Annotated in this window: 45 protein-coding genes and 1 riboswitch (2 of these 46 running past the window's edge); of the genes, 23 read left to right on the top strand and 22 right to left on the bottom strand. The window is 63.6% G+C overall.

Features of this window, described 5'->3' with window-relative positions; all coding sequences use genetic code 11:
* A protein-coding gene (locus PMM47T1_RS08470; protein WP_008367641.1) for a sulfite exporter TauE/SafE family protein crosses the window boundary here: on the top strand, positions 1-410 show its 3' portion. Its footprint begins 340 nt before the window's first position; 410 of the gene's 750 nt are visible here — the last part of the coding sequence; its start codon lies beyond the left edge, outside the window; its stop codon occupies positions 408-410.
* On the opposite strand, the gene PMM47T1_RS08465 is transcribed toward PMM47T1_RS08470, so the two are convergent.
* Complete coding sequence (locus PMM47T1_RS08465; RefSeq protein WP_008367640.1) at positions 411-1052, bottom strand: LysE family translocator; 642 nt, start codon at positions 1050-1052, stop codon at positions 411-413.
* Between the two features lie 177 nt (positions 1053-1229).
* On the opposite strand from PMM47T1_RS08465, the gene PMM47T1_RS08460 reads away from it, so the two are divergent.
* Positions 1230-2750: a DHA2 family efflux MFS transporter permease subunit gene (locus tag PMM47T1_RS08460; RefSeq protein ID WP_008367638.1), complete on the top strand. Its 1521-nt coding sequence runs from the start codon at positions 1230-1232 to the stop codon at positions 2748-2750.
* 204 nt (positions 2751-2954) lie between these two features.
* Here the strand turns inward: PMM47T1_RS08460 and PMM47T1_RS08455 are convergent, their stop codons facing one another.
* Positions 2955-3359 carry a hypothetical protein gene (locus tag PMM47T1_RS08455; RefSeq protein WP_008367636.1) on the bottom strand — a complete coding sequence of 135 codons (405 nt, stop codon included), beginning with the start codon at positions 3357-3359 and terminating at the stop codon, positions 2955-2957.
* A 185-nt stretch (positions 3360-3544) separates the two neighbouring features.
* Here PMM47T1_RS08455 and PMM47T1_RS08450 point away from each other — a divergent pair, with 185 nt between their 5' ends.
* The 4 genes from PMM47T1_RS08450 to PMM47T1_RS08435 are packed head-to-tail and all read left to right on the top strand — an operon-like array spanning position 3545 to position 8547.
* Positions 3545-3997: a (2Fe-2S)-binding protein gene (locus PMM47T1_RS08450; protein ID WP_008367634.1), complete on the top strand. Its 453-nt coding sequence runs from the start codon at positions 3545-3547 to the stop codon at positions 3995-3997.
* An 11-nt stretch (positions 3998-4008) separates the two neighbouring features.
* Positions 4009-6201 (top strand): xanthine dehydrogenase family protein molybdopterin-binding subunit, encoded by a 2193-nt coding sequence (locus PMM47T1_RS08445; protein WP_008367632.1) that lies wholly within the window; start codon positions 4009-4011, stop codon positions 6199-6201.
* An 11-nt stretch (positions 6202-6212) separates the two neighbouring features.
* Complete coding sequence (locus PMM47T1_RS08440; protein WP_008367630.1) at positions 6213-7436, top strand: cytochrome c; 1224 nt, start codon at positions 6213-6215, stop codon at positions 7434-7436.
* The gene (locus PMM47T1_RS08435) at positions 7423-8547 is read left to right on the top strand and encodes an XdhC family protein (RefSeq protein ID WP_008367629.1); all 1125 of its coding nucleotides are present in this window, start codon (positions 7423-7425) and stop codon (positions 8545-8547) included. The genes PMM47T1_RS08440 and PMM47T1_RS08435 overlap by 14 nt, the downstream gene beginning before the upstream one ends.
* Before the next feature lie 3 nt (positions 8548-8550).
* Here PMM47T1_RS08435 and PMM47T1_RS08430 read toward each other — a convergent pair whose 3' ends face one another.
* From PMM47T1_RS08430 to PMM47T1_RS08420, 3 genes are all read right to left on the bottom strand, one after another.
* Positions 8551-8946 carry a nuclear transport factor 2 family protein gene (locus PMM47T1_RS08430; protein ID WP_008367628.1) on the bottom strand — a complete coding sequence of 132 codons (396 nt, stop codon included), beginning with the start codon at positions 8944-8946 and terminating at the stop codon, positions 8551-8553.
* A gap of 253 nt (positions 8947-9199) precedes the next feature.
* The gene (pcsA, locus tag PMM47T1_RS08425; protein WP_008367627.1) at positions 9200-9922 is read right to left on the bottom strand and encodes a phosphatidylcholine synthase; all 723 of its coding nucleotides are present in this window, start codon (positions 9920-9922) and stop codon (positions 9200-9202) included.
* A 152-nt stretch (positions 9923-10074) separates the two neighbouring features.
* Positions 10075-10329: a hypothetical protein gene (locus tag PMM47T1_RS08420; protein ID WP_008367626.1), complete on the bottom strand. Its 255-nt coding sequence runs from the start codon at positions 10327-10329 to the stop codon at positions 10075-10077.
* Between the two features lie 171 nt (positions 10330-10500).
* Between PMM47T1_RS08420 and PMM47T1_RS08415 the strand changes: the two genes are divergently transcribed.
* The 5 genes from PMM47T1_RS08415 (at position 10501) to PMM47T1_RS08395 (ending at position 17028) form a co-directional block, all read left to right on the top strand.
* Positions 10501-10962, top strand: coding sequence for an Lrp/AsnC family transcriptional regulator (locus PMM47T1_RS08415; protein WP_008367625.1), 462 nt, complete (start codon positions 10501-10503; stop codon positions 10960-10962).
* 204 nt (positions 10963-11166) lie between these two features.
* A riboswitch (Fluoride riboswitch) is annotated at positions 11167-11235 on the top strand.
* Positions 11236-11314: 79 nt separating this feature from the next.
* A complete protein-coding gene (locus tag PMM47T1_RS08410; protein ID WP_008367624.1) occupies positions 11315-12622 on the top strand; it encodes a voltage-gated chloride channel family protein in 1308 nt (435 codons plus the stop codon).
* A gap of 227 nt (positions 12623-12849) precedes the next feature.
* Entirely contained in the window at positions 12850-14589 is a 1740-nt protein-coding gene (locus PMM47T1_RS08405) for an ABC transporter permease (protein WP_008367623.1), read from the top strand.
* A 14-nt stretch (positions 14590-14603) separates the two neighbouring features.
* Positions 14604-15926, top strand: a complete 1323-nt coding sequence (locus PMM47T1_RS08400; protein WP_008367622.1) for an ABC transporter ATP-binding protein — start codon at positions 14604-14606, stop codon at positions 15924-15926.
* A 94-nt stretch (positions 15927-16020) separates the two neighbouring features.
* Complete coding sequence (locus PMM47T1_RS08395) at positions 16021-17028, top strand: GGDEF domain-containing protein (protein WP_043300850.1); 1008 nt, start codon at positions 16021-16023, stop codon at positions 17026-17028.
* A gap of 141 nt (positions 17029-17169) precedes the next feature.
* Here PMM47T1_RS08395 and PMM47T1_RS08390 read toward each other — a convergent pair whose 3' ends face one another.
* Positions 17170-17880 carry a CerR family C-terminal domain-containing protein gene (locus PMM47T1_RS08390; protein ID WP_008367620.1) on the bottom strand — a complete coding sequence of 237 codons (711 nt, stop codon included), beginning with the start codon at positions 17878-17880 and terminating at the stop codon, positions 17170-17172.
* A gap of 196 nt (positions 17881-18076) precedes the next feature.
* On the opposite strand from PMM47T1_RS08390, the gene PMM47T1_RS08385 reads away from it, so the two are divergent.
* The 4 genes from PMM47T1_RS08385 to PMM47T1_RS08370 all read left to right on the top strand — a co-directional run bounded on the left by PMM47T1_RS08385 (position 18077) and on the right by PMM47T1_RS08370 (position 22808).
* Complete coding sequence (locus PMM47T1_RS08385; protein WP_443216086.1) at positions 18077-19087, top strand: HlyD family secretion protein; 1011 nt, start codon at positions 18077-18079, stop codon at positions 19085-19087.
* Complete coding sequence (locus tag PMM47T1_RS08380) at positions 19080-20654, top strand: MDR family MFS transporter (protein WP_008367618.1); 1575 nt, start codon at positions 19080-19082, stop codon at positions 20652-20654. The genes PMM47T1_RS08385 and PMM47T1_RS08380 overlap by 8 nt, the downstream gene beginning before the upstream one ends.
* Positions 20655-20665: 11 nt before the next feature.
* Positions 20666-22090, top strand: a complete 1425-nt coding sequence (locus PMM47T1_RS08375; protein WP_043300877.1) for an efflux transporter outer membrane subunit — start codon at positions 20666-20668, stop codon at positions 22088-22090.
* Between the two features lie 223 nt (positions 22091-22313).
* Positions 22314-22808 (top strand): beta-carotene hydroxylase, encoded by a 495-nt coding sequence (locus tag PMM47T1_RS08370; RefSeq protein ID WP_008367614.1) that lies wholly within the window; start codon positions 22314-22316, stop codon positions 22806-22808.
* Between the two features lie 2 nt (positions 22809-22810).
* On the opposite strand, the gene PMM47T1_RS08365 is transcribed toward PMM47T1_RS08370, so the two are convergent.
* Positions 22811-23671: a LysR substrate-binding domain-containing protein gene (locus PMM47T1_RS08365; protein ID WP_008367612.1), complete on the bottom strand. Its 861-nt coding sequence runs from the start codon at positions 23669-23671 to the stop codon at positions 22811-22813.
* A gap of 106 nt (positions 23672-23777) precedes the next feature.
* On the opposite strand from PMM47T1_RS08365, the gene PMM47T1_RS08360 reads away from it, so the two are divergent.
* Together PMM47T1_RS08360 and PMM47T1_RS08355 are read left to right on the top strand one after the other, a co-directional pair.
* The gene (locus PMM47T1_RS08360) at positions 23778-24167 is read left to right on the top strand and encodes a tautomerase family protein (protein ID WP_008367610.1); all 390 of its coding nucleotides are present in this window, start codon (positions 23778-23780) and stop codon (positions 24165-24167) included.
* Positions 24164-24733 carry a DUF4865 family protein gene (locus tag PMM47T1_RS08355; RefSeq protein ID WP_050990394.1) on the top strand — a complete coding sequence of 190 codons (570 nt, stop codon included), beginning with the start codon at positions 24164-24166 and terminating at the stop codon, positions 24731-24733. The genes PMM47T1_RS08360 and PMM47T1_RS08355 overlap by 4 nt, the downstream gene beginning before the upstream one ends.
* 24 nt (positions 24734-24757) lie before the next feature.
* On the opposite strand, the gene PMM47T1_RS08350 is transcribed toward PMM47T1_RS08355, so the two are convergent.
* Positions 24758-27103: a tetratricopeptide repeat protein gene (locus PMM47T1_RS08350; RefSeq protein WP_008367606.1), complete on the bottom strand. Its 2346-nt coding sequence runs from the start codon at positions 27101-27103 to the stop codon at positions 24758-24760.
* A 95-nt stretch (positions 27104-27198) separates the two neighbouring features.
* Here PMM47T1_RS08350 and PMM47T1_RS30280 point away from each other — a divergent pair, with 95 nt between their 5' ends.
* The 3 genes from PMM47T1_RS30280 to PMM47T1_RS08330 all read left to right on the top strand — a co-directional run bounded on the left by PMM47T1_RS30280 (position 27199) and on the right by PMM47T1_RS08330 (position 30045).
* Positions 27199-27606, top strand: a complete 408-nt coding sequence (locus PMM47T1_RS30280; protein WP_238536606.1) for a GntR family transcriptional regulator — start codon at positions 27199-27201, stop codon at positions 27604-27606.
* A gap of 453 nt (positions 27607-28059) precedes the next feature.
* Positions 28060-28974, top strand: a complete 915-nt coding sequence (locus PMM47T1_RS08335; RefSeq protein ID WP_008367601.1) for a LysR family transcriptional regulator — start codon at positions 28060-28062, stop codon at positions 28972-28974.
* Between the two features lie 6 nt (positions 28975-28980).
* Positions 28981-30045, top strand: coding sequence for an NAD(P)H-dependent flavin oxidoreductase (locus PMM47T1_RS08330; protein ID WP_008367600.1), 1065 nt, complete (start codon positions 28981-28983; stop codon positions 30043-30045).
* A 17-nt stretch (positions 30046-30062) separates the two neighbouring features.
* Here PMM47T1_RS08330 and PMM47T1_RS08325 read toward each other — a convergent pair whose 3' ends face one another.
* The 7 genes from PMM47T1_RS08325 to tssI form a co-directional block, all read right to left on the bottom strand.
* On the bottom strand, positions 30063-33902 hold the full coding sequence (locus PMM47T1_RS08325) for an autotransporter outer membrane beta-barrel domain-containing protein (RefSeq protein ID WP_008367599.1): 3840 nt from the start codon (positions 33900-33902) through the stop codon (positions 30063-30065).
* A 334-nt stretch (positions 33903-34236) separates the two neighbouring features.
* Positions 34237-34617: a hypothetical protein gene (locus tag PMM47T1_RS08320; protein ID WP_008367598.1), complete on the bottom strand. Its 381-nt coding sequence runs from the start codon at positions 34615-34617 to the stop codon at positions 34237-34239.
* Between the two features lie 146 nt (positions 34618-34763).
* Positions 34764-35189 (bottom strand): hypothetical protein, encoded by a 426-nt coding sequence (locus PMM47T1_RS08315; protein WP_008367597.1) that lies wholly within the window; start codon positions 35187-35189, stop codon positions 34764-34766.
* Positions 35190-35501: 312 nt separating this feature from the next.
* Complete coding sequence (locus PMM47T1_RS08305; RefSeq protein WP_043300848.1) at positions 35502-37730, bottom strand: lipase family protein; 2229 nt, start codon at positions 37728-37730, stop codon at positions 35502-35504.
* Complete coding sequence (locus PMM47T1_RS28965; RefSeq protein ID WP_008367594.1) at positions 37720-38502, bottom strand: hypothetical protein; 783 nt, start codon at positions 38500-38502, stop codon at positions 37720-37722. The genes PMM47T1_RS08305 and PMM47T1_RS28965 overlap by 11 nt, the downstream gene beginning before the upstream one ends.
* Positions 38499-39335 carry a DUF4123 domain-containing protein gene (locus tag PMM47T1_RS08300; protein ID WP_008367593.1) on the bottom strand — a complete coding sequence of 279 codons (837 nt, stop codon included), beginning with the start codon at positions 39333-39335 and terminating at the stop codon, positions 38499-38501. Before PMM47T1_RS08300 ends, PMM47T1_RS28965 begins: the two co-directional genes overlap by 4 nt.
* Positions 39332-41407: a type VI secretion system tip protein TssI/VgrG gene (tssI, locus tag PMM47T1_RS08295; protein ID WP_337999154.1), complete on the bottom strand. Its 2076-nt coding sequence runs from the start codon at positions 41405-41407 to the stop codon at positions 39332-39334. The genes PMM47T1_RS08300 and tssI overlap by 4 nt, the downstream gene beginning before the upstream one ends.
* A 457-nt stretch (positions 41408-41864) precedes the next feature.
* Here tssI and PMM47T1_RS08290 point away from each other — a divergent pair, with 457 nt between their 5' ends.
* Entirely contained in the window at positions 41865-44432 is a 2568-nt protein-coding gene (locus tag PMM47T1_RS08290) for a PAS domain-containing protein (protein ID WP_008367585.1), read from the top strand.
* Positions 44433-44439: 7 nt separating this feature from the next.
* Here PMM47T1_RS08290 and PMM47T1_RS08285 read toward each other — a convergent pair whose 3' ends face one another.
* Positions 44440-46824: a DUF3772 domain-containing protein gene (locus PMM47T1_RS08285; protein WP_043300847.1), complete on the bottom strand. Its 2385-nt coding sequence runs from the start codon at positions 46822-46824 to the stop codon at positions 44440-44442.
* Between the two features lie 273 nt (positions 46825-47097).
* Between PMM47T1_RS08285 and PMM47T1_RS08275 the strand changes: the two genes are divergently transcribed.
* The gene (locus PMM47T1_RS08275) at positions 47098-47463 is read left to right on the top strand and encodes a DUF3302 domain-containing protein (protein ID WP_008367579.1); all 366 of its coding nucleotides are present in this window, start codon (positions 47098-47100) and stop codon (positions 47461-47463) included.
* 3 nt (positions 47464-47466) lie between these two features.
* A complete protein-coding gene (locus PMM47T1_RS08270; RefSeq protein ID WP_008367577.1) occupies positions 47467-48426 on the top strand; it encodes an HlyD family secretion protein in 960 nt (319 codons plus the stop codon).
* A 57-nt stretch (positions 48427-48483) separates the two neighbouring features.
* On the opposite strand, the gene PMM47T1_RS08265 is transcribed toward PMM47T1_RS08270, so the two are convergent.
* The 6 genes from PMM47T1_RS08265 to prpC form a co-directional block, all read right to left on the bottom strand.
* The gene (locus tag PMM47T1_RS08265) at positions 48484-49401 is read right to left on the bottom strand and encodes an amino acid ABC transporter substrate-binding protein (protein WP_008367575.1); all 918 of its coding nucleotides are present in this window, start codon (positions 49399-49401) and stop codon (positions 48484-48486) included.
* Positions 49402-49447: 46 nt separating this feature from the next.
* Positions 49448-50782, bottom strand: a complete 1335-nt coding sequence (gene potE / locus PMM47T1_RS08260; protein WP_008367573.1) for a putrescine-ornithine antiporter — start codon at positions 50780-50782, stop codon at positions 49448-49450.
* Positions 50783-50854: 72 nt separating this feature from the next.
* Complete coding sequence (locus PMM47T1_RS08255) at positions 50855-53155, bottom strand: Orn/Lys/Arg decarboxylase N-terminal domain-containing protein (protein ID WP_008367572.1); 2301 nt, start codon at positions 53153-53155, stop codon at positions 50855-50857.
* A gap of 418 nt (positions 53156-53573) precedes the next feature.
* Entirely contained in the window at positions 53574-54755 is a 1182-nt protein-coding gene (prpF, locus tag PMM47T1_RS08250; protein ID WP_008367570.1) for a 2-methylaconitate cis-trans isomerase PrpF, read from the bottom strand.
* Positions 54756-54766: 11 nt separating this feature from the next.
* The gene (acnD, locus tag PMM47T1_RS08245; protein ID WP_008367568.1) at positions 54767-57361 is read right to left on the bottom strand and encodes a Fe/S-dependent 2-methylisocitrate dehydratase AcnD; all 2595 of its coding nucleotides are present in this window, start codon (positions 57359-57361) and stop codon (positions 54767-54769) included.
* A 165-nt stretch (positions 57362-57526) separates the two neighbouring features.
* Positions 57527-57671, bottom strand: the 3' portion of a protein-coding gene (gene prpC / locus PMM47T1_RS08240; protein ID WP_008367566.1) for a bifunctional 2-methylcitrate synthase/citrate synthase. It continues 983 nt past the right edge of the window; only the last 145 of its 1128 coding nucleotides appear in the window; the start codon falls outside the window, past its right edge — the gene reads right to left on this strand; it ends in the stop codon at positions 57527-57529.

The following is a 57671-nucleotide window of genomic DNA, read 5'->3' as shown; positions in this document are numbered from 1 at the left end:
ACAACTATGCGCAAATGTTCCTGCCCAAGGCGCCGGGCAACGGTGCGGTGCGCGCCACCTGGCAGGCGTTGCTGGCGCTGGGCGGGGGCTCGGGGGTGTTGGGCGGCTTCTTCGGTGTGGGTGGCTCGGTGCTGGCCACGCCGGTGCTCACCAGCGTGTTCGGCGCCAGCCAGGTGGCAGCGCAGGCCTTGTCCCTGGCGCTGGCCGCGCCCAGCACGGGCATCACCTTGGTCACCTACGCGCTGCACCACCACGTTAATTGGCTGATGGGCATTCCCATGGCGGTGGGCGGTTTGGTCAGTGTGAGCTGGGGTGTGAAAGTGGCCTACCGCCTGCCAGAGCGTACGCTGCGCACCTTGTTTTGCCTGTTCCTGGTGCTGTGCGCCGCATTGCTGGCGTTGAAAGGCTGATCAGGCCGCTTGGCGGCGCATGGTCAGAATGGCCGAACCGAAGAAGATGAACGTGGCGCCCACGGTGCGGTTCACCCAGCGCGAGAATCGCGGCCGGGTCAACACGCCCTTGGCCCGTGAGGCCAGCAGCGCATACAGGCTCAGGGACGTGATTGACAGGCCCATGAACATCAGCGTCAGGGTAAAGAACTGCGGCAGCAGCGGCGCGCCCTGGTCGATGAACTGCGGGAACAGCGCAGTGAAGAACATGGTTGCCTTGGGGTTGCTGGCGGCGGTCAGGAAGGCTGACTTGAACAGCTTCAGCCGCGGCGGCGCCTGGCGCGGGCCGGCGTCGGCAGCCACGGCGGCCAGGGCCTGGCTGTTGCCGAACAGCTGCTTGGCACCCAGGTAGAACAGGTAGCAGGCGCCGCCGATTTTCACCGCGTTGAAGATCAACTCACTGCTGGCAATCAGCACGCCCAGGCCCAGCATGGCCGCTGCCGACAGGCAGAACAGCCCGCTGGCGTTGCCCAGCGACGACCACAGGGTGGATTTGGCGCCATAGGCGATGCTGTTGTGCAGGGCCATTACCGTGGCAGGGCCGGGGCTGGCAATGGCGATGCTGGCAACCAGCAGGTAGGTGAGCAGCGAGTGGGCGTCCATGGCGGGGTTCTTGTGGTGTGGAAAACGGGAGCCTGAGTCTACAGGCATTTGCCCACGGATAAACGCCCCGGCAATTGTGCAGAAAACGCGGAGCTTTTCCGCGCACACTTGTCAGACCCTAACCGGCAAGGCTAAATCGGCAGACGCGCCATGACCTGACCTGCAAGGAACTGCCTGTTGTCCTCGTCCCGCACTACCGATGCATCCAACGCCCCCTCCACGGCCAGTACCGCGCCGCGTTTCTGGCTGCTGGCTTCGTTGCTGGTGGCGATGATCCTCGCCGCCCTGGACCAGAGCATCGTCGCCACTGCATTGCCGGTGATCGCCAGTGAAATGAAAGGCATTGAAGGCATGAGCTGGGTGGTGACCCTGTTCATGCTCACGTCCACCATCGGCGCGCCGCTGTATGGCAAGCTTTCGGATCAGTACGGCCAGCGACCGTTGTTTCTGCTCAGCATCGGCGTATTTGTCGGCGCGTCGCTGTTGTGCGGGCTGGCCACCAGCATGGGCCAGTTGATTGCCTTTCGCGGCTTGCAGGGCCTGGGCGCCGGCGGCCTGATGACCTTGTCCCAAGTGGTGATCGGCAGTGTGGTCAAGCCCAGCGACCGCGGCCGCTACCAGGGACTGTTTTCCGCCGCCTTTGCCGTCAGTGCGGCGGCCGGGCCGTTGCTGGGCGGCTTCATCACCACCCAGTGGAGCTGGCGTTGGGTGTTCCTGATCAACATCCCGCTGGGCGCGCTGGCCATTGCCGGGCTGATGATCAACTTGCCGGCCATCAAGCGCCAGGCCAACGTCACCATTGATTATCGCGGCGCCGCGGTATTGTCCGTGGCCACGTCGGCGTTGCTGCTGTTGACCCACTCCTTCTCCCAGGCCGGGCAGGCCAATACCCTCGGCACCTGGGTGCTGGGGTGGGTGGCCGTGTGCGGCTTTGCGCTGCTGTACCGGGTGGAACACAAGGCTAAGGAGCCCATCATCGACCCACGGCTGTTCGCCAATCGCCGTTACTCGATTGCCATTGCCGCCATGGCGGCCATGGCCTTTGCGATGATGGGCTCACTGGTTTTCATGCCCCTGTATTACCAGGCCGTGCTGCACCAGACGCCCACCCAGTCGGGCATCATGACCCTGCCGCAAGTGGTAATGATGGTCATCAGCTCGTTCGCTGGCGGCGCCGTCTCTACCCGTAGGCAAAATCACGCCACGTTGCTGCTGGTAGGGGTAGGGTTGGAGGCCATCGGTCTATTCATGTTGCTGATCTTCGCCCAGCACAAACTGGGCGCCGGTTATTTCCTGCTGGCCATGGGCGTGTTGGGCTCGGGCATGGGCATTGGCATGCCCAACGCCACCGTGATCGTGCAGAACGCCGTGCCGCTCAAGGTCATGGGCGCGGCCACCGCCGGCCTGTCGTTCTGCCGCTCGCTGGGTGCAGCGCTGGGCGTGGCGGTGGCGGGCGGTATCATGAGCTACACCTTGCGCCAACAGTTGGCGCAGCTACCGGCTGCGCTGCAAGGCATGTCGTTGGCCTTGCCCGAAGGGTTGGGGGCGGCCGCGCAGTCGCCGGCGGATGTGGCGCAACTGACCGAACTCTACCGCACCGCCATCAGCGCCAGTTTGCTGGGGGGCGGGGCGGTGATGACGGTGGCGTGGTTGCTGGTGTTGAGTTTGGTGGTGAAAGGGCGGCCGGCCGGGCAATAGTGCAGTGTTGATTTTTTATCATTTGCAGCACGGTTGCGCCCTTTATGGGCGGGTTCGTGCGTGGGTGTCTTCGGGCACGCCGGGTTCTGCTTCGGTATAAAGACCCTAGGGTCTGTATGAGATGCATTTCATACAGAGCCTAGGCACTGCCGGATACGTGTCGCTATGCCAGATGCGGTTGTGGGGGGTGTGTGCGGCCTGCTGTTACGCACCGCGCAGCAAGTCATGCTCATCCAGCAGGCGGAAGAATATCTCCGGCCGCCGCACCAACGCCCGGCGTATCGCCGCCGGGATGGTGTCGCGGGTCTTGCGGCACAGCCCCGGCTGGTCGTCAAACTCGATCACCAGGCCGCGCACACTGCGCACCTCGTTGTGGCTGGGGTTGATGCGCACGCGAATGCCCAATAGCTCATGCATGCGCGCGCACAGGCGTTGCAGGTCTTCGAAGCTTTGCAGAGCGTCGAGGCGCTCGATGAGTTTGCGCTCTTCATGGCGGGTCAATTGCAGGATGCGTTGCTGACCCGGGTCGGCACTGGCCAGCAGTTGCTCGTGCCCGCAAGTGCAGGCGGCAGGAGGGCAGGGTTGGCGGATGGCGGCAGGGCTGGTCATGGCTTCAGCATAGAGCGTGGGTGCAGGCTTGCACAATGCTGCGGATTGCTTGCGTGATCGTCCGAAAACAGCACGTCGGTCCAATATTGGGCGTGCCACGCTGGTAAGGTTCTAAACTTGCTTACGTACTGCCCGGCCAATGTAGCCGGGCAGGCGCCACCGTGATTGCTGCAACGAGGAAAGCCATGCACAAGTTGACCATCAATGGGCAGGCGCACGACGTCGACGTGCCCGACGACATGCCCTTGCTGTGGGTGCTGCGCGATGTGCTGGGCATGACCGGCACCAAATATGGCTGCGGTATCGCCCAGTGCGGCGTGTGTACCGTGCACCTGGACGGCCAGGCGGTGCGCTCGTGCGTGCTGCCGGTGAGCGCCGTGGAAGGGCTGGCCATCACCACCATCGAAGGCATTGGCGAAACGCCGCTGGGTGCGCAGTTGCAGCACGCCTGGCTGGAACACGAAGTGGTGCAGTGCGGTTACTGCCAGCCGGGCCAGATCATGGCTGCGGCGGCCTTGCTGCATAACCATCCCCAGGCCGACGATGAGCAAATCGTCACGGCGATGACCGGCAACCTGTGCCGGTGCGCCACCTATACCCGCATCCGCGCCGCGATCAAAAGCGTCAGCCAGGCCTGAGGAACAGCCCCATGAAAACCGCCAATCATCCTGGCGCGGCGTTATCGCGTCGTGGCTTGCTCAAGGGCAGCGCGCTGTCCATGGGCGGGCTGATCCTCAGCACCTGGCTGCCGCCGCTGGTGGCCCGTTCGGCGGCTGCCGAAGCGGTGGCGCCCGCGCGCCCCGGCACCACGAATTTCGAAGGCTTCGGTGCGTTCGTGCAAATTGGCGAGGACGGCCGCGTGCGCGTCATCTCGCCCAAAATCGAGATGGGCCAGGGCGCCCAGACCGGCATCGCGATGATGGTGGCCGAAGAACTGGAAGTGGGCCTGGACCAGGTGCAGATCCAGGAAGCGCCGCCTAATGGCGCGCTGTACACCGACACGATTCTGCAATTCCAGGCCACCGGTGGTTCTTCGTCCACCCGCTACACCTGGGAACCGCTGCGCAAGGCCGGCGCCACGGCGCGCACCCTGCTGATCCAGGCCGCCGCCCTGCGCTGGAACGTGGCGCCCAGCCAATGCCGCGCGGAACAGGGCCAGGTGCACGGCCCGCAAGGCCAGGTGCTGGGCTACGGCGAGCTGGCCAATGAGGCGGCGAAGCTGCCGCTGCCCACCGACGTGCCGCTCAAAGCCATTGGCGACTTCAAGTTGCTGGGCACCCCGGCACGGCGCCTGGACACCCCCGACAAAGTGATTGGCAAAGCCAGGTTCACCATCGACCTGCAAGTGCCCGACATGCGCATTGCCTCGACGCTGACGTGCCCGGTGCACGGCGGCACGCTCAAGGCGGTGGATGAGGGCGACGCCCGGCAAGTGCCCGGGGTGCGCGACATCATCAAGTTGAGCAACGCGGTGGCGGTGATCGGCGATCACTTCTGGGCCTGCCAGCAAGGCCTCAAGGCCCTGAGCATTGACTGGGACTACGGCGCCAACGCCGACGGCCATTCGGCGCAGTTGGACAAGGCCCTGCTGGACGCCAGCAGCCGCGACGGTGTTATCGCCCATGAGAGCGGCGATATCGCCAGCGCGCTGGGGGCGGCTTCCAGCCGCTTCGAAGCGGTGTACGAGCAACCGTTCCTGTCCCATTCGCCGCTGGAGCCCATGGGCTGTGTGGCACACGTGCGGGCCGATGCCTGCGAGCTGTGGGTGGGTACTCAGGCGCCTGTGTTTGCGCAAATGGGCGCGGCGAAGATCAGCGGCCTGCCCCAGGAAAAAGTCATCATCCACAACCAGTTGATCGGCGGTGCCTTTGGCCGTCGGCTGGAGTCGGACTTCATCTTCCAGGCGGTGGACATTGCCCGCCAGGTGCCGTACCCGATCAAATTGGTGTGGAGCCGCGAAGAGGACATGACCCATGACCTGTTCCGCCCGCACTACGTTGACCGCTTGAATGCGGCGCTGGACGACGACGGTCGGCCCCAGGGCTGGGAGCACCGCATTGCCGGCGCTTCGGTGATCGCCAGCTTCGTGGGCGCTTTGCCGCCCAGCGGCGTGGACGCCGACGCGGTGGAAGTGGCCATTGAGCCGATCTACCAGTTGCCGCATTTGAAGGTGCGCTACATTCGCGAAGACCCCAAAACCATTCCCGTGTCCTGGTGGCGTGGGGTGGGGCCGTTGCGCAGCACCTATGCGCTGGAGTCGTTCGTGGACGAACTGGCCCATCGGGCCAAGGCCGACCCGGTTGACTACCGCGCGCACCTGATTGCCGAGCAGCCGCGTGCGCTGGCGGTGCTCAAACGCGCCGCCGAGCTGAGCGACTGGCACACGCCGTTGCCGGCCGGGCAGGGCCGTGGTATCGCCGTGACCGCTGTGTTTGGCAGCTTCATCGCCACCGTGGTGGAGCTGGAGATGCAAGGCGAGCGGGCGCTGAAGATCAAGCGCCTGGTGTCGGTGATCGACTGCGGCTTCGTCAACAATCCCACCTCCGTCACCTCCCAGGTGGAGGGCGGCACGTTGTTTGGTCTATCGGCGGCGCTGTTCAACGAGATCCTGGTGGAAAACGGCCGGGTGCAGCAGAACAACTTCAACGCGTACCGGCAGATCCGCATGAGCGACGCGCCGCCGGTGGAAGTGCACCTGATGCCGAGCCTGGAAAGCCCCGGGGGTGTGGGTGAAACCGGCGCCGTACCGGTGGCCGCCGCCCTGGTCAATGCCTTGCACGCGGCGTCCAATGCCCGTGTTCGCCGCTTGCCCTTGAGCCGTTCCGGCTACTACACCGTTTGAGGATGGCTGACATGACGTTTATCAAAGTAGCCCTGGCCGCCACCCTGGCGATGCTGGGGGCCAGTGCCCAGGCGGCCGACGCCCAGTTGATCGCCAAGGGCGAATACCTGACTCGCGCGGCCGACTGCGAGGCCTGCCACACCACGCCGGGCGGCAAGCCCTTCACCGGCGGCCTGGCGTTCCAGTTGCCGTTCGGCACCCTGTATTCGCCCAACATCACCCCCGACACCGCCACCGGTATCGGCAGCTGGAGCGATGACGACTTCGTCAGCGCCCTGCAGAAAGGCGTGGGCAAGGACGGCAAGCATTACTACCCGGCGTTCCCCTACACCTCATACACGCTGATGCCGCGCGAAGACATCCTGGCCATCAAGGCGTACCTGTTCAGCATGGCGCCGGTCAGCCAGCCGCCGAAGGACAACACCATCGGCTTCCCCTTCAACCAGCGCTGGGGCATGGCCTTCTGGAATAGGGTGTTCGCCGGTGACAAGCGTTTCGTACCGGACCCGCAGCAGTCGGCCGAGTGGAACCGCGGTGCTTATCTGGTGGAAGGCCCGGGCCACTGTGGCGAATGCCACTCGCCGCGCAACCTGTTCCAGGCCGTGGACAGCAGCAAGTCCCTGGCCGGCGCGGCCATTGGCAATTGGCAGGCGTACAACATCAGTTCCGACAAGAGCCACGGTGTGGGCGGCTGGCCACGCGACGTGCTGGCCCGCTACCTGGCCACCGGCCAGGCGCCCGGCTACGCCATGGCGGGCGGGCCGATGAGCGATGTGGTGGAGCACAGCCTGCGTTTCCTCACGCCGGCCGACATCCAGGCGGTGGCCGTGTACCTGCAAGCCTCGCCAGCGCGCAGCGAGGGCATCATTCGTCCGCCGGTGGCGGTCAATGACGGGCCGCTGGCACCGGGCGACGGCCTGGGCCGCAAGGTGTTTGTCGACGCCTGCGCCGGCTGCCATCGCCTGGACGGGCAGGGCAACCAGACCTCGGTGGCCACCCTCACCGGGCTCAAGACCCTCAATGATCCCTCCGGCACCAACATGATCGCCGTGCTGCTGGCCGGGCACTACCCGTACACCTTTGGGCCGCAACAGAAAATGCCCGATTTTGCCCAGAGCTACAGCAACAAGGAATTGGCGGCCGTCAGTACCTTTGTGCTGCGCCGCTTCGGTGCCACCGATGCGCGCATTACCGAGCAACAAGTGGCCCGGAGCCGTGCCAGTGCCCTGCATTGATCAACTGCTGGACGCCATCGACGCCAGCCTGGCCAGCGCCACCGACGCGGTGCTGGCCACGGTGGTCAAGGTGCAGGGCTCGGCCTACCGCCGCCCCGGTGCGCGCATGGTGATTCCGCGGGTGGGCAACCCCAGCGGCACGGTGAGTGGCGGTTGCCTGGAAAGCGAGGTGGCCAGGAAGGCCTGGTGGTTGAGCGAGCAAGGGCCCAAGGTGGTGGCCTACAGCACCGCCGAGGACGAAGACGAGCCTCAGGATGAGGCGGCGTTCAACTTCGGCCTGGGCTGCAACGGCACGGTGTTCGTGTTGATGGAGCGGCTGGAGGGCGGTGCGCAGTCGTTGCTGCTGAGCACGCTGCGGCAGGTGCGCGACAGCGGCCAGGCCAGCGCGCTGGCCACGGTCATTGCCAGCGACGGCCCGGTGCCGGTCGGCGCGCGCAGGGTGGTGGGCGGCGAGGCGCTGGTTTCGCCGGCCTTGAGCGAGCAGGTGCAACACAGCCTGGGCGTGGTGCTGCGCCAGGGCAAGTCCGCCTTGCGCCGCTACCGGGGCGAGTGGGGGGAGGTGGAGGTGTTTCTGGAATACCTGCCGCCGCCGCAGCGCCTGGTGGTGTTCGGCGCCGGGCATGATGTGCAGCCACTGGTGCGCATGGCCTGCGAGCTGGGCTGGAGGGTCACGGTGGTGGACGGCCGCGCGCATTTCGCCCGCGCCGAGCGCTTTCCCCTGGCCGAGGCGGTAATCTGCGCGCCGGCGGGCGAGCCCTTGCCTCCTGCCTTGAAACTCGACGGTGCCGCCGTGGCCATCATGACTCACAGCCTGACCCAGGATTTCCACTGGCTGCAGGCCGCGTTGGCCAGCCAGGCCACCTACATCGGCCAATTGGGGCCGCGCGACCGCACGCAGCGGTTGCTGGCGGACATGAACCCTTCACGGCTGGCGGCGCTCCCGCGCCTGCATTACCCCATGGGCCTGGACCTGGGCGGCGACAGCCCCGAGAGCGTGGCCATGGCCATCCTGGCGGAGATTGTCGCGGTGTTCAACGGCCGCCAGGGCGGGCCGTTGAACCGGCGCGAGCAGGCCATCCACGACGTCGAACCCTCGGTGCTGCACGACTGAAGGTCAGGCCTCGGCCACGCGGGTGGCGTGGAACGAACAGATCTGCCAGGCATCAGCGCTACGGCGCCAGATCTGGGTGGTAAAGCCGCCCGACGCCACGCTGTGCTCAGCGCCGCGCTTTTGCAGGGTATTGGCGTGGGGGCCGGTCATGATCGCCAAGTCATCGCCGGCGAAACGCACCTGCAACGCACCGCGCTCAACGCTCAGGTAACGCACCACGTTCTGCGCATACGCCAGGTATTGCGCCTTGTCGTGCACCAGCCCGGTGGTGTGCACGTACACCAGGTCATCGGCGAACAGCCGGGCGACCTGCGCGTGGTCTTCCTGCACCAGCGCGCGGCTGCGCTCGGCTTCCAGGGCCAGCAGGTGAGTTTCAAGTTCAGCATGAATGGACGTCAAGGCTGTGCCCTCTTGGCATGGAGTGAGGGCGCATTCTAGAAAGGCCGGCGGGTAAAACGCTCATCGTGTTTACCGATGCCAGGCATCCTGGCGGCCGATGGCTGCTGTCTGCACGCTTGGCCGTGGGAAGTGCTACGGATTTCGCCAAGCCTTTGACCTTGTGGGAGCTAGCCGGGTGGCGCTCCCACAATGCCCCAACCAACACCGACGCAACTGCCAAAGGCTGCGCCCTGCGCCGCGGTGTGGGCGCCTATCACGGGGTACCGGTGCGGGCGAACCAATCTGCCGCCGTGCGCCACGCGCACACACCCAGAAAGTACGCCGACATCAACAGCCACAAGGTCATCACCGGTGGGTTGATGGCAGGGTGGTCATGCACCAGTGACAGGCTGCACAGCAGCCAGATGGCCGTGACGGCGATGTTGATCGGCATGAAGCGCCGTACCCGGAAAGGGTGCAGAAATTTCATCCGCGTCACCGTCAGCAGGGCCAGCAGCACGATGGTCAGCAACGTCAGCCAGGGTGAGGGCGACAGGGTGTACAGGCACAGGGCAACCACGTTCCAGGCGGCGGGAAAGCCCTGGAAGTAGTTGTCCTGGCTTTTCATGTTGACGTTGCAGAAGCAGAACAGCGACGACACCAGCATGATCGAAGTGGCCACCAGGGCGGTGTAGTCAGGCAGCGGGATATAGCGGTAGATGAACAGGGCCGGGATGAACACGTAGGTGAGGTAATCGATCACCAGGTCCAGCACCGAGCCATCGAAGTGCGGCAATACGGTCTGCACGTTCACCCGCCGCGCAAGCGAGCCGTCCACGCCATCGACAATCAGCGCCACGCCCAGCCACATCAGGCAGGCCTTGGGCTGGTTCTCGAACAGCGCCAGGGTGGCGAGCAAGGCGGTAACCACGCCCGTGGCCGTGAAGCCATGGGCGCCCCAGGCTTTCAGCCGGGCCAGGTGCAAGGTCGAGATCACGGAGCGTCTCCAGCAAAAAAAAGGGCAGCGATGTGCTGGCTGATCCTGTCGACCGGGCGCGGGCGGCAAGGTTCAGTGGCGATGCTCTCAGGATAGGCAATCCACGGCGCTTGCAGGCAGTGATTTTGCTTCGCCGCCGGGGCGGATACATATTACGTATTGGATCGCGAAGCCTTGGCTGTGGGGGGGTGAACCAGGTGGTCTTGCAGGATTGCGTTGAGAAACCGGAACGGGTCGTTCAGCCCCACCACTTCGTTGCTGAAATGGCGGCTGGTCTGCGGCATCAGCACGGCGGCAAAGCGCGGGTTATTGATGAGCGCAGGCGCGCCGCGCACCACCCCGTGTTGGCGGAACATGTTGGTGCTGAAGCGGGGGAAGCGGACATTCAGGTTGACGGCGTATGGCATGGCGTTGACTCCGGCGTGGTGCTGCGGGGAGGAGGGGCCTGGTTCTGTTATACCCCTTGAACCTGAAGGGCACCTGAACGCGGGGCGTCACCGGTCGCCGTGGAAAAATATCCTGCCGTAGAGGCCTGAATGCGAATAAAATTCGCCGCATTCCCTTGCCAGGTCTTTCTCATGGACAAACTCGACCGCGCCATCCTCGACATCCTTCAGGTGGACTGCACCCGTTCGGTCAGCGACATTGCCGATCAGATAGGCTTGGGCAGCACCGCGTGCTGGCGGCGCATCCAGAAAATGGAAGAATCGGGCATCATCCGCGCCCGCGTGGCCTTGCTCGATGGCAAGCAGTTGAACGTTGGCGTGGTGGTGTTCGTGTCCATCCGCACCACCCAACACAACGCCGAGTGGATCGACGCCTTTCATCGCGCAGTGGCCGATATCGAAGAGGTGGTGGAGGTGTACCGCATGGCCGGCGACACGGACTACCTGTTGCGCGTGGCCGTGCCGGACGTGGCCGGGTATGACGCGGTGTACAAGCAGTTGATCCGCATCCCGGGGCTGTCGGACATCAGTTCAAGCTTTTCCATGGAACAGATCAAATACTCCACCCGGTTGCCGTTGCGCTACGCGCCGTAAAGCGTTCGCTGATCGCACCCTTGTGCCCCTGTTGCCTATTGAGTCGTTAGCTGACTGGCGGCAGCTCCGAATTTTATACTGCTCCCCCCACACGAGCTGCGGGGGGAGGGTGTCAGACCTGCCGCTACAGGGTACGTGCCCCAAAAAACAGCGGAGGCGGGGGCTTAATGGCGGGTTGTAATACCCGTGCTCATCTCGCTATGATTCGTGCCCGGAGATGGCATTCCTCCCCGAACCGCCGCGCTGGCCGCAGCTGATGATGCCTACAGACACCTGATCTCCAGGGCTGTAGGTGCACGCGCGATGAATCCCTCCTGGTCAGGCACTCTTCCTTCTATTCGTGGCTGACCCTATGTCCCGGTTCAAACGTTTCGAACAATTTGACCTGCTGCCCTATATCGGCAAGTGGCTGCTGCTGGCGTGCCTGGTGGCCTTGCTGGCCGGCAGCGCCTCGGCGTTTTTCCTGTTCGCCCTGGACTACGTCACCGGGGTGCGTGAAAGCCATCGCTGGCTGATCGCCTTGCTGCCGGTAGCAGGCTTTATGGTGGGCTGGGTCTACTACCGCCTGGGCAAGACTGTGGAGGCGGGCAACAACCTGCTGATCGACGAGATCCACGACCCCAAGAAAGTCATTCCGTTGCGCATGGTGCCGCTGGTGCTGGGCGGCACGCTGGTGTCGCACCTGTTCGGCGCGTCGGTGGGCCGCGAGGGCACGGCTGTGCAGATGGGCGGGGCGCTGGCCGACCAGCTCACGCACCTGCTGCGCCTGCGCCGCGAAGACCGGCGCATCATGTTAATGGCCGGCATCAGCGCCGGTTTTGCCTCAGTGTTCGGCACGCCGCTGGCGGGCGCGGTGTTCGGCCTGGAGGTGCTGGCCATCGGGCGCATGCGTTACGACGCGCTGTTCCCGTGCATGGTGGCGGCCATTGTCGCCGACCAGGTGGGGCTGGCCTGGGGCGTGCAGCACACCCACTACGCCATTGGCGAGATTGTGCCGGTGGGGCCGTGGAGCATGCTGGCGGTGTTGATCGCCGGGGTGGTCTTCGGCCTGGTCGGCCTGCTGTTTGCCAGCGCCACCCACTGTCTGGGTGCGTTGGTCAAACGGGTGATCACTTACCCGCCATTGCGGCCGTTCGTGGGCGGTATCGTCATTGCCCTGGCCGTCTGGGCGCTGGGCGCCTATGACTACATTGGCCTGGGCATCCCCAGTATTGTCGCGGCGTTTCATGCGCCAATGGCGCCGTGGGACTGGTTCGGCAAGCTGGTGTTCACGGTGGCGTCGCTGGGGGCGGGCTTCAAGGGTGGCGAAGTCACGCCGCTGTTCTACATTGGCGCCACCTTGGGCAATGCCTTGGCGCCGCTGTTGCACCTGCCGTTCGCCATGCTGGCGGGCATCGGTTTCGTCGCCGTGTTCGCCGGCGCCGCCAACACGCCGCTGGCAACCATCATCATGGCCATGGAACTGTTTGGTGCCGACATCGGCCCGCTGGCGGCCATTGCCTGCATTGCCAGCTACCTGGTGTCCGGGCACACCGGCATCTACAATGCCCAGCGCGTGGGCCACAGCAAGCAGCGCTCGCGCGGTTTGCCGGAGGATCTGCGCGTGGGCGAGGTCAAGCAGTACCGGGCGCAGCAGGACGATGAACGCAAGCGCCGCTGACGGTTGCGGGTTAACCTGAACGAACGGCAAACGTGAAGCTTATTTTACGCCATTGTAACAATCGCATCCCTATACTCCGCGTCGAAACGCCTGCCAGGCTCAGCACCGATATTTGCCAACCCGTCATCCTGTGCTGTGCTTGAACTGTCCGCGTGGTCGTCCGACGTGCGCGCAGGTTGTAGGCTGTCACCGTGAACCCCGTTTGCCACACTGCCGGAATTCGCCCCATGAACAAAGTACTGCGTCACTATATTCCGGCTTCGACGCTGCGGATGCTGCCCAACCGCTGGGACCTGATGGCGCTGCCGCTGGTGGTGGGCTTCCTGCTGTTCTTCTCCATTGGCGCGCACCAGACCTGGGCGCCGATCTCCACCCTGCAAAGCCAGGCCATTTCCCTGGACCCCGCCGACCTGCCCGAATATGCCGTGCGCACTACCTTGCGCATGCTCGCGGCCATGGCCGCCTCGCTGGTGTTTACCCTGGTGTACGGCACCCTGGCGGCGAAAAGCCGTCGCGCGGAAAAGCTGCTGGTGCCGGTGCTGGATATCCTGCAATCGGTGCCGGTGCTGGGCTATATCTCGTTTACCGTTACCTTCTTCCTGCTGCTGTTCCCCGGGCGGGTGCTGGGCGCTGAATGCGCGGCTATCTTTGCCATCTTCACCAGTCAGGCCTGGAACATGACGTTCAGCTTCTACCAGTCGCTGCGTATGCTGCCCCGTGACCTGGAAGAGGTGGCCAGCAACCTGCAGCTGTCCGCCTGGCAGCGCTTCTGGAAACTGGACGTGCCATTCGCCATTCCGGGGCTGGTGTGGAACATGATGATGAGCATGTCCGGTGGCTGGTTCTTCGTGGTGGCCTCGGAAGCCATCACTGTGGGCGACAAGACCATCACCCTGCCGGGTGTGGGTGCCTACCTGGCCACGGCCATCTTGCAACAGGACCTGAAAGCCGTGGGCTACGTGATTCTGGCCATGGTGGTGGTGATCGTGCTGTACGACCAGTTCCTGTTTCGCCCGCTGGTGGCCTGGGCCGACAAGTTCCGCATGGAAAACACCGCCTCCCAGGCCGGCGCGCCGGAATCCTGGGTGCTCAACCTGATCCAGCGTACGCGCCTGGTTCAGCGCATGCTACGGCCCATCACGCGCTCCATCGGCCGCCTGGGCAACCGCCGCTTCAGCCTGCCGCGCCGGCACCGCCGGGCCACCAGCCACCCTGCCGCCTCCAGGCTGGTGGACTGGGTGTGGAACCTGGCCATCGGTGCGCTGACCCTGTACGCGCTGTGGCACATCGTGCAGTACGTGGGCAGCGAAGTGAGCCTGGGCGAATGCGTGCACGTGCTGGGCCTGGGCTTCATTACCCTGCTGCGGGTGCTGCTGCTGATCGCCGTGGCGTCGCTGATCTGGGTGCCGCTGGGGGTAATGATCGGCCTGCGGCCCAAGTGGGCGGAGACGATCCAGCCCCTGGCGCAGTTCCTCGCCGCGTTCCCGGCCAACCTGCTGTTTCCGGTGTTCGTCATTGTCATCCTGCGCTACCGGTTGAACCCGGACGTATGGCTCAGCCCGCTGATTGTGCTGGGCACCCAGTGGTACATTCTGTTCAACGTGATTGCCGGTGCCAGCGCCTTCCCCAACGACTTTCGCGAGGCAGCGGCGAACTTCCACATTCGTGGCTGGCAGTGGTGGCGCACGGTAATGCTGCCGGGCATCTTCCCGTATTACGTGACTGGCGCGATCACTGCGTCGGGTGGCGCCTGGAACGCCAGCATCGTGTCCGAATTCGTGGCCTGGGGCCAGGACAAGGTCGTGGCCCATGGGCTGGGCGCCTATATCGCACAGACCACCGCCGATGGCGACTTCCCCAAGATCACCCTCGGGGTGGTGGTGATGTCGCTGTTCGTGGTGGTGTTCAACCGAGTGGTATGGCGCCCGATGTACGCCATGGCTGAAAACAAGTTGCGCATGAATTGAATGGGGAACCGTGGATGAATACCTTGAACCAACACCCGGGCAATACCGCGCAGATTTTTTCCCTGAGCAATGTCAGCCGTGGTTTCGGCAAGGGCAAGGAAGCACTGCAGGTACTCAGTGACGTCGACCTGGTGCTGCGCGAAGGCGAGATTGTCGGCCTGCTGGGCCGCTCGGGCTCAGGCAAGTCGACGCTGCTGCGCATTATCGCCGGGCTGATCGAACCCAGCTCCGGTGACGTGCTGTACCGCGGCGAACCGTTGACCGGCCCGGCCGAAGGCGTGGCCATGGTATTCCAGACCTTCGCGCTGTTTCCCTGGCTGACCGTGCTGGAAAACGTGGAAGCCGGCCTGCACGCCCTTAAGGTGCCGCGCAAGGAAGCCCGCCAGCGGGCACTGGCGGCCATCGACCTGATTGGCCTGGACGGTTTCGAGAACGCTTACCCGCGCGAACTGTCCGGGGGCATGCGCCAGCGCGTGGGCTTTGCCCGGGCTCTGGTGGTCAACCCCACGCTGCTGCTGATGGACGAGCCGTTCTCGGCCCTCGACGTGCTGACCGCGGAAACCCTGCGCACCGACTTGCTGGACCTGTGGAGCGATAAGCAACTGCCCATCAAGTCGATCCTGATCGTCACCCACAACATCGAGGAAGCGGTGCTGATGTGTGACCGCATCCTGGTGTTGTCGTCCAACCCGGGCCGGGTGGTGGCGCAGATCAACGTGCCGTTCGCCCACCCGCGCAATCGCCTGGAGCCCAAGTTCCGCAACCTGATCGATGACATCTACGCGCTGATGACCGACCGCCGCAGCGCCGACGCCAGCAAGGGCCGCGCCGAGCTCAAGGTCGGCAGCCAGTTGCCCGAGGTGTCTACCAACCTTATGGCGGGCTTGATGGAGGCCCTGGCGGCCGAGCCGTACCATGGCCGCGCAGGCATGCCGATGGTGGCCGAGCGCTTGCTGCTGGAGGTGGACGACCTGTTCCCGGTGGCGGAAATGCTCGAACACCTGGGTTTCGTCGAACTCAAGGGCGCCGACATCAGCCTCACCGACCCCGGCAAGCTGTTTGCCGAGGAGGGCACCCAGGAACGCAAGGCGCTGTTCGCCGAACACCTGGTGCGCAACGTGCCCCTGGCCGCGCGCATCCGCGGCATCCTCCAGGAACGTCGCGGCCACCACGCGCCGCGGGTGCGTTTCGAACAGGAACTGGAAGACTCGCTGACCGATTCGGCGGTGGAGCAGACCCTGGAAAGCGTGATCACCTGGGGGCGTTACGCGGAAATCTTCTCCTACGACGACCATACCGAAACGTTCAGTCTGGAAGACGTGGAAGGCGAGGCTTGACGCGTTGATCTGAACGCTCATCCCGACCACCGGACTCAAGCTTGCCGAACGGATGACGATACGCTCTCAATCGCCACCCGTTCAGAGGCCCACTGTGAGCGTCACTTCTTCCCTGGATCGCCCCGGCAGCCGTGTGCAGAACGCGGTGGCCCCTGAGCCCGAGCACGCCATCGTCGAATGGTTGCTGCACGACGATCAGGTGATGCGCGAATGTTTTCGCCATGCCGTGGCCATTCTCAAGACCGCGCTGGGCACCGCCTACAGCGCGGTGATCCTGCTGGATGCCGAGCACCAGCATTACCGCGCCGAAGCCGGTGTGGTCATGGCCCACATCCCGCGTGAACGGTCGCTGGCCGACCACGTGGTGCGTCAGCCAGACGTGTTCATGGTAGAGGACGCGCGACAGGACCCTCGCTTTGTCGATTGCCAACTGGTCAGCGGCGCGCCTTTTGTGCGCCTGTACGCCGGCATTGCCTTGCGCGCACCCGGTGGCGGCCTGATCGGCGCCCTGTGCGCCATGGACCCTCGGCCCGGCCACCTGCAACCTGAGCAATTGGACGTGCTGCGCCATCTGCGCGCCATGATCGAGAACGACCTGGCGCTGCGCACGGCCACGGCCATCGACCCGCTGACCCAACTGTTCAACCGCCGCTTCATGCTCGAAAGCGTGCAGCGCAAATGGCAGGAAACCCCCGCAGGGCAGGGCATTGCTGCGGTGATGATCGACATCGACTACTTCAAGCAATACAACGACACCTACGGCCACCCGGCCGGGGACGATTGCCTGCGCCAGGTGGCGGCGGTGATTCAGGCGGTGGCCGACCAGTACCACCTGGTGGCCGGCCGGTTGGGCGGCGAAGAATTTGGCCTGCTGGTGGCCGGCCATCAGCAGCCGCAGTTGCGCGAAGCGTTGGAGGCGTTGCGCCACGGCATCTGGGCATTGAATATTGAACACCGACGGTCCAGTTTCGACCGCGTCACAGTGAGCATCGGCGCCGCCCAGGTCACCAACGCCAGCTCGCCGCGCGAAGGCTTCAGCATCGCCGACCAGGCCCTGTACCAAGCCAAGGCTCAGGGCCGTAACCAAGTGGTTATCGGTTAGGCTCTGTATGAAATGCATCCAGCTCGGCCATGCTGCGCTGAAAACAGACTCGCAATGCTCATTGACAACCCGTCAAGTCGAGCGCGAACCCGGACGTTCCTCGCCTGTTTTCGCCTTGCCTGACCTTCGCTGGAATACAGTTCATACAGACCCTGGCAACCTTTCGCGCACCAGCGCTTCCAGGGTCAGGCGGTTCTGCGACAGCAGCACGGTGCGCACGGTTTCCATGCGCACCCGGTCGATCTCGTCCCAGCCCAGCGCCCTTAGCAGCGGGCGGCGCAACACGCGGAAGACCATGCCCTGGCTGTTGAACGCCAGGGCGCGAATGATGGTGACTTCGTCCTCGGCGCTGCGACCGATCAGTCGGCCGACAATGCCCCGGGTTACGCCGCCCAGGCGCCGGTTGAAACCCTGGTCCATCATCTCGAAGGCGGCGGGCGGGCCCAGGCCGGCCTGTTCGCGGGCCATGAAGCGGCGCCAGTCGCTGGACTGCGGGGTATCGTGGATAAACGCCACGAAGCCGCCGAGGATGTCCAGGTAGGCGTCGATCAGCATGGCGTCGGTGGCATCGGCGTCCTCCAGCAACCCTTCGGCGTGGGTCACCACGCTACTCAGCTGTTCCCAGATATGTGTGAGGATGTGGTCTACGCAGGCCACGTAAACGCCTTCCTTGTTGTCGAAGTAGTACTGCAGGGCAGGGGCGTTGACCCCGGCCGCCGTGGCGATATCGCGGGTCGAGGCGCCGTCGAAGCCGTTCTCGGCAAACAGCCCCATGGCCGCGTCGATGATGCGCGAGCGCGTTTCTTCACCGCGTTGATAGCCGCCTTCTTTCGCCGGTCGATGTCGTGCCATGTCAAAGCGCCTGTAGTGAGTCAGGTGCAAAATATATCACTTGACATAAATTCGCCATCCCTACATTTTGTATCGACTGGAATAATTTGGAGCCCGTGGCATGTCCGTCGATCGTCCTCTCGGTCCGCAAGAGCGTCTTTCCCCCGTGGCCGATGACACGCAGGGCCCACAACGCGCGGGTCCACGTAAAGTGCTGATGGGCCTCGGCCTGCTGATTGTGCTGGCCGCACTGGTCTGGGGTGGCTACTGGTGGTTGCACGGACGCTTTATCGAAAGCACCGATGACGCCTACCTGCAGGCCGATAGCATGACCGTGGCACCCAAGGTGGGCGGCTACGTGACCGAGGTGTTGGTCGGCGACAACCAGACCGTGGAGGTGGGCCAGCCACTGGTGCGCCTGGACGCGCGCAAATACCAGGCGGCGCTGGACGAGGCCCAGGCTACGGTGGCTTCCCGTGAAGCCGACGTGGCCAAGGCCCAGGCCGACCTGGTGCAACAGGACGCCAGCATTGCCCAGGCCCGGGCCGAACTGGCCGGCGCCGGCGCCGACGCCAAGCACGCCCAGGCCGAAGTGAATCGTTATGCGCCGCTGGCCAAGTCCGGTGCCGAGACCCAGGAGCGCCTGGCCGAACTGAACAACAAGCTGGCCCAGGCGGCCACCGGCCAGACCGCCCATCAAGCTGCGCTGCAGTCGGCCATGACCCGTACCGGTATTCTCAAGGCCCAGTTGCAACAAGCCCGGGCGCAACTGGTGGTGGCCCAGGCCAGTGCCCGCCAGTCGCAGCTGGACCTGGATGACACCACGGTGGTCAGCACCCTGGCCGGCCGCGTGGCCGACCGCAGCGTGCGGGTAGGGCAGTTCACCCAGCCGGGCACGCGCCTGCTGACGGTGGTGCCGGTGCAGGCGCTTTACCTCACCGCCAACTTCAAGGAAACCCAGATCGGTCAGATGCGCCCGGGCCAGAAGGTCACCGTGCACGTGGACGCGCTGCCCGGCCAGGACCTGGCGGGGCACATAGACAGCCTGTCGCCGGGCACGGGCTCGCAGTTCGCCTTGCTGCCCTCGCAGAACGCCACCGGCAACTTCACCAAGATTGTCCAGCGGGTACCAGTGCGCATTCTCATGGACGTGCCCGAGGACGTGCATAAAGCCCTGTTGCCAGGCCTGTCGGTCACCGTTGACGTGGACATCCGCACCCATGGCTGAAGCCCTGGCATCACCGGCCTGCGCACCGGCGCCGCGCGAGGCCAACGCCTCGCTGACTGATTGGGTGGCGGTGGCGGCCGGTTCCCTGGGCGCGCTGCTGGCCACCCTGGACATCTCCATCACCAACTCGGCGCTGCCGCAGATCCAGGGCCAGATCGGAGCCTCGGGTACCGAAGGCACGTGGATTTCCACCGGCTACCTGATGTCGGAAATCGTCATGATTCCCTTGGCGGCCTGGTTGACCCGGGTATTGGGCTTGCGTCGGTTTCTGATGGGTAACGCCATTCTCTTCACCTTGTTTTCCATGTACTGCGGGCTGTCCACCAGCCTCATGGCCATGGTGCTGGGCCGTATCGGCCAGGGCTTTGCCGGTGGCGCGATGATCCCCACTGCGCAAACCATCATTCGCACCCGTCTGCCACGGCACCAGATGTCGGTGGGCATGTCGGTGTTCGGCCTGACCGTGCTGCTGGGGCCATTGATGGGGCCGGTGGTGGGCGGCTGGCTCACCGAAAACGCCAGCTGGCGCTGGTGCTTTTTTCTCAACCTGCCCATCAGCCTGGCCCTGGTAGCCTTGCTGTGGAGCGGCTTGCGCCCGGAAAAAACCAACCTGCAGCAGTTTATCAAGGCTGATTGGGTCGGCATCCTCGGCCTGGCGCTGGGCTTGAGCACCCTCACTGTGGTGCTGGAGGAAGGCCAGCGCGAACACTGGTTCGAGTCGCACATGATCGTGTGGTTGAGCTTGCTGTCGCTGCTGGGTTTCTTCCTGATAGCGGTGGGGCAGGTCACGGCAGCCAAACCCATCGTGCGCCTGAACCTGTTGCGCAACCCGCGTTACGCCAGCGTGATCCTCATTGTTTCCACCGTTGGCGCGGCCATCTACAGCATTTCCTACCTGTTGCCGCAGTTCCTCGGCACCGTGGCGGGCTACAACGCCCAGCAGGCCGGCTCCATCATGCTGCTGTCGGGGCTGCCGGCGTTCCTGCTGATGCCGGTGCTGCCGGCGCTGCTGCAACGCTATGACAGCCGCTGGCTGGTGAGCATCGGCCTGGTAATGTTTGCCATCAGTTGCGCCATGGACGTGGGGCTTACGGCGCAAAGCGTGGGGCATGACTTCTACGGCTCGCAACTGCTGCGCGGCTTTGCTCAGATCCTGGCGATGATGCCACTCAACCAGGCCTCCATGGCCGCCGTGGCCGCTCATGAAGCGGGGGATGCGGCGGGGTTGTACAACATGTCGCGCAACCTGGGCGGCTCCATCGGCCTGGCGCTGATGGGGGTGATGATCGATCGGCGCGACACCTACCACGACGACATGATTCGCGAGTCGTTGACCGCCAACAGCACCCAGGGCCAGGACTACATGGCCAGCCAGACGGCCGGCTTCCTGGTGCAAACCGGTGACCAGGCGTTGGCGCAGCTCAAGGCTACGGCGCAGTTGGCCGGCAACATTGCCACCCAGGCCACGGTCATGACGTTCAACGAATGCTTCTACCTGCTGGGCATTGCGTTGGCGGTCTGTGTACCCCTGGCCCTTCTCTTGAAAAAACCGGCGAACCATCCATGAGCAAGAGCCGCATGATCGACAGAACCCTGATGTCGGCCCTGGTCCTCAGCCTGCTGGCTGGCTGCACCGTGGGCCCTGACTACCACGGCGCGCCCTCGGTGGCCGACAAGACCCTGGCCGCTGGCAAACTGCCCCATGCCGACAGCCAGGCCGCCAGCACGCCGCCGGCCGCCGACTGGTGGCGCGGCCTGGGCGATGAGCAATTGAATGCGCTGGTGCAGGCGGCCCTCAAGGATAGCCCCGATATCCAGTCGGCCTTGGCGCGCCTGCGCCAATCGCGGGCCGGCCTGCACAGCCAGCAAGCCGACGGCATGCCCAAGCTCAGTGCCAACGCCACCAGCCTGCGTATGCGCTCGCCCGACCTGTCGACGCTGACCGGCAGCGACAGTGGCGGCGGGCGCGGCCCGGTGCAGTTCTACCTGGCCGACTTCGACGCCAGTTGGGAAGTGGACATGTTCGGCGGCACCCGCCGAGCCATCGAGGCGGCGAGTGCCAGTGCCGATGCCTCCATGGCCGATCTTGCCGATGCGCAGGTGCAGTTGGCCGCCGAAGTGGTGCAGGCTTACGTCGACCTTCGCGACCGCCAGGCACGCCTGGCGCTGGTGGACGCCACCGCCGATCTGGAAAGCCAGGTGCTGGACCTGACCCAGCAGCGTCGCGAGCGTGGCGTGGCCTCGCAGTTGCAGCTGGAGCAGGTGACCACCCAACTGCAAACTACCCAGGCCCAGCGCTTGCCGTTGCAGGCGCAGATTGTCGAGTCGCTGGATGAGTTGGCGGTGCTGTGCGGCCAGGAACCGGGCGAGCTGGATGCGCGCCTGGCGAAGCCCACTGACCTCCCGCAGGTGCCCGCCGTGGTACCGCTGGCTGACCCTGCGGCCATGCTCAAGGCGCGCCCGGACATTCGCGCGGCCGAGCGTCAACTGGCCTCCAGCAATGCGCAGATTGGCGAGAAGAAAGCCGACTGGTTTCCCAAACTGTCGCTGATGGGCGACCTGGGCTTCAGCGCCGCCGAACCGTCGCACCTGTTTCGCAAGGACAATGGCACCTGGTTGCTGTTGCCGCGCCTGACCTGGAATGCATTGGACTTCGGCCGCGTGGCTGCCAGCGTCGACAGCGCCGAAGCCGGCCGCGACGAAGCCCAGGCCCACTACCGCAGCGTGGTGCTGCAAGCCCTGCGCGACGCCGACACCTCGTTGACCCGCTATGGCCACCAACGGGAAAACGTGGTGCTGCTGCGTGAAATCGAAGCCTCGTCGGGGCGCGCCGCCAGCCTTACCCGTGAGCGCTACAAGGCCGGCACCGCCAGCACCCTGGACTGGCTGGACGCCGAACGCACCCGCTTCGACGCCGAGCAGAACCGTATCAGCGGCGATGCCCAGCTGCTCAAGGACTTCGCCGCCCTGCACAAAGCCCTGGGCCTGGGCTGGCGGGTATAGACGGTGCAACCACCTGAGCCGCTGGAGCTGCCGGAGGCTGCGACGGGCCCGCGATCGACAGGACATCGCCGAAGGTCCTGCGGACCTTCTCGCAGCCAGGCGGCGGATGGCCGCCCCGCAGCGTCTACGACGATCGCTCCGACGACGCTGCTACAGGACATTTATGCGTCACAGGGGTATCCTCTGACCCATCACCGTCATACGCCCTGACCCAACGCCGCCCATGATTGCCCATTTCCTCATCTTCTTCTGCACCCTGGTCACCATGGAAGCCGTCGGCACGCTGGCGCACAAGTACATCATGCATGGCCCAGGCTGGTGGCTTCACCGTTCGCACCATGAAGAGCACCTCGGCGCGCTGGAAAAAAATGACGTGTTTCTCCTGGCCCTGGCCCTGGCCGCCGTGGGCCTGATGGTGCTGGGCGATGCCGTGGTTCAGTGCATCGGCGCCGGGGTGGCGGGTTATGGCCTGATCTACGTGTTCTTCCACGACGGCATTGTTCACCGCCACTGGCCGGTGCGGCCCAGCCCGCGTCATCCCTACCTGCGCCGCCTGTACCAGGCACACCTGATGCACCATGCGGTCAAGGGGCGACACAACAGTGTGTCGTTCGGTTTCCTCTACGCGCCGTCGGCCGCCACGCTGAAAAAACAGCTGCGCGCCAGCCGCACGGAAAACACCGACAACGCGTGCCCAGAGCCCCTGCAACAACCCTGAAATCAAACTGCGGCCAACGCCTGCGCCGTCATGTGCGCCAGGCACTCCACGGCCGGGCTGCCCTGTTCGCTGGCGCGGTGCAGCACATAGCCCAACTGCGCCATGGCGGGCAGCTCATCCATAACCCTGAGATGTGCCGGCAGCCCCACGCGGGTGCGCAGCGTGACCCCCAACCCCGCGCCGACCGCCGCCCACAGGCCGGCGACACTGGGGCTGGTGAGGGCGATGCGCCAGGCAATGCCGGCGGCGTCCAGCGCCTGAATGGCCGCGCTGCGCAGCACGCAGGGGGGCTCGAACAGCACCAGCGGCAATGGCTCGTCGCGGGTAGCGATAAAGTGCCTGTCCTGGCTACCGATCCAGGTCATCGGCGCCTGCCCCAGGCGTGTCGCCCAGGGCGTGGATACACCGGTGTCCCAGGTCAGGGCCACATCAAGGCGGGCACCCTCGATCATCGGCAGCAATTCGGCACTGCGGCCTACCCGCACTTCCAGGTTAATGTGCGGGTACACCCGGGTGAAACGCTGCAGAACGTCACGGAGCAGGTGCTCGCCAAAATCTTCCTGTACCCCCAGGCGTAGCGTGCCGTGGGCCTTGTGCCCGTGCAGGTGGGCAAAAACCTCGTCGTTCAGGCTCAACAGCCGTCGCGCGTGGCTGAGCAGCAACTCACCCAGGGGCGTCAGCACCAGGCCACGGCCGGAACGGGCCAGCACGGGCGCACCCACCACGTCCTCCAGTTTCTTCAGTTGTGCACTTACCGCCGAGGTAGAGCGGCCCAGGCGATCAGCGGCCTTGGCGAAACTGTCCAGCTCGACGCCGGTGACGAAGGTCCGCAGTACGTCCAGGTCGAACGCGGGAAGGCGCATGGTAACAGTCCTGAAAAAGTGGATTGTTGATCCTGATTAATCTGATTTTCGGGATTATCGTCGCTTGTTAGCGTAGGAGCGTCAACTCATTGTTCAGGACCTGACCATGCCATTCGTGCGTATCTCTGTGCTGCAAGGCCGTTCGCCGCAGTACCTGCAAGCCCTGTCCACGGCCATTCACCAGGCGCTGGTGGACACCTTCGACGTGCCACCCAGCGACCGCTTCCAGATGATCCACCAGCATGCGCCGGGCGAACTGCTGTTTGACCGCGACTACCTAGGCGGCCCGCGCAGCGATGCCTTCACGCTGATCGCCATCACCGCCGGCAAACCACGCAGTGACAGCACGCGGCGGGCGTTCTACCAGACCTTGGTGAAGCGCCTGCACAGCGCCGTGGGCCTGGACCCCGAGGACGTGATGGTGGTGATCAATACCACCTTGGCGCAGGAGTGGTCGTTTGGTGGCGGGCGGGTGAATGGGGAGGAGCGGCCATGATGATTGCGATGCAATATGGTTTTTCATTCCCCCAGCAATATGACATGGGGTTGATCGCCGATCGCGTGGCACAGAAAGGACACCTGTTCGACGATTGGCCGAACCTGGTGTTCAAGGCCTTCCTGGCCGCCAGTAGAGAGGATCCGCAGGTGCGCTCGGATCACAACCTGTATGCGCCGTTTTATCTGTGGCGCGACACCCAGGCCCTGCACGACTTTCTTGCCAGCCCGGCGTTCGCGGCGGTGTGCGAGGCGTTCGGTCGCCCGGCAGTCAGGCTCTGGATTCCGGTGGTGGAGCAGCGCAAGGCCGGATGGGCGGGCGCTGCGGTGGCTACGCGCGAATGCGTTGCCATCGGGGCTCAGCCCCTGGCCGAACGCTGGGTACAGGAGCGGGCGTTGGCAGCGCAATGGCTGGCAGATGCCAATGTCGAGGCGGTGGTGATTGGCTTTGATCCTCAGAACTGGCAGCTGATACGCATGAAATTTCACCGCCACGTCGAAGCGTGCAACGCCACAGCGGCTACCCAGCACTACCAGATACTGCACCTCTCACAGCCAAACCTGTAGCCGCCCCCAGCGGCTCCAGGCGACTCATTGTTGTGCTTGCGCGGTAAATATGGGGTCCTCGGGGTTGATGGCCTTGAGGTCTTGCACCAGCTGCTGCCCCGCCTGGGGGTTGCCCTGTTCGTGGTAATACTGCGCCAGGGTCAGGCGCAGGTCGCGGTTTTGCGGGTGGCGGGCCAGGGCTGCCTTGAGTACGTCGATGGCTTGCGGCGGGTGGCCGCTGTCGTGCAGGGCTACGGCCAGGATGAAGGGATATTGGGCGTTGTCGGGTTCGCGTGCGCTGGCCTGGCGCAGCGCGTCGATGGCCTGGGGCAGTTGTTTGTGCCGAATCAGGCGCATGGCGCGGGTGTGCAGCAGCAGCCCGGATTCGGGGTGCAGGCGCACCGCCTGGTCGAGCAGGGTGGTGGCCTCGGCGGCCCGGTCGTGGTTGTCCAGCCATTGGCTCAGGGCCACGGTGGCCGGCAGGAAGTCGGGATCGCGCAGCAGGGCGGCGCGCAACGCCGGTTCCACTTCGCTGGAGCGGCCGCTGGCCTGGTAGAACATGGCCAGGTTGAGGTTGGCTTCGGCGCGTTCCGCGAGGGCGCCTTGCACTTGTTGATATTCGCCGATGGCCTTGTCCCACGCTGGTTGCGCCGCACCCAGGCCCGTCAGGCCAGGGCTTAGCAGGTCGCGGGCGGCAGCAATGCGCACCGCGCGGACCGGGTCGCTGAGCAACGGCACCAGGTAGTCGGGGCGCTGCAGGGGCTCCACCATGGCGCTGAGGCTGTGCACCGCGCTCTCGCGGACTTGCGGGGCCGGGTGGTGCAAGTCGCGATTCACCCGGTCCAGCATGGCCGTGGACGCGTAGCTGGGCGCTTGCGCCAGCAGCGTGGCACGACGGATGGCCGGCAGGTTGTTCTGCTGCAGCAACGTGATCAAGGCTTCGGCCGCGCCCGGCTTACCCGCCCGGATCAGGTACAGGCCTTCGTCGTAGCGCGTGGGTTGCGGCTTGTCGGCGCCGTACCACAGGCGGAACTGCTCGCTGACCTTGTTGGCGGCGGTACCCTGGTGGCAACTCAGGCAGGCGTCCGGGGTGCCGAGGCGCTGCGCACGGGGTGGGTTGGGCAGGGTGAAGCCATGGTCGTGGCGGTAGTCGTTGACCATGTAGAACTTGCCCGGCATGTGGCAATCCACGCACTGGGAGCCGGGTTGGCCCGGCTGGTGATGGGTGTGCTCGGGCGAGTCGTATTGCTTGGCTTGCAGGCCGGCGCCATTCACCGTGGCATAGGCCGCCACCCCGGCGGTGTTGTGGCATTGCAGGCACACACCGTTGCCCGGCACCTTCAGTTCGCTGCTGTGGGGTTCGTGGCAGTTGCTGCAGCGCACGCCCTTGTCGAACATCTTGCTTTGCTGGAAGGCGCCGTGCTCGAACACTTCGTCCTTGATCTTGCCGTCCAGCGCGTACAGCTCGCGGGTCAGCGCGCTGGGCAGGTAGTCATCCATGAACGCGTGCTGGTTGGCGTAGCCGTCGGCCAGGGGCGCACGGCGCGCGTGGCAGCGCGCGCAGGTGTCGATCTCGGTACTGGCGTTCTTGCTGGCCAGGTCCACCACGAAGCCGGCATTGGTCACCGAGGAGGACTGTTCGGCGGTCCAGGCCAGGTGGTTGGACGCCGGGCCATGGCAGGCCTGGCAGCCCACGCCCAGGCTGTGCCATTGGCTGTTGAACTGGTTGCTGGCGGCGTCGAAGTTACGCTTGTAGCCGGTGGTGTGGCATTCCACGCACATGAAATTGGCGTTTTGCGCCGGTTTGCTCCAGTGCAGCGGGTCCTTGAAGGTCACGCCCTGGCCGGGGTACAGGTGGAACCACTTGTGCTGCTGGGTATCCCAGGCAACCCCCAGGGCCTGGAGTCGTCCGCCGGAAACTTCCAGCAGGTATTGCTGCAGCGGGGCCACGCCGAAGGTGTAGGCGACCTTGAAGTCGGCCGCCTTGCCGTCGATGCCGGGGGTGTTGACCCAGAAGCCGTCGTCCTTGCGAAAGAAACGCGTGGTGTCCTTTTCACCCTTGAAGGTGACCTCGTTGAAGTTGCCTTCCACGGTGTCGGGCGTGGCCGCCTGCATGGCCATCTGGTGATGCGAACCTTGCCAGTGCTTGACCTGGCTGGCGTGGCAGCCCTGGCAGCTGGTTTCATCCACCAGGGTGGCGGGCGGCGGCGGGGGCGGTGCGGCCACCGCCGCCGGTGCGCTGGCATGCACCGGAGCAGGGGGCGGCGCCTGGAGAAACACCACCAGGCCGATCAACACGGCCAGCGCCACGGCGCCCACCAGGGTATAGAGCACATTGCGTGTACGCGAGGACGCGGCCGGGCGGGGGTTGCTCGCAGCGGGCTTGCTCATACCGACTTCCCTTGTCTTGATCAATGCCTGGTATATCGCCAAGAGCTTTGTCGGCAAAGTGCAGTCTGTCAACCTGCAGGGAATAAGTGCCGCGAGTGAGCCCGTTGCCTCAGGCCTGGAGTTGGGCGCGCAGCGAGCTCACCAGCTGCGGCAGCGCCTTCAGGCCGGCGTCGGCCATCCATTGCAGGTACTTGCCCGACACTTCGCCCCTGACCTACGGCCCGCTGATAGAGCCTTCCGCCAAGCGCACGCTGGCGTCGCAGCTTGAATCAGTGATTCGCCAGGACATCATCAATGGCCGCCTGCTGCCGGGCAGCCGCCTGCGTCTCAAGGCACTGGCGCTGGCCTATGAGCTGGGCGTGATTGCGCTGCGCGAAGCGCTGTCACGCCTGGCGACCACGGGGTTTGTCGCGGCGACCGATCAGAATGGCTTCAGCGTGGGCCGCTCGAATAACAAGAATTGTCGCTCAGGCATCCTGAACACAAAAATAATAGGGAAGTAACATGAGGAGAGTGTTTTGTGGCTGTATGGCCGGTTTGGCGTTGGCGCCGTAGGTGGGAATGGGGACTGCGGTGGCGGCGGATGCCACTGGCAATGACACCGACTGGGCAAAGATCAATTCGCTGACCTGGCAGGAAATGGGCCTGCCACGCACTTCCCACCGCTGCAGGATTCGGTGCTGGGTGATGCTGGCGGCTGGCGCAGTGAGCTGGTCAGATACACCATCGGCATTGAACCGCGAGTCGTGCTCAGCGGTATCACCGATTTCAACCGCAACGACGATGCGCCCAAGGCCAGCTACCTTGGCCAGGGCGGTGCGGGCCTTCGCAGCCTTCGGCAGCTCCGGCCTGGTGGCAGCCCCTAAAAAAGATTTATATTCTTTAGATGAGATGTGTTTGTGTTGATAAATCTTTTATTGGGAATATTATGAGGCCTCACCGTTGAGGCAATTCCCATGGATCTCGTCACCCTGGAAATCTTCAAAGCCGTTGCCGCCGAGCTGAGCATCACCCGCGCCGCCGCGCTGCTGGGTCGTGTGCAGTCCAACGTCACCACCCGCGTGCAGCAGTTGGAACTGGAACTGGGCGTCGAGCTGTTTAACCGCGAAGGCAAGAAATTGAAGCTCAGTGAGCAGGGGGCCTTGTTCCTGAGTTATGCCAATCGCCTGCTAGCCTTGGCCGATGAAGCCCGACAGGCCTTGCACCCCACCGAGCCCCAGGGCGTGTTGCGCCTGGGTTCCATGGAGAGCACGGCGGCCACTCGCTTGCCGCTGGCGCTCAGCCAGTTTCATCAGCAATGCCCCCAGGTCCGTCTCCAGGTGCGCACGGGGCCTTCCCAGGCGCTGCTGGGGCTTCTGCAAACGGGTGAAATCGATTGCGCCCTGGTGGCGCTGCCCCAGGACCTTGATTGCACCGAGGTCGACTACCTGACGCAGCAGGGCCTGATGGGCGAGCCCGCCTTCGCGGAAACCCTGCGGCTGGTCCTGCCCCGGGGCTACACCGAAACCGACCTGGGCAGTGGCGTTTCACCCTTGGCCCTGGCGGCGTTCCAGTCCGGCTGCACCTATCGATCCATGGCCCACGGCTGGCTGGCCAGGCGTAACCCTGAAGCCGCCCTTGGCCTAAGTGTTCAGGAAGTAGGCTCCTACCACGCCATGCTGGCGTGCGTGGCCGCTGGGCAATGCTTCAGTTTCATTCCGGACGCCGTGCTGGCGCTGTCCTCGGCGCCGGGGCATGTGAATCCGCAGGTGGGCATCGAGTCCACCACCTGGCTGGTGTGGCGCGCGGGATACTCGGTAGCCTCGTTCCAGCAGGCCAGGGAGTGCCTGTGCAGCACCTATACCCAGCATTTTCCATCATCCACGAGGTAGGTAAACATGGCTGATTCACTGTGCCAGCAACTGGGCGTCGACTACCCGATCATCCAGGCGCCCATGGTTGGCGTGTCCACCCCGGCGCTGGCCGCTGCGGTGAGCAACGCCGGCGCGCTGGGCTCCATTGGCCTGGGCGCCAGCACCCCGGAGCAAGGCCGCGCGGCGATCCGGCAAACCCGCGCCCTTACCGACAAGCCCTTTAACGTCAACCTGTTCTGCCACCAGCCCGCCACGTTCGACCACGCCCGCAATGACGCTTGGCTCCGTCACGTGGCGCCGTTGTTTGCCCAATTCGACGCCACCGCGCCCACGGCCCTGAACGAGATCTACAAAAGCTTCCAGGACGACCCGGCGATGCTGGACATGCTGCTGGAGGAAAAACCGGCGGTGGTCAGCTTCCATTTCGGCGTACCTTCCACTGACTGGGTTGGCCGTTTCAAACAGGCCGGTATCTTCACGCTGGGCTGCGCCACCACCCTGGCCGAAGCGCAACTGCTAGAGCAGGCAGGGGTGCAGGCCATCGTCGCCCAGGGCCAGGAAGCGGGTGGTCACCGTGGGGTATTTGACGACCGGCCGGGCCAAGATGCGCAGATCGGCCTGTTCGCGCTCGTACGGCTGATAGCCTCGGGGGTGCAGGTGCCGGTGATTGCCGCAGGCGGCATCATGGACGGCGCCGGTATCAAGGCCGCATGGCAACTGGGGGCCAGTGGCGTGCAGATGGGCACGGCGTTCATCCTCTGCCCGGAGTCAGCGGCGAGCGCCGAACACCGCACCGCGCTGAACAGCGCGAGGGCCTATGACACACGCCTCACCAGCGCCATTTCCGGCCGTTCGGCCCGGGGCTTGGCCAACCGTCTCTACCTGGAAGCCAGCCAACCGCAGATGCCGCTGCCCGCCGAATACCCGTTGGCCTATGACGTGGCCAAGGCATTGCACACCGCCGCCAGCGCCAAGGGCTGCCACGACTTTGCTGCCCAGTGGGCCGGGCAGGGCGCCCCGCTGGCCCGCGCGCTGCCGGCGGCAGAGCTGGTGCGCGTGTTGGTGGAGGAAATGCGTGGCCGTATCTGAAGCGGTTACACGTAGCGCTAGAACCGATATTTGACCCCCACCATCGCATCATAGCCATGGTTGTTGCCGTCAAAGGCTTCGCGATAACCAGCCGATACGGTGAAGGTGGTTTGCTGGTCGGCCTGATAGTCAACGCCCAGGTTCACTTCGCCCCAAGTACCGTCCAGGTTTGCCTCGAAGGGAATGTAGCCTGTCTCTGACGAGAACTCGGTTTTCGGCTGGCCCTTGAATTCGTGCCACACGCTGGGGCGCAGCCAGCCCTGGGTGCGCTGGCGGGTATGGTCACTGCCTTCGGTCTCCCAGTCCTTGGCCAGGCGTACGCCCAGGCGGCCGATCAACGAGGTCACGTCGCGAAAGCGCACGTTGGCGCCCAGGTCGTCGCTGCTGTCCAGGTCCACATGGCTGTAGATGACCTGCGCCTGGGGTTCGAGCCACAGGTCATTGTCCATCTTGAGCGGGTAGCCGGCCTCCAGCGAGCCGGTGTAGCCCCAGCCCTTGGTCTCAAGTTTTGCCAACTGGTCGGGCTGCGCCTCGATGTCGTAACGACTGACCTGCAGCACGCTGTCCAGGTACCAGCCGGCCGGGCCGAAATGGGTCCAGTAGCCGCCCAGGCTGTAAGCGCGCAGGGTATCGTTGCCGGCATTGGCACCGGTGTAGTGGCTGACGCCGGCATCGATGCTGCCGATGGCCAGAGACACACCGGCCTGCTCATGGCTGCCGTCGGTGCGCACCTTGCGGTACAGGTCGGTGCCCACCTGGAAGGCAGTCAAGTCGTAGTTGTACTGTGGCGTGTCGCCCAACGCATTCTTGCGCTGGCTGTCCTGGGTGCCGCTGCGGTAGATCACCCGGCCCCAGCCCATGGAGGGACCGCCGGTGGCCTGGTCTTCCTTGGGCAAGGGCTCCCAACTGTTGTCACGTTCCTCGCCCACGCGCTCGTGCAGCGTGTCGATCAAGGTGCGGTTATACACCAGCGCCAAGGCCGGCAACGCACCGTATAGAGAGACCTCGGGCCGGTAGTTCGGCGTTGGCGGTTGCGGTGGCTCGGGTGGTTCGGGCGGCGAGGGCGGGGTGGGGTCTGGCGGGGTGGGCTCCACGTCGGAGCGCAGGTACCAGGTACCGGTGCCACTGCCATTTTCGGCGCCCCGGTACAGCTGGTATTCATACGGCCCGGCCACCACCCGCCGCGCCAGGCTGAAGGCATCGGCGCTGCTCGCTGCGGCGCTACTGTCGAGCAGGGTCACCACGGCAATGCCGTTGCCCTGGGTCAGGGCGCCACGGCCGCCGACGTTGTTGACCACAAGGCCCGTGGCGCCACCCGCGCCCGTTTGCGTCGAGTCCACCACCAGCATGTCCGAGCGGCTGTTGGCGCCGCCTTCGTTCAGTTCAGTATTGAGCAGCAGGCGGCCGCCGTTGGAAACAAACACGCCACCGCCGTCGCTGCCCGCCACTTGGGCATTGCTGATCAGCAGCACATTGCCCACCTTATCGCTGCCACCGGTGAGGTCGATCACGCCGCTGTTGGTGAAGGTTTGCACCCCCAGCAACTGCGCTTGCACCGCACCGCCCAATACCGGTGCGTTGGCCGCCTGGCCCAGCGGCACAAAGGCACCGCTGGTGTCGAAGGTGGTGATGCCCGTGGCCGGCTGCGCCGCCAGGCTCAGGGTACCCAGGTTATCGATACTGTTGCCACTGGCAGTGCCCAGGTTGCTGCGGGCCACGCCCCAGGTATCGCGGACGCCATCGCCGTCGCTGTCGGCGTAGTTGCGCAGCGTCCATAACCCAAGGTTGCTGATACTGACTTGGGACGTTGCCGCGTTGATAGCGCCTTCGATCTCGCCACTGTTGGTGAGGGCCAGGGTAGCGTCGGGGCCGCTGGCATCACCCAGCACGGCAATGTCGCTGAGGGCACTGATGGTGCCGGTGTTGGTGAGTGTCTGGGTAGTGCCACCCAGTGATACGCCGGTGCTGGTGCCCCAGCCGCCGGACAGTACCGCGCTGTTGTCGACGACCACGGTGCCGCCCTGGGTCAGCGCGTCGATGGCCGAGGATTGGCTGCCGTGGGTGGTGATGTTGCCGCTGTTGTCGACGCTGATGTCCGCGGCCCCCGTGGCCTCGGCCAGGATGCCCTGGCTGGCGGTGGCGCCCAGGGTAGTGATAGCACCCTGGTTGACGAGGGTTTGCGTACCGGTGGTCGACTGCGTTCGAATACCCCGTTGATTGTTACCTCGTGCAATCAGTTCACCGCTGTTGCTCACCGCCACGGCGCCCGTGCCGGTTCCGACGTCGAAGGCATTGCCGGCCAGTATGGCCGCGCCCGCGCCATTCACGTCGATGCGGGTGCCGCTGAAGGTCACGCTGACATCGCCGCCGCCCGTCAGGGCCTGCAGGCCAAACGAGCCGAAGCCACTGCCCTCGCCGCTGCCGGTGTTGGAGTGAGTAATGAGCGTGCCGCTGGCGTTGATTACCACGCTGCCCTGGGGCGCCGTGGCGTAGATGGCGTTGGCGTTGCCATTGAAGGTTTCGATGCGCTCGCCGCTGTAGTCGATGACCACATTGCCCGTGGCCGCGTCCACGCGTATACCCCCCGCAGCCGCGCCACTGGCAACGATATCGCCGCTGTAGGCGACACGTGCATTGCTGGCGGCGGTAATCAGGATGCCGAAGGCGCGCAAGGTATTCAGGCCACCGTGCACAATAATGTCGCCGCTGCCGCTGACCGAAACGTCGCCAGTGCCACGCTTGATCACATAAAGCGCCCGCGAGCCGACGGTGTCGGCGGCGTTGCCCACCTCAAGAGCGCCATTGTTCTCGATGCTGATCGAACCGGTGGAACCGACATTGTCGTTGACGTAGATACCGTGGCCACCGCCGCCCGTGGTGGTGATGGCGCCACTGTTGACCACGTTGACGCTGCCCGTGGTGGACACCGCGCGGATGCCGAAGCCGTTGAGGCCATTGGTGGTGATGGTGCCGCTGTTGGTCAGTTGCGTGCTGCCGGTACCGCCTTCGGTGAAGATGCCGAAGGCATTGGTGCCCATGCCCATGAGGGTGGCGGCGTTGGTGACCGTGGTGTTGCCGTTGATCGCACGGGTATGCACCCCGGCGTGGTTACCGGTGCCGGCCTGGGGGTCATTCTCGTCATCCAGATTGGGATCACCCGCAGAGAGCGGGTCGTTGTTATCGACGATCAGGGTGTTGCCCGCGCCCACGTTCGCGGTGACGTTGCCGCTGCCCGTGGCCTTCAGCCAGATACCGTTGCCGCCATAGGTGGTGATGGTGCCCGTGCCGGCATGGTTGAAACTGATGTCGCCACCGCCGGAGGCATTGACGTCGATACCGTCGTGCTCAGTGCCGGTGATGTTATTGCGGATAGTGAGCACCGCACCACTGGCCACCGACACCGTTGACAGGCCCGAGCCGGCGTTGCTTACGCCGATGCCATCCTGGCCGGCACCGATCAGTTGAACCAGGTTGCTGCCGCTGCCCACCTGCACACTGGCGGTGCCAGGTGTGACGAGGCCGAGTACCTGCGCCAGCACCGCGTTCAAGGCCGAGGGCGGGGTTGAGGTTACCGTGGTGCCATTGAGGGTGATGCCGGCATTGGCATTGGTGGCCCGCGCCAGTACCGACACCCCGGCCGTGGTGCCGATGGTGGTACCGGCCAGGGTGGTGAGGCTGGCTTCGTTGCCAGCGGTGGGCGTGCAGCTTTGGCTGACGCTGTAGTTGCCAGCGGCCAACGGGCCACACGCGCCTTGAGCGGTTTCGCTGCCAGCGGCCAGAAGGGCGCTGGTGATGGCCAGGAACAGGGCGTTGCAGTGCTTTGCCGGCAGGGCACCCGCCGTGCGGTACAGGGACATGCGAACCTCCATGTGCGTGCGCGTCCCTGATGCCTGGGCTTTTTGCCCCTTTTTGTGCTTCTACGCCGTTTGACTTGCCCGCCGTGACAACAAGCCGACTGTTCAGGGTCGCTCTTTTGTCCATGTAATGTAGCTTAATGTATCTCAATTGCTACTCGGCGACTTAATGACCCGCAGCCGCTGCCGGCAGGCTGCGCGGGGCCAGCGCCTTGCTGAAGATCTCAGGTGCATGCGAGGGCCAGTGGAGCAGGGCGGCAGTGGCTACGACTCGGCGGTTACGCAGGTTCAGGCGTCAGGATCACTTGACGTGCAGGTCATCCAAATCCGGCGCGGTTTACTTACGCTTCTGCAAGATATCGGCAAGCCCAGCCAGGATGGCCATATCCTCGGCGCTCAGCTTGCCGCGTGCGACGGCCAGCGTCAGCTTCTTGATGATTTCCAACGCCCGAGGATCGGCATTTTCCAATAACCCATCCACGTTGGACGCAGTTGGAGGCACTTCTTGCCAGGCGGTTGGCGGATGCACCAGCGTGCCCATGACCAGGCCAATTTTCTGTTCCAGATTGTGCGCCGCTTTCTCCCCGAGCACGCGATGGCCATTGAGGATTTGGGAGAGATAAGAGGCGTCGAGGTCGTGAAGGTCGGCAAAGTCTTTTTGGCTTCGGGTGCCGATGACTTGACGCAGCGCTTCGATTCGAAGGGTTTTGATATCCATCCATCGATACTGACAATGCATTAGCAATCAGTAAATTGCATTTAGCTATTGATAAATAAATTAGCATTCTGTGATTTTGGTTTTCCAATTGTTGTCAACTGCTCAAGGACGTACCTCATGATGACCACCGACAGTGTTACCGCAGCCTATTCGTTTTGCCGCACCGCGAGTGACCAGCCGTTGTTTTCTTTTTTGTGATTTTGCCGCCGGTACGCGCTCTTTGCCGGAACACGGAGCGCGTCGCTTTTTTCAACCACGCCCCCTTCTCGCACGTACTGTTGGATTTCAATGTTTCGTCGCTTGCGCATCCAGGTTATCCATTGGAGTCGTTCGGTGTGGCCCTGTGATTCGATCAATAGCAGGAATTGCTGGCGCCAGCGTGTGGCGGCGCCCATGCCAATGCCCGAGCCTTTCTTCAGGTCAGGTATGCCATATCCGTCCATCACTCTTTTGAGAAAGTCGAGCCACTCGATCATCGCCCGCTGCTGGGCGGCGATCTGATCCGAAGGTTGCAGGATTTTGCGCGTATGGCGAGTGACCCACCACTCATGCAGGTCATGGGTAGTGCTCACCCATGACGGCGTCCACTACGGGGCCCCCCGAGTAATACAGCTTGAACCCCGTCGTCATGGCCGCGGAAACTTGAGTGCTGGACCAACCCGCCAGCATGTAAAGCGCAAAGGTCGACCAGCGATCTCGCCGATTCGAGCGCTGTCGCACCAAGGGCAAACCGTACGCAACGCCAAGCAAGTCGTGCAGGTAGCGGATCAGGCTGTCGGCTTCCGCTCGCAACTTGGTGGGCAAGCAAGCGTCATAGTCCGCCAGCCTACGCTTGGCAGCGCCGGGTAGCGGGCGTTGCAACATCAGGGTTCACTCCGGCAGGTTCAAGTGATCGAGTCGATATCGAACGTGTACGGCGCGCCGATCACATGGCCGCCGATGATCGTGGCGATGGCCTCTTCATCGCTCATGACCAGCGCAGGCGCCATGGCCAATGGGTGTTCGCTGGTGTTGTCCGGATGGGCGTTCCAGCGGGCCAGCGCATTGGCGAGAACCTGCGGCGTGGCTGCCACTGAACCATACACGTCGCTTTGCGTGACTGTTTTGAAGCGCAGCGTGGCGAGGCGCTGCTGGGTTGTTTCTACTTTGCGTCGTTCATTGCGCAGAGTTTGCTGAAGTTCTTCGCGCCGAGCCTGCATGGCCTGACCCAACCAGCTGGGGCTCTCGTCAAGTTGGCGGTTGATGCTCGTCAAGGCTCGGTCCACCCATTCGAATTCGCGCTCGGTCACCAGGCTCCTTTGACCTTCGAGCGCTTCCTGCCAACGCCGCAAAGTGGCCCAGCAGTTGGGAATGTAGCCGCCCACCATCGAGTGGTTGGCCCCGCGCAATATTTGGCCCAGAAGTGGCGCCCGCTCCGGCAGGCCGTCGGTTTGTTTCAGCGCCCTGGCGCAGGCGTGCTGGGTGATGGTTTCGCAGCCGGGCGCCCAGAGGATTGAAGAACGGTGGCCGTTTTCGAAGGTCACGGGCATGAAATGGCGCAGGTGGCCATGATGTCCATATGGGTCGCCGCGGGCGTTGACCAGGCCTGCTGCGAACAGCGTCATGCCTGTGGGGACGTTGACGAACGTTAGTATCGAGCCTGCGCCATAGGTGGGTGAGGAGGTGTTCATCCAGGGGGCCGGGACGCTGGGTACTGGATCGTCGTGGTTGACCATGCGGTAGTGAACCAAGTCGGCGGCGCCGTCGATGAAAGTACTGTCTGCAGCGCGGGGGGCGCCGTAGGTGTAAAGCACAATATCGTAGTCAAAGCCTTGCCGACGTCGCAGGACTTCGGAAAGCAGCAGGGCGATTGCGCCGCCGAGGCTGTGGCCGGTTATGAGCAGTTTTTGAGTGGTATGGAATTTATCCAGGTACGTGGTCACGAATGCTTCCAGAGCTTGGGTAGCACCATGAAATCCGTCATGAACTCTGCCACCTCCTTTGAACGGAACCTGTGTTGCGTCGGCATCTCGGATGAAGTCTGCCAGTTGGGCACTGCCGCGCACGGCAATCAGGACCACTTCATCGCTGTGGGAAATGAAGGCCTGGGTGTTGGTGGAATCGGCTTGGTCCGTATCGTCGAAGAAATGCAGCGAAGCGGGATTTTCCTGATCCGGGCCTAAAGTGGCGCTGTTTAGCTCGCGATACAGTTCTGGGTCGAACGGCGCGATCTCCAATCGTTTGGAGTAGGGGACGTCTTCAAGCAGAGGGTAATAGTTTGGCTGTTTCGGCTGGTCAGCGTCTACTTGCCAAAGCTCTTCGAATTTTCCCAGTGCTTCACCAAACCAGTTGCCGCTGGTGGGTTGGTGCGGGAAGGTCACCTGTTGCGCCGTCACCGGGTGCTCGTTGGGCGATTGGCCGAACGCGGTGTAGCTGAGCGTGGACATGAGTGCCAGCTGGTAGAGGTTTAGCGCGCAGAATTCATTGCCTGTCGAAAAAAGAGGGCGTAACGCCCGAAGTGGCCGAACCTCCAGAATATGCTTCTTGTTGGGCATCAAGGCCAAGCCGCACAAAGGCTGAGCGTCAGGTGACTTATTTGATAGTGCTACAGAGGGCGCGTTGCAAATAAGTGCGCGTGCCCCGGCTTGAGCGGGGAACGATGCCGGGACTTTAGGCGGGAGATGGGCGACATGCCGGACCAAGTCACGAACTTCGACTTGCCAGAATAGCTCGGCAGGGTGCTGGGCTCGGTTGAGGGTGGTGCGTTTGCCGTTAGGATTGCAATAGACGGTCTGTTCGGCGCGGACTTGGAGTTCGGTGATGGGTAGGGGGTAGAACGCTCTATCAGAAAGCCGCGTGTACATTTCATTGCTGCCGGAGTAAACAGCATTGAACGATAACAAGATTGGGCCGCAAAAGTGGTTATTTACTTCGCCTATCCCGTAGGGGTCCAGCTTTCCGTTATAGTGTTGCCCTTCGCAATCCGTGGCCTCCCAATGTAGCCCGGCATAGAACGTCCCGTCACCAAACTCATCAATCAATTGAAAGTGCGTGATGTAACCTTGTAAGGGGCAGTTATGGATTTTTCCATTGGGTGGAGATATGGATTTAGGTGAGGACGTGTTAATCGACATTTGTGTCTCCACGCTCTTGGCAATTTGGATAAACGGTGCATGTTTGTCCGTTTGGCATTTTGAAATCAGTAAATTGTGGTGGGTCTATACAGCGCTCTTCGTTTGTTGTGCCCCAACGACCAGTACAAGGCCGCCAACCCAAGTCGGTTTGTACCCACCACCCTTTGTAATAAGGCTTTTCCTCTGTGGCTAAATTTATTTTTAAGGAGATGGTTTTTCCTGATAGTTGATTGAGTTCTATAGCTGCAAATGGTCGGCTCCGGATCAGGTCGCCATGTGCGGTTATACTTTTGCAATCAAGTATCTTCACAATGCGTCTCGAGGGTCCTGTTGTACGAAACATCCACTGGCATTGCCCCGAAAAACTACGTTTACCTTCGGCGTCAAATGAAGATTTATGCAGGTCGTCCAGGGTCTCTCGAATGGCGACGGTGGCTTTGGCAACACCAATATCGCCTGAGTCATCGCCGTAACTGGCATTGATATCCAACTCCACGCTATGCACGACTAACTCGCAGCCATTACGAACTCGGCGAATCTCGATCTCGGCGTCAGGTTGATAGCGCTCACGCCACTTGCGGTTAAATACAGGCTTCAAATTATCCTTCCGGGGCACGGTGCATGTTTGGCCGGCCCCAGGCACATAGTTAACGGTCGCGGTATAGGCAAAGTTGGGCGGCAGATCCGCCGTGAAGGTGAAGGTTTCAGACTTAGGGGCGCCGGAGCAGCCCGTCAACACAGCAACCGCGGCCAGTAGCGCAAGATTCCTCATGATTGAGCTTCCTTCCGTACATTGCGCCAGGCGTACTGCACCCGATCGAAATGATCATCTTGTGATTCAAATTCCTTTGGCTGCCAATGCCGGGGCGGGGTATTGTCCTTGGCGATCAGGCTCGCCTCCAGCACCAGTGCAATACGCTCGGGCGCCGTCCAGCCCCAGGTCTGCGCCAATGCCAATTGCTCTTTCAACCAGTCACCGGGGTTGCACACCGCGGCCAAGGTGGCAAAGGCGTCCACCTGTTCGGCTAGCAGATACTGGTAGGCGTTGTCGTGGAGCACGGCGGCCTGTACCGACTCCGCTGGCGGCAGGCTCAACCAGGCAGGATCGTCCGGCGGGGGGTGAGGCCCCGGTGCCGGATTGTCGACAGCGGCCCATCCTTCGGTCGTCCAATAGCACACGCTGGCCATCGGCCCCAGGTAGACGGGATATTCACCCTTGGGTAGGGCGGCCAACGCCTTGGCCAGCACCCGGTTGTCGTGGAAGCGATAAAGCGCTTGTTGCGGCCGCTGCCCTACGATCAACCGTTGCCGCCAGTGTTCAACCAATTCAGTGATGGTGAACTCGCTGCTGGCCAGCCACCCCCAGTGTTGATCCGCCGCCTTGAACAAGGCGTGCGCGGTGGGGTGCTGGGGGTCGAGGGGCATCAGGTACGGACCGTGATCCACCAGCGCCGCCGCTGCGGTTTGCGCATACAGGCCGACGTAGTCGCGGTAGTCCAGCGTGGCCATCAGCGCATTGCGTGCGTCACGCTGGCCGTCGCTGTCGAGCATCAGGTAAACGCTGCGGCCCAAATGCTGTTGAGTGTCCAGCCAACTGTTGATCATGCGCTTTCCTTGAGGTTGCACAGCCCGTCGCGGCAGGCTTCGCACAGCGGGCAGAAATCGGCGGCGCTTTGCCGGGTGAGGGTCATCAGTGCCAGTTGCGCGGGGGTGAGGGGGATGGCGGCCAGGGCGCTGGAGCCGGGCCTGGCGAGGCCCGGCAACGGTGCGCCGCCCTGCACGATGGGGACGCTGCTGAAAATCCCGCCGCCATTGATCACCAGGTGGTGGCCGCCCGCGAACACGCTGAACTCGGCGCCGGCCTCGACGCTCAGCTTGGCGCCGGATTTGATGTGCAAGTGCGTGCCGGCTTCCACCACCAGTACCTTCGCTGCCTGGGTGTAGCTGTTACCGCTGACGGACGTGAGGTCGTCGGCCTCCAGCACCGTGGTGCGGTTGCCCGCAGTGGTGCGGCTTTCCGCGCCGCTGACCAGGGTGAAACTGTCGTTGGCTATCTGTTCGCGGCGGTCGTTGCCGATGTTGATGAGGCTGTCGTTGAGTACGTCTTGTTGCAGGTCTTTCTGGGCGCGCAGGTACACCTTTTCCTGCCCGGCGCGGTCTTCCAGGCTCAACTCGTTGTAACCGCCGGTGTGCGGCGTGCTGTGACTGCGCAGCACGGTCTTGCTTTTGTTTGCGGGCAGCGGGTAAGGCGCCAGGTTGCGGCTGTTGATCACGGCGCCGGTGATCAACGGGCGCTCGGCCAGGCCGTCCATGAAGCTGACGATGACTTCCATACCAATGCGTGGAAGGGTGGTGACGCCAAACTGGGCACCGGCCCAACTGCTGGCGACCCGCACCCAACAACTGCTGTGCTCGCCGCTATGGGCGGCGCGGTCCCACTGGAACTTCACTTTCACGCGGCCCAGGTCGTCGGTGAATATCTCTTCGCCCTCGGGGCCGGTGACCACGGCGGTTTGTGCCACCAGTGGGGAGCGGGGTGCGGGTAATGGCGGGCGGTAGGGCGTCAGTTCTGGGATGGCGCGGAAGCGGTTGCGGTAACCCTGGGTGAAATCATCACGGCCGGCATCCGCCTCGGGTGTTGACTCCTCAAGCACCTGGGGCTGTTTTCCAGCGTGGTGAACCTCCAGCAGCAACCAGCGAGCGTTGCAATTGATACGCGGATGGCTTTCCAGCAGCAGCAAGTGGCCGCTGCGCAGATTCGGTTGGTCGCCGTGGCCTTCGGCAACCTGAACCTCTACGCCCTGACGTTCACGCGCTTGCCGGGTGAGGCGCTTGCCGTGCTCCTCGCCGGTGTACAGCCCGGGGTAACGGTAAACCTCCAGGTCAACGCCTTGGGGACGATCGCTTTGGGTGTGCAGGCGGTGGTTGGGGTTGCGCAGGTTGTAATCGCGCTGGCTGACCAATGTTGGCCGCGTGGCGAAGCCCACCGAGAAGTCGCGTATCACAGGCTGGTCTGCCACCATGCCGCTGTCTTGCTGATAGGGCGTGGCCGGCAGGAAAGGGAAAAATGCCTGGTTGTCGGAGAACACCAGCAGGTGCTCGTCGCGGCTGTGCTGGAAGTGGAAGCTGATGGACTCCTCCGCGCACAGGCGGGTAATGAAGTCATAGTCCGACTCATCGAACTGCACCACGTAATCGCGGCGTTCGGCGGGCGCAGGTTCGATATGGAAACGGAACGCGTCGGCCAGAATCCAGTGATCCTTCAACACCAGGGTAATGATTTCAGGGACGGTGCGCTGCTGGAAAATGCGATTGTTGCGGCGGTGTTGCAAGCGATGCAGCCGCGGTTTCAGCGTGAGGCTGTAACGGGTCAGGCGATTGCCGCTTCCACCGATGCGGATATTGTCGATGATGCCGTTAATGAGTTCCTCGCCCGGCCCGAACACCAAACTGGCCGTGCGCTGGAGCAGTGGTTGAATGTCAATGTCGGGGTTTTCGCTGACCAACACCAGGTTGATGGCGAAGAGCTGCGACAGGCCTTCGTGACCGTCGAACGCTAGCACCTGGAAGTCGTGGCCGATGCCGTGAATCTCGAAAGTGAAGGCGGCTGCGTTGGCCGGTGCAAACATGCGGCGTTCCTTGCTCTGTGGGTAGTGGCCGGGCTGGAGCTGGGGCATTTTGTGCATCAGGACCGCGGGCGCAGGCGGGGAAATATGCCCGGGTGGGAGGAGGGGGTATGTAGGATAATTCCCAAGGAGTTGTGGGGGCTTTCGGAACGCTTCGGACTTGTATTTGTGCCTGCCGTTATATTCCTGCTCGACGGCGAAGAACTGCCCGCCCGGTGGTGTCGTCAGCCTGATCGATGCTGCTTTCTAGCAAATGACCGGCCAGGGTTAGATACCGGGCGCAGAGAATCACTGTAGCCGCTGCCGGCAGGCTGCGCGGCCCCCCTGAGTACACTGAAGAACCTCAGCAAGGCACAGGGCCAGCGCAGCCTGACGGCAGCGGCAGGGCATAGCCAGCGAGCCTTGAGCCGCAGAATGCTGGCAATTTTAGCCTTGCCCCCAAGGAACCTTTGCATCGCCCCCGCAGTCCTCCTCATAATCTGCAACGAGGAGCGCAAAGCTTGTCCAAATGCCTAAGGGTGCGTGCGTGGGTGAAACGTTGAAACACAATACCCCTCAGGAACTTGAGGCCGAGAACGCGCGCCTTCGCCGGTTGCTGGCGGCAGCGGGCATCAGCAGCGGTGCCGACAGTGCGACCGATGAGGCCGCACGCGCCATCGACGACGCGCGCACGCGCTATCAGTTGGCGGTAAAAGCCACCAATGACGCGATCTGGGACTGGGACCTCACCAGCAACCACGTGCAGTGGAACGAGGCGCTGGAGCGCTCCTATGGCCACCCGGTGGCGTCAGTGGAGAACACCGGCGAATGGTGGCTGGCCCACATTCACCCCGACGACAACCCGCGCGTTCATGCTTCCATTCACGCGGTCATCGACGGCGGCACCAATGACTGGTCGGACGAATACCGCTTCCGCCGGTTCAACGGCACCTACGCCCAGGTGCTCGACCGTGGCCAGGTGATCCGCGACGGGCAGGGCCGGGCGGTGCGGATGATCGGCGCCATGCTGGACCTGACCCGCATGCGCACCGCGGAGGCGGCGTTGCGGCAGAGCGAGGAGCGCTTTCGCACTATTCTGGAGACCGTGGAGGCGGCCTTCGCCATTGTGCAGGTGAAGTTCGATGCTGACGACCAGCCGGTGGACTACCGCTTTCTGGAGGCCAACCCGGCGTTCGAGCGTGAGTCGGGGGTGAACCTGCGCGGCAAATGGGTGACCGAGTTTGCCCCGGACCTGGAGCCGTTCTGGTTCGAGACTTATGGACGCGTGGCCAAGACCCGGGTGCCGATCAATTTCGAGAGTTACGCCAAGGCGTTCGAGCGCTGGTTCGACGTGCGCGCCGTGCCCGTGGGCGACCCAGTGGACCGGCAGATCGCGATCATTTTCAACGACGTGACCGGCCGCCGTGACGCTCAGGAGCGCCTGCGCAAAAGCGAAGCCGTGGCTCGCGAGAACGTGGAACGGGTACAACTGGCCCTGGCGGCGGGGGCCATTTTCGGCACCTGGCACTGGGACCTGCCCAACGATAATTTCACGGTGGATGAGGCGTTCGCCCGCGCCTTCGGCCTGGACCCGGCCCTGGGCCACGAGGGCCTGAGCCTGGCCCAGGTGGTGGAGACCGTGCACCCCGAGGACAAGCCTGGGCTGACGGCGGCCATCAATGAGGTGGTTGCCCGGGGCGGCGCCTACGCGCACCAGTACCGGGTGCGCCGCGCCGACGGCAAGTATTACTGGATTGAAGCCAACGGCCGCGTTGACCTGGCCGAGGATGGCACGCCCCTGAGTTTTCCAGGGGTATTGATAGACGTGGAAGAGCGCCGCTCGGTGGAGGCCCAGCGTGATCGGGCCACGGCCGCCTTGCGCTCGCTCAACGACACCCTGGAACAGCGGGTGGCCGAGCGCAGCGCCGAGCTGATGCGCGCGGAAGAAAAACTGCGCCAGTCACAGAAAATGGAGGCGGTGGGCCAACTGACCGGCGGCCTGGCACACGATTTCAATAACCTGCTGGCGGGCATCTCGGGGGCGCTGGAACTGCTGGGCACGCGCATCGCCCAGGGCCGCCTGACGGACGTCGACCGTTACCTGACCACGGCGCAGGGCGCGGCCAAACGCGCCGCGGCGCTGACCCACCGGTTGTTGGCCTTCTCCCGGCGGCAAACCCTGGACCCGCGCCCCACCAACGTCAATGCGCTGGTGGAAGGCATTAGCGACCTGATACAGCGCACCGTGGGCCCCAGCATTGTCGTGGAAACCGTCGGTGCCACCGACCTGTGGCCAGCGCTGGTGGACCCCAGCCAGCTGGAAAACGCCCTGCTGAACCTGTGCATCAACTCCCGCGATGCCATGCTCGAAGGCGGCAAGATCACCATTGCCACCACCAACGTCCGGGTGCAGGCGCAGGAAGCCAAGGCCCTGGACATGGCTGCCGGCGAATACCTGACCCTGTGCGTGCACGACACCGGTGTGGGCATGGCGCCGGACGTGGTCGCCAAGGCATTCGACCCATTCTTCACCACCAAGCCCATTGGCCAGGGCACCGGGCTGGGGCTGTCGATGATCTATGGCTTTGCCCAGCAGTCGGGGGGCCAGGTGCGCATCGTCTCCCAGGTAGGCGAGGGCACGTCGATGTACGTTTACCTGCCCCGGTATGCCGCAGGTGACATCAATGTCGAGAGCGCGGTCAGCAACACGGCGGCGACGGTGGTGGGCGGCGGCGGCACCATCCTGGTGGTGGACGATGAACCTACCGTGCGCATGCTCCTGACCGAGGTGTTGAGCGACCTTGGTTATACGCTGGTTGAAGCGGCCGACAGCGTCGGTGGCCTGAAGGTGCTGCGCTCGGACGTGCCCATCGACATGCTGATCACCGACGTGGGGTTGCCGGGCGGCATGAACGGCCGGCAAATGGCCGACGCCGCCCGGGAAGTCAGGCCCGGCTTGCGAACCCTGTTCATCACCGGCTACGCGGAGAGTGCGGCCATCGGCGAGGGGCAACTGGAGCCTGGCATGCACGTGCTGACCAAGCCCTTTGCCATTGATGTGCTGACCTCGCGGGTGCGAGAGCTGATGGGGCTGTAGCTGGCGGTCACGTAACCGGGCTGGGGCGCGCCAGCTCGATGCCGGCCGCACCCAGGCGCTTGAGAATCTCAAACAGCAGGTCGCTCTTGGTGGTGCCGACAATCCTCGGGCTGCCGACGTAGCCGGTGACGGTCAACGTGATGCCGTCGGGCGACAACTTGCTGAAGCGTACGAAGGGCGCAGGTTTTTCAAGAATGGCGGGGTGGCTGCGGTAGGTGTCCAACAGCAGGTTCTGCGCCTGGTCGGGACTGATGTTCAACGGCAACAGCAACTCCAGGGTCGCCACCCCCTGGGCGCTGCCACCCAGGGTGACATTGCGCAGGTTCTGCGAGATCAATTGGGAGTTGGGCACAATCACGATGGAGCGATCACTGAGCTGGATTTCGGTGGCGCGCACGTTGATCCGGCGGATATCGCCCTCCACCCCGCTGATGCTGATCAGGTCGCCGACCTTGACCGGGCGTTCGGTCAGCAGGATCAGGCCGGAGACGAAATTCTTGACGATTTCCTGCAAGCCAAAGCCGATGCCCACCGACAGCGCGCTGACGATCCAGGCCAGGTTGGTCCAGCGAACCCCCAGTGAGGAAAGGCTGAAGAGGATGACCAGGGCGTAGCCAATGTTCCCGAACAGCGTGCTCAGGGAGGCGCCCATGCCCGGGGCCATGTCGGTTTTGGGCAGCAGTTCATGGTCCAGCCAGCGCCGCAGGGACCGAACCAGGAAGACGCCAATCAACAGCGCCAGCAGTGCATTGAGTACGTGGCTGGGGATGATGTCCAGTTTGCGCAGCCCCGCGCCGCCGAGAATGTCGGCGATGCGTGTGATCAATTGGCCCAGGGTCACGCCGATACCGCCGACAAACAGGCTGATGGCGGCCAGCAGATACAGCACGGCCCGAACACCCCCCGAGACGATGACGCAGGCTTGGTCCAGGCGCCGATCGCTCAGGCCCAGCAGTTGCTTGAGCGCTTTGCCGCTGGCATGCCGGGGTGAAAAAAGGGACTCGACGCTGTCCTTGAACAACTGCAACAGCAGGTAGAAACCAGCAAAGATGATGAACACCCACACCAGTTCATAGGTGATGAAGCGGGCAAAGGAAATGTACCCGGCCAGCAGGGCGAACAGCGACGCCACCACGACAAGGCACGCCGCAACATACAGCACTCCGGTGAAGGTGCTGACCGGGGTGCTCGCCGCTTTTGCAGGTGCGGTCTGCCGACGTGCCTTGGCGGCGCGCACCAATAGGGCCAGCATCAGGCCGGTGACCACCAGTGCGATAATACCGCGGCCGGCAATCACCACTGGGCTGCTCATGCCGGCGATATTGGTGATTTGCACGGTGGTCAGCACCAGCAACGCCGAGGCAAACAGCCGGGGAAACGGGGCGAGCGTTGCTGCCATGGCATCGGCCATGGTCGGCAAGCGCCAGGAAGGGCGCGAAGTTGACAGCAAGGCACGGCCCAGCCCGGTGATCAGTACGCAGGCGTACACCACCTTTTCGAACTGCTCGCAGAACTCGCTCAGCAGTGGGGTCAAGGTGGCGTTGCGTGTGCAGCCATACATCAGCAGGTGCAACGCACAGGCAGCGGCGACCAGGCACGCCGCCACCGAGGCCAGCGCCAGTGTGCTGCGGCGCAAGCGCCCTTCGGGCACATACCGCAGGCAAAGGTGGGTCAGGCCGCGCTCCATCAGGTAACGGCCCAGGGTCCACACCAGCAACGCCAGGACAATCAACAACGAGGTCGCTAATCGATAGCCCGGTAACCAGGCCGTCGCGCCGGCCTCGCCAAGTTGGCCCATGAAAAACCCCAGGTGTTGCCGGTCCTCCTGCGCCGGGGCCAGCAACGGCGCCCAGAAACGCGGGCTGAGGATACTTTCGGTGGCCAGGGTCAGTTCATTTTCCAGCAGGTCGCGGCGAATGTCGGTGATCTGCGCCTGCAAACCGGTGGCGTTCTGCTTGATGGTCGCCAAGGCCTGCAGGGCGTCGTCTACCGCGGTTTTCTGCTGCACAAGCATGCTGCGCTGCGCCGCGATATCGGCTTTTTCCGGCGTGAGCGAACCGGTTGGCACCGGCCCCAGCACCGCCAGACGGTTTTGCAGTTGTGCCTGTTCAGGCACTAGTGCGGCCGTCAGGCGAGCGATTTCTTCGAGTACGGATTTAACCTGATTGAGGGGCCGTTCCAACTGATTGTAGTTGTTGGCTGAGGAAATCGTTTGCTTGAGACTGTCCAGTTGCAGTTGTAATACCGTGAGGTCGGCGGGGGATACGTCAACCCAGGCTGGTTTGTCTCGGTTCGCAGGTTCCGTGGTGGGCTCAACGGCCGCTGCTTCGCTGGCGAATAAATAAATAAATATTAATAATGCGCCAATCAATGACGTGTGCGTACGGCGCATGGCGTTCTCGCTCGCAGGTCAACCGTTCAGACTGATGAGGTTAGATCATGTAGGAATTATCGGAGTCGCTTCGGTAGTCATCATTGATAAACTGGCTGCCGCTGCTCGGCTGCCACTTAACATTTGGCGGTTACCGGTCATGTTTTTTCCGACTGAGGGTGGCCGCGGCGAGATGAACCTCGACTATAACTAATGATGCCTGTGCACAAGGAACTCTCCTGAAACCGCCGTCCGCTCGGTGCGGGGGTTTAATGCGTGTTTGTCGGAGGCATCATGCTGGACTACTTTGCACTGGGGCTGTTGATTTTCGTGGGGGTTGTGTTGTTTTACGGGATTATCGTGCTGCACGATATACCGTATGAAATTGCCGTACATCGCAATCACCCCCATCAAGACGCAATACATGCAACGGGCTGGGTCAGCCTGTTTACCCTGCATGCGCTGTGGCCGTTCCTCTGGATCTGGGCCACCCTTTATCAAAAGGACCGAGGCTGGGGCTTCAAGGACGGGCAAACGCCGCACGTTCACGTGGTGCACCTTGAAGAACAGGTGCGCGAACTGCAGGACCGCCTTGCCAGGCTTGAGCAGGCCAGCGGCGTCGTGCCTGTGGTCAATGAAGATACCGGCAGGGGTGACTGAACCATGGACCTGCTGTTGATATTGACCTACGCGGCGGTGTGCATTGCGCTGTTCAAGATATTTCGCATACCGCTGAATAAATGGACCGTGCCCACGGCCGTGCTGGGTGGGGTGGTGTTGATGGGTGCCTTGATATTCACGATGAACTACAACCACCCGTACTCGGAAGTCGCACGCACCTATTTTATTTCGGTGCCGGTGATACCCGTGGTGACCGCGAAAGTGATTGAGGTGCCGGTCCAGGCGAATGTTCCCCTGGAAAAAGGCGACGTGCTCTTTCGGTTGGACCCCACGCCCTTCGACAATAAGGTGAAGTCTATCAAGGCGCAGCTTTCTGTGGCAAAAGGCGATCAGTACCGGGTCAGTGAGTTGATCAAACGAGGGTTTGGTACGCCCCGCGAACTGGAAGCGGCCATGGGCCATGCCGACGACTTGCAGGCGCAACTTAATATTGCCCAGTTTGAATTGGATAACACAACGGTGCGGGCACCCAGCAAAGGCTTTGTGACCCAGGTTGCCTTAAGGCCCGGCATTATGGCGACCAAGTTTCCGCTTCGCCCCTCCATGGTGTTTATTCCTGATGAGGGCTTTTATTTTACCGCATGGATGCGCCAGAACAGTTTGTTGCGGCTCACGGTCGGGGATGAAGCGGAAGTGGCGTTTGACGGTATTCCCGGGCAGGTGTTCGCGGGCCGGGTAAAAAGCGTGCTGGGTGTGATCGGTGAGGGTCAGGTGCAGCCATCGGGTGACTTGATCAGCTATACCGGCTCACCGCCGCCGGGCCGCGTTCCGGTCATCATCGAAATCACAGACCCTGCCTTCGCGCAGTACAGCAAGCAGATGCCAGGGGGCGCCTATGGCCAGACGGCCCTGTACAGCCAGCATTTTCATCACATCGCGGCCATGCGCAAGATACTGCTGAGGATGGCCGCCTGGATGAACTACATCTTCCCGTTCCATTGAAGCGCGGGTCGCAGCCCTTGGCCGTGGGCGGCAAGGGCTGTGATGCTGCTGACCGGCTCAGTGCGCAACGTCTGGCACGGCATACACCTTGAACAGCCTTCGGGTGGTGTCGCTCACCCCGCCCAGGTACTGATTGTAGCCTTGTTCGATTTGCCCCGAGCGGTACAGCTCGCTGAGTTCGGTGTCCACCAATAGGCGGAAATCCTCGTCGCCACGGCCGATGACCATGGAGGCCGGGGCGTAGTCGAAGATGCGATCGACCACCGTCAATTCACCTTGGGGGTAGTCCTTTGCCACCTGGGTCTTGAGTAGCATGCGTTCGGACAGAAAGGCATCGGCCTTGCCATCGGCCACCAGCTTGATGCCTTCGTCGTTATCTTTGACGGTGACCAGGGTCGCTACCAAGCCAAGCAATTTGAACTCATCACGCAACCAGTCCTCGGTGACGCCACCCTCGATGGCGGCGAAGGTCTGGTTGGACAGGCCGCGGTTGAGAGTGGCGCGCCAGGTAGGGCCGGTGTGGGCCTCTTTGCCATTGATGATCTTGAGCAGCGCTTCATGGGAGTTGGCGCGCACCACCGCAGAGAGGCCGGCGGTGTAGATCGGAATGGAGAAACTGACCGTCTTGCGCCATTGCAGTGTGGCCGGCGTAGGCGTGCAGAGGATGTCGACCTTGCCCGAGCTGACACTGCTGATCTCGTCGGCGACCGTCACCGGCTGATAGCGCACTTGCAGTGACGGCAGGCCCAGGTCGGCCTTGACCTTGTCGGCGATTTTCTCGCACAGGGCCATGGCATAGCCGCTGACTTTGTCGCCGTCCTTGCCGGAGAACGGTTCGAAGTCGGGCAGGTAGCCCAAGGTCAAGGTGTTGCTGGCGCGCACACGCTCAAGCGTGCTGGCGGTGGCGATCACTGGCAGTACCGCCAGCAGGCAGGCGAGCCACAGGCCGGCGGGTTTGGCTGATTTAACGTTCATTTCCTGTTCCCCGTGTTCGTGGGTCTTGGCAATCCTGAATTAACCATCAACGCCGGCCTGGTTCGATAACCGGCAACGGGTCGACAAAGCGCTTGGCCAGGAAGCCGTACAGCAGGTAGCCGAAGGCCAGTACCAAGGTGCCGCCGAACACCGCGTCCTTGCCGCACGCGTACAGCGCGTACAGCGAATAGGCCACGGCTATCAGCAGCAGCGCTGTGTTGCGGGTGTAGGTGGAGGCGCTCGCATTGGCCTTGTACATCATCACCAGCAGCCCCGTGAGTGCGGTGACGTAGGGGATCAGGTTGGTCACTGCCGCCAGGTTCACCAGCTTGCTGAACTGCGCACTGGCGTTGGGCGAGATGGTCGACACGGCCATGATCGTTTGCAGTACGCCGCACACCACCATGCCGACGATGGGCGCGTCCATGGCCGTGACCTTGCCGAAAAAGCGCGGGAACATGGCCTGGTCCGCCGACATCTTGGCCGTTTGCGCCAAGGTGAATTGCCAGCCCAGCAGCGAACCGATGCAGGCCATCACGGCCAAGGCCATGATGATGTTGCCCACCAGCGGGGTGAACATTTTCGCGTATACCAGGGCGAACGGCGCCGAGGAGTTGGCCAGTTCGGCGTTGGGCACGATGCCCTGTATCACCGTGGTCGACAGCACGTACACCACGGCCGCGCCCAGGGTGCCGAACAGGCAGGCCAGCGGCACGGTGCGCTTGGGGTTTTCTACCGCATCCGAGGCCTGCGCCGCCGATTCCATGCCCAGGAACGCCCACAACGTCAGCGGAATGCTCTTGCTGATGGCGTCGGAGAGGGGCAGGTTATTGGGGTTCCAGGCGGCGGAGAACAGCTCTGGCTTGAAGAAAAACCAGCCGATGATGCTCAACCCCGCCACCGGAATAATCACCCCCCACACGCTGACCGCACCTATCTTGCCGGTGATGGCCGGCCCGCCGAAGTTGGCCACGATGGTCACCCAGATCAGCGCCACGGTGCCGATGAACAACGGCACGGCGCCGCTGCCCAGCCATGGCACGAACGAGGTCAGGTAGCCCACCGCCGAAATGGCGATCGCCACGTTGGCGATGGCCAGCGACAGGAAGTACAGGAACGAGCACAGGAAGAACCCGGACTTGGCATGGGCTTCCTCCGTGTAGGCGGACATGCCCCCCGAGCGCGGGCAATAGATACCGCATTGGGCAAAGCAATAGGCGATGGCCATGGAGCCGACTGCGGTAATGATCCATGACAACAGCGAAACGGCCCCCAGTTGGGCCATGTTGGTGGGTAACATGATGATGCCCGAGCCCATCATGTTGACCGCCACCAGTGTGGTGAGGCCCATCAGGCTCATCTTCTTACTTGACTCAGCCATCGCAGACTCCTTGCGTTGTCTACCGTGTTAGCCCGTTGGCCGGGCGACTTCCCGTAGCGGGAAGGGATAGTCCTACTGTTTCACCACGTAGATGCGATAGGTCGGCAGCCCCTTTGCGTCACGCTCGATCTCCACACCGTGGTTGTCGTGTTCGAACCCGGGGAAGTGGCCGTCGAACAGTTCCATGGCCAGCAGGTAGTCGATGACCGCCTGCTTGTCGGCGCCGACTTTCTCGCCGGGCATCATCAGCGGGATGCCAGGCGGGTAGGGCACGATCTGCACGGCCACGGTTCGGTCGCGCATGTCGCGCACGTCAATCTGCTCCACTTCGCCGCGCACCAGGCGCGCGTAGGTTTCGCGGGGCGAACTGACAATATCCGGCAGCACCGTGTAGGCCTGGTCCATGTTGTGCAACATCTGCGTGGCCAGCATGTCTTTGTGCATGGCCCGGGCCAGGTCTTGCAGGCCCATGTCGCCATAGTGCGCGGGGTGGGCGGCCGCCAGGTCAGGGAGTACCTGCTCGAGCGGCGCGTTGTTGTCGTAGTGCTTCTTGAACTCCATCAACCCCGCCACCAGCGAGCCCCATTTGCCTTTGGTAATGCCCAGGCTGAACAGCAGCAATATCGAATAGGGCTCGGTTTTCTCCACCACGATGCCGCGGCTCGAAAGGAACGAGGACACCAGCGGCGCCGGGATGCCGTCTTCCTCCATTTCGCCTAATAGCGTCTGGCCGGGCGTGAGGACCGTGACCTTGATAGGGTCGAGCATGCAGTAATCGTCGCCCAGGTCACCGAAGCCATGCCAGCCAGCCGAGGGTTTCAACACCCATGCATTGCCGTGGCGCAGCACCTGCGGGTCAATGTCGGCGAAGGGCACGCCGTTCACCTCATCGGGCTGCCATACGCCGAACCACCAGTCCTGGGCATTGCGTTCGCGCACCTCGTTGCCAAGGCGCACCATGGCCTGGCGAAAGGCAATGGCTTCGCCGATGGACTCGTCCGTGAGGTAGCCGCCGGCATCGTTCATCATCTTCGAAGAGACGTCGATGGAGGCGATGATGCTGTATTGCGGGGAGGTGGAGGTGTGCATCATGAACGCTTCGTTGAACAGCGCCGGTTTGACTGGCACCTTGCCCGAGCGAATGTGGATCATGCTGGCCTGGGAGAGGGCGGCCAGCAACTTGTGGGTGGAGTGCGTGACGGTCACCGTGGCGTCGTCGGCATGGCGCTCGCCGCGATGCATGCCATAGCGCCCTTCGTACAATGGGTTGAAGCGCGCGTAGGCATACCAGGCTTCGTCGTAGTGAATGCGGTCCACGCTCTGGCTCAGTTCGCGGGTGGTGGCCTGCACGTTGTAGCACAGGCCATCGTAGGTGGAGTTGGTGAGCACCGCCAGCACCGGGCGGGCGGACTTGTTGCTGGCCAATGGGCTGTCGGCCAGTTTCTGCGCCACGGCGGCCGGGGTCAGTTCGCTCAGCGGCACCGGGCCGATCAGGCCACGGGCATTGCGCCGTGGCCGCAGGTACAGCGGCACCGCGCCGGACATGTTCAAGGCGTAGTTCAAGGATTTGTGGCAATTGCGGTCCACCAGCACCGCGTCGCCGTCGGTGACCGCCGAGTGCAGCACTATCTCGTTGCTGGCCGAACTGCCACCCACCGAGAAGAAGGTAAAGTCGGCGCCGAACACCCGTGCGGCGTACTTTTCCGCGGCGTTCACCGGCCCGGAGTGGTCATTGAGTGAACCCAGTTCGCCCACCGACACGCTCAGGTCGGAGCGCAGCATCTGTTCGCCGTAGAAGTCCAGGAAGCTGCGGCCCACGGCGGTTTTCATGAAAGCGGTACCGCCGGTATGGCCCGGGGTATGCCAGGAGTATTCGTGGGTGCCGGCGAAGTTCACCAGCGCGCCGAAGAAGGGTGGCAGCAGGGTGTCCAGGTAACGCCGTGCCGCCGCTTCGATGCGGCCGGCAATGAACTCGGGGCTGTCCTCGGGGTGCCAGATGAAACCGTCTATGTGTTCGACGAAATCCAGCGGCACGCGCCCGCTGATGGCCTTGCGCATGGCAAGTATGATGGGCAGGCCGGCGGTGCGTCGACGAATCAGTCGAACCAGGTCCAGCGCCTGCTCCTGGGCGTCTTCGCACAAGCCCCAGCCGATGATGACGCAGCTGTAGGCGGGGTTGGCCAGCACGGCGATATGGGCTTCTTCCAACGAATTCGCCAGTTCAACTTCCAGGTCATGGTGTTGCAGCGCTGTAACAATAGCGTGGGCACTTCGGGAAATAATGTTGTCGTTTTGCGCCTGTTCTTTTATGACGATCAACACCGGGTATTGTTGCGACATGTCGATAGGCAGTGGGGTGGGCGAATGACTCATGAGCATCTCCTTAACGGACCTTCCGGGTGTGGGCACATGATCGCGAGGCGCAGTGCTTGCGTGGCAGGCGTTAGGGAAATACGGTGAAAAACTGTCTAAATGCGGGCAATTGGCGGTGTGGGCCAAGCCTAGTCAGTGCCATCCCATGGCCAGCAGTTAATGACGCTAGTTCGTAGGAATAAAGGTATAGGCGATTAAAGAGCCGTGGGCCGATTATTTTTCAGGCAACTAAGGAAGTTGTGAACCATCGCAATACGCGGGACCTTTGGCGGTGGCTTGGGTACCGCGCCATCCTGTAGGCGCGGACCGGGTCCGCGAAGGCCATACCCGCGCTTTGCCTGATAAACCGCGGCGCCTGTTTCGCGGTCACGGGCCGCTCCTACGCATCTGAATGGTGTGGGAGCGCCACGTCATGGTCTTAGCTGGGGACGCGCACCCAGCCTTCCATCAGCACCCGTGCGCTGCGGCTCATGATGGCCTTGATGACGGTCCAGTCGCTGCCGACTCGTTCGGCCTGGGCGCCCACGCGCAAGGTGCCCGAGGGGTGGCCGAAACGCACGCTCTGGCGTTCGCCACCGCCGGCGGCCAGGTTTACCAGGGTGCCGGGGATGGCCGCGGCAGTGCCGATGGCCACGGCCGCGGTGCCCATCATGGCGTGGTGAAGCTTGCCCATGGACAGGGCGCGCACCAGCAGGTCGGTGTCCTGGGCACCCACGGCTTTGCCGCTGGAGGCGGTGTAGGCGGCCGGGCAGGCCACGAACGCCACTTTGGGGGTGTGCTGGCGGGTGGCGGCCTCGCTCAGGTCCTTGATCAGGCCCATGCGCAAGGCGCCATGGGCGCGGATGGTTTCGAAGCGGGCCAGGGCCTGCGGGTCGCTGTTGATGGCGTCCTGCAGTTCAGTACCGGTGTAGCCGATGTCGGCGGCGTTGAGGAAGATGGTAGGGATACCGGCATTGATCAGCGTTGCCTTGAAGGTGCCGATGCCGGGCACCTCCAGGTCGTCCACCAGGTTGCCGGTGGGAAACATCGAGCCGCCACCGCCTTCTTCCTCGGCCGCCGGGTCCATGAACTCCAGTTGCACTTCGGCGGCGGGAAAGGTCACGCCGTCCAGTTCGAAGTCACCGGTTTCCTGCACGTCACCGTCGGTGATCGGTACGTGGGCGATGATGGTCTTGGCAATGTTGGCCTGCCAGATGCGCACCGTGGCGATGCCGTTGCGCGGAATGCGCTCGGCGGCTACCAGGCCATTGCTGATGGCGAACGAGCCGACTGCCGCCGACAAGTTGCCGCAGTTGCCGCTCCAGTCGATGAACGCCGAATCGATCGACACCTGGCCAAACAAGTAGTCCACGTCGTGGCCAGGGCGGGTGCTGGCATCCAGAATCACCGTCTTGCTGGTGCTGGAGGTGGCGCCGCCCATGCCGTCGATCTGCTTGCCGTAGGGGTCGGGGCTGCCAATGACGCGCAGCAGCAGTGCGTCACGGGCCGGACCCGGCTGGCGGGCGCTCTGGGGCAGGTCGTCGAGCTTGAAAAACACGCCCTTGCTGGTACCGCCACGCATGTAGGTGGCGGGTATTCTGATGTGTGCGGGGTGGGTCATGGCTTCAGTCCTCAGGCCGCAGGCGCTTGTTCGAGGAAGTCCTGGGCAAAGCGTTGCAGCACGCCACCGGCTTCGTAGATGGAGACTTCTTCGGCGGTGTCCAGGCGGCAGGTCACCGGCACTTCCAGGCGTTCGCCGTTGTGGCGGGTGATCACCAGGGTCAGGGTGGCGCGCGGCGTGCGGGCACCCATCACGTCATACACTTCCGTGCCGTCGATGCCCAGGGTGTGGCGGTTGGTGCCCGGCACGAACTCCAGCGGCAACACGCCCATGCCCACCAGGTTGGTGCGGTGGATACGCTCGAAACCTTCGGCGGCGATGGCTTGCACCCCGGCCAGGCGCACGCCCTTGGCCGCCCAGTCGCGGGACGAGCCTTGGCCGTAGTCAGCGCCGGCAATGATGATCAGCGGCTGCTTGCGCTCCATGTAGGTCTCGATGGCTTCCCACATGCGCATCACCTGGCCTTCTGGTTCCACGCGGGCCAGGGAGCCCTGTTTGACCTTGCCGTTTTTCAGCACCATTTCGTTGAACAGTTTGGGGTTGGCGAAGGTGGCGCGCTGAGCGGTGAGGTGGTCGCCGCGGTGGGTGGCGTAGCTGTTGAAGTCTTCCTCGGGCAGGCCCATTTTTGCCAGGTATTCGCCGGCGGCACTGTCGAGCATGATGGCGTTGGACGGCGACAGGTGGTCGGTGGTGATGTTGTCTGGCAGCACTGCCAGCGGGCGCATGCCCTTGAGCGACCGGGCGCCGGCCAGCGCGCCCTCCCAATAGGGTGGGCGACGAATGTAGGTGCTGTGCGGGCGCCAGTCATACAGCGGCGTGACTCTGGGGCCGGTGTCTTCGTGGATGGCAAACATGGGAATGTACACCTGGCGGAACTGCTCGGGCTTGACCGAGGTTTTGACCAGGGCGTCTATTTCCTCGTCGCTGGGCCAGATGTCCTTGAGGCGAACTTCGGCGCCGTCGGGGCCGTGGCCGAGTACGTCCTTTTCGATGTCGAAACGGATGGTACCGGCAATGGCATACGCGACCACCAACGGCGGCGAAGCCAGGAACGCCTGCTTGGCGTAGGGGTGGATGCGCCCGTCGAAATTGCGGTTGCCCGACAGGACGGCGGTGGCGTACAGGTCGCGGTCGATGATTTCCTCCTGAATGGCCGGGTCCAGCGCGCCGGACATGCCGTTGCAGGTGGTGCAGGCAAAGGCCACCACGCCAAAGCCCAACTGCTCCAGTTCCGGCAGCAGGCCGCCTTCTTCCAGGTACAGCTTGACGGTTTTCGAACCGGGGGCCAGGGACGTCTTCACCCACGGCTTGCGCGTCAGGCCCAGGCGGTTGGCGTTGCGCGCCAGCAGGCCTGCGGCGATCACGTTGCGCGGGTTGCTGGTGTTGGTGCAACTGGTAATGGCAGCGATGATCACCGCGCCGTCAGGCATCTGCCCAGGTGTCTGGGTCCAGGGCGCGGCGATACCCTTGGCGGCAAGGTCGCTGGTGGCCAGGCGCGCGTGGGGGTTGCTGGGGCCGGCCATGTTGCGCACCACGGTGCTCAGGTCGAAGGTGAGGCCGCGTTCGTACTCGGCGGTTTTCAGGCTGTCGGCCCACAGGCCGGTGCACCGGGCGTAGTCTTCCACCAGTTGAACTTGCTGGTCTTCGCGGCCGGTGAGTTTCAGGTAGTCGATGGTTTGCTGGTCGATGTAGAACATGGCCGCGGTGGCGCCGTATTCCGGGGCCATGTTGGAGAGGGTGGCGCGGTCGCCCAAGGTCAGCTTCGCGGCGCCCTTGCCGAAAAACTCCAGCCAGGCGCCTACCACTTTCTGCTGGCGCAGGAATTGGGTCAGGGCCAGCACCATGTCGGTGGCGGTGATGCCTGGTTGCAACTGGCCGGTCAGTTCCACACCGACGATTTCCGGCAGGCGCATCCACGAGGCACGGCCCAGCATCACGCTTTCGGCTTCCAGGCCACCGACGCCAACGGCGATCACGCCCAGGGCGTCCACGTGGGGGGTGTGGCTGTCGGTGCCCACGCAGGTGTCGGGGAAGGCCACGCCGCCCTGCACTTGGATCACCGGCGACATTTTCTCCAGGTTGATCTGGTGCATGATGCCGTTGCCGGGCGCAATCACGTCGACGTTCTTGAAGGCCTTCTTGGTCCAATTGATGAAGTGGAAGCGGTCTTCGTTGCGGCGGTCTTCGATGGCGCGGTTCTGCTCGAAGGCCTCGGGGTCGAAGCCGCCGCGTTCCACTGCCAGGGAGTGGTCAACGATCAACTGGGTGGGCACCACCGGGTTGACCTGCGCCGGGTCGCCGCCTTGCAGGGCAATGGCGTCGCGCAGGCCGGCAAGGTCCACCAGGGCGGTTTGCCCGAGGATGTCGTGGCATACCACGCGGGCGGGGAACCAGGGGAAGTCGAGGTCGCGCTTGCGCTCGATCAACTGCGTGAGCGAGGCGTTGAGGGTGGCCGGTTCGCAGCGGCGCACCAGGTTCTCCGCCAGTACGCGCGATACATAGGGCAGCGTGGCGTAGGCGCCGGGCTTGATCGCGTCGACGGCGGCGCGGGTGTCGAAATAGTCCAGGGGGGTGCCTGGCAGGTTTTTGCGGTATTCAGTATTCATGGCGCTGGACTCGGTCACGGTGGGTCACGGAAGCAGCCTATATGTGCTGTTGTGGGAGCGGGCCCTGCCCGCGAAGAGCACACCCCGATGCGTCAACCAAACCGCGGCGTCTGCTTCGCGGGCAGAGCCCGCTCCCACATTGAAAGGCGGCTGTATCGCTGCTTTTCAGCGTTGTTCTATTGGGGTGTACGGGCGCTGCTCAACGCCTACGTACTCGGCGCTCGGGCGAATGATGCGGTTGTTGGCCCGCTGCTCGAATACATGCGCGGCCCAGCCGGTCAGGCGCGAACACACGAAAATGGGCGTGAAC

Origin of the sequence: Pseudomonas sp. M47T1 (assembly GCF_000263855.1) — a bacterium.
Classification (GTDB): Bacteria; Pseudomonadota; Gammaproteobacteria; order Pseudomonadales; family Pseudomonadaceae; genus Aquipseudomonas.
The sequence above is the reverse complement of the archived record's forward strand: the minus strand, read 5'-3'. Positions and strand labels throughout refer to the sequence as shown.

Bases quoted from the DNA above. Each gene is read 5' to 3' on its own strand.
- PMM47T1_RS08465 (WP_008367640.1), bottom strand. From the start codon at position 1,052: ATGGACGCCCACTCGCTGCTCACCTACCTGCTGGTTGCCAGCATCGCC.
- PMM47T1_RS08455 (WP_008367636.1), bottom strand. From the start codon at position 3,359: ATGACCAGCCCTGCCGCCATCCGCCAACCCTGCCCTCCTGCCGCCTGC.
- PMM47T1_RS08450 (WP_008367634.1), top strand. From the start codon at position 3,545: ATGCACAAGTTGACCATCAATGGGCAGGCGCACGACGTCGACGTGCCC.
- PMM47T1_RS08445 (WP_008367632.1), top strand. From the start codon at position 4,009: ATGAAAACCGCCAATCATCCTGGCGCGGCGTTATCGCGTCGTGGCTTG.
- PMM47T1_RS08440 (WP_008367630.1), top strand. From the start codon at position 6,213: ATGACGTTTATCAAAGTAGCCCTGGCCGCCACCCTGGCGATGCTGGGG.
- PMM47T1_RS08420 (WP_008367626.1), bottom strand. From the start codon at position 10,329: ATGCCATACGCCGTCAACCTGAATGTCCGCTTCCCCCGCTTCAGCACC.
- PMM47T1_RS08415 (WP_008367625.1), top strand. From the start codon at position 10,501: ATGGACAAACTCGACCGCGCCATCCTCGACATCCTTCAGGTGGACTGC.
- PMM47T1_RS08410 (WP_008367624.1), top strand. From the start codon at position 11,315: ATGTCCCGGTTCAAACGTTTCGAACAATTTGACCTGCTGCCCTATATC.
- PMM47T1_RS08405 (WP_008367623.1), top strand. From the start codon at position 12,850: ATGAACAAAGTACTGCGTCACTATATTCCGGCTTCGACGCTGCGGATG.
- PMM47T1_RS08400 (WP_008367622.1), top strand. From the start codon at position 14,604: ATGAATACCTTGAACCAACACCCGGGCAATACCGCGCAGATTTTTTCC.
- PMM47T1_RS08390 (WP_008367620.1), bottom strand. From the start codon at position 17,880: ATGGCACGACATCGACCGGCGAAAGAAGGCGGCTATCAACGCGGTGAA.
- PMM47T1_RS08385 (WP_443216086.1), top strand. From the start codon at position 18,077: ATGGGCCTCGGCCTGCTGATTGTGCTGGCCGCACTGGTCTGGGGTGGC.
- PMM47T1_RS08380 (WP_008367618.1), top strand. From the start codon at position 19,080: ATGGCTGAAGCCCTGGCATCACCGGCCTGCGCACCGGCGCCGCGCGAG.
- PMM47T1_RS08375 (WP_043300877.1), top strand. From the start codon at position 20,666: ATGATCGACAGAACCCTGATGTCGGCCCTGGTCCTCAGCCTGCTGGCT.
- PMM47T1_RS08370 (WP_008367614.1), top strand. From the start codon at position 22,314: ATGATTGCCCATTTCCTCATCTTCTTCTGCACCCTGGTCACCATGGAA.
- PMM47T1_RS08365 (WP_008367612.1), bottom strand. From the start codon at position 23,671: ATGCGCCTTCCCGCGTTCGACCTGGACGTACTGCGGACCTTCGTCACC.
- PMM47T1_RS08360 (WP_008367610.1), top strand. From the start codon at position 23,778: ATGCCATTCGTGCGTATCTCTGTGCTGCAAGGCCGTTCGCCGCAGTAC.
- PMM47T1_RS08355 (WP_050990394.1), top strand. From the start codon at position 24,164: ATGATGATTGCGATGCAATATGGTTTTTCATTCCCCCAGCAATATGAC.
- PMM47T1_RS08350 (WP_008367606.1), bottom strand. From the start codon at position 27,103: ATGAGCAAGCCCGCTGCGAGCAACCCCCGCCCGGCCGCGTCCTCGCGT.
- PMM47T1_RS08335 (WP_008367601.1), top strand. From the start codon at position 28,060: ATGGATCTCGTCACCCTGGAAATCTTCAAAGCCGTTGCCGCCGAGCTG.
- PMM47T1_RS08330 (WP_008367600.1), top strand. From the start codon at position 28,981: ATGGCTGATTCACTGTGCCAGCAACTGGGCGTCGACTACCCGATCATC.
- PMM47T1_RS08325 (WP_008367599.1), bottom strand. From the start codon at position 33,902: ATGTCCCTGTACCGCACGGCGGGTGCCCTGCCGGCAAAGCACTGCAAC.
- PMM47T1_RS08320 (WP_008367598.1), bottom strand. From the start codon at position 34,617: ATGGATATCAAAACCCTTCGAATCGAAGCGCTGCGTCAAGTCATCGGC.
- PMM47T1_RS08305 (WP_043300848.1), bottom strand. From the start codon at position 37,730: ATGTCGATTAACACGTCCTCACCTAAATCCATATCTCCACCCAATGGA.
- PMM47T1_RS28965 (WP_008367594.1), bottom strand. From the start codon at position 38,502: ATGAGGAATCTTGCGCTACTGGCCGCGGTTGCTGTGTTGACGGGCTGC.
- PMM47T1_RS08300 (WP_008367593.1), bottom strand. From the start codon at position 39,335: ATGATCAACAGTTGGCTGGACACTCAACAGCATTTGGGCCGCAGCGTT.
- tssI (WP_337999154.1), bottom strand. From the start codon at position 41,407: ATGCCCCAGCTCCAGCCCGGCCACTACCCACAGAGCAAGGAACGCCGC.
- PMM47T1_RS08290 (WP_008367585.1), top strand. From the start codon at position 41,865: ATGCCTAAGGGTGCGTGCGTGGGTGAAACGTTGAAACACAATACCCCT.
- PMM47T1_RS08285 (WP_043300847.1), bottom strand. From the start codon at position 46,824: ATGCGCCGTACGCACACGTCATTGATTGGCGCATTATTAATATTTATT.
- PMM47T1_RS08275 (WP_008367579.1), top strand. From the start codon at position 47,098: ATGCTGGACTACTTTGCACTGGGGCTGTTGATTTTCGTGGGGGTTGTG.
- PMM47T1_RS08270 (WP_008367577.1), top strand. From the start codon at position 47,467: ATGGACCTGCTGTTGATATTGACCTACGCGGCGGTGTGCATTGCGCTG.
- PMM47T1_RS08265 (WP_008367575.1), bottom strand. From the start codon at position 49,401: ATGAACGTTAAATCAGCCAAACCCGCCGGCCTGTGGCTCGCCTGCCTG.
- potE (WP_008367573.1), bottom strand. From the start codon at position 50,782: ATGGCTGAGTCAAGTAAGAAGATGAGCCTGATGGGCCTCACCACACTG.
- PMM47T1_RS08255 (WP_008367572.1), bottom strand. From the start codon at position 53,155: ATGAGTCATTCGCCCACCCCACTGCCTATCGACATGTCGCAACAATAC.
- prpF (WP_008367570.1), bottom strand. From the start codon at position 54,755: ATGACCCACCCCGCACACATCAGAATACCCGCCACCTACATGCGTGGC.
- acnD (WP_008367568.1), bottom strand. From the start codon at position 57,361: ATGAATACTGAATACCGCAAAAACCTGCCAGGCACCCCCCTGGACTAT.